At 45.3% G+C, this 57671-nt stretch carries 51 protein-coding genes and 1 pseudogene (2 of these 52 running past the window's edge); 37 read left to right on the forward strand and 15 right to left on the reverse strand.

Annotated elements, in window-relative coordinates:
• The 7 genes from MH144_RS00835 to rbsB form a co-directional block, all read left to right on the forward strand.
• A protein-coding gene (locus MH144_RS00835; RefSeq protein WP_239296522.1) for a serine hydrolase domain-containing protein crosses the window boundary here: on the forward strand, window positions 1-111 show its 3' end. The gene continues 1995 nt to the left of window position 1, outside the view; 111 of the gene's 2106 nt are visible here — the last part of the coding sequence; the start codon falls outside the window, past its left edge; the stop codon is at window positions 109-111.
• Between the two features lie 189 nt (window positions 112-300).
• Window positions 301-1290, forward strand: coding sequence for a LacI family DNA-binding transcriptional regulator (locus MH144_RS00840; protein WP_239296524.1), 990 nt, complete (start codon window positions 301-303; stop codon window positions 1288-1290).
• Window positions 1283-2164 carry a ribokinase gene (gene rbsK / locus MH144_RS00845; protein ID WP_239296536.1) on the forward strand — a complete coding sequence of 294 codons (882 nt, stop codon included), beginning with the start codon at window positions 1283-1285 and terminating at the stop codon, window positions 2162-2164. Before MH144_RS00840 ends, rbsK begins: the two co-directional genes overlap by 8 nt.
• Complete coding sequence (gene rbsD, locus MH144_RS00850) at window positions 2161-2562, forward strand: D-ribose pyranase (RefSeq protein WP_239296545.1); 402 nt, start codon at window positions 2161-2163, stop codon at window positions 2560-2562. The genes rbsK and rbsD overlap by 4 nt, the downstream gene beginning before the upstream one ends.
• A gap of 14 nt (window positions 2563-2576) precedes the next feature.
• On the forward strand, window positions 2577-4058 hold the full coding sequence (locus MH144_RS00855; protein WP_239296547.1) for a sugar ABC transporter ATP-binding protein: 1482 nt from the start codon (window positions 2577-2579) through the stop codon (window positions 4056-4058).
• Window positions 4059-4068: 10 nt separating this feature from the next.
• Window positions 4069-5031 (forward strand): ribose ABC transporter permease RbsC, encoded by a 963-nt coding sequence (gene rbsC / locus MH144_RS00860; RefSeq protein WP_481857330.1) that lies wholly within the window; start codon window positions 4069-4071, stop codon window positions 5029-5031.
• 14 nt (window positions 5032-5045) lie between these two features.
• The gene (rbsB, locus tag MH144_RS00865; RefSeq protein ID WP_239296549.1) at window positions 5046-5978 is read left to right on the forward strand and encodes a ribose ABC transporter substrate-binding protein RbsB; all 933 of its coding nucleotides are present in this window, start codon (window positions 5046-5048) and stop codon (window positions 5976-5978) included.
• A 124-nt stretch (window positions 5979-6102) separates the two neighbouring features.
• On the opposite strand, the gene MH144_RS00870 is transcribed toward rbsB, so the two are convergent.
• Complete coding sequence (locus MH144_RS00870) at window positions 6103-6990, reverse strand: AraC family transcriptional regulator (protein ID WP_239296551.1); 888 nt, start codon at window positions 6988-6990, stop codon at window positions 6103-6105.
• A gap of 230 nt (window positions 6991-7220) precedes the next feature.
• Between MH144_RS00870 and MH144_RS00875 the strand changes: the two genes are divergently transcribed.
• The 5 genes from MH144_RS00875 (at window position 7221) to MH144_RS00895 (ending at window position 12183) form a co-directional block, all read left to right on the forward strand.
• Complete coding sequence (locus MH144_RS00875) at window positions 7221-8918, forward strand: ABC transporter substrate-binding protein (RefSeq protein ID WP_239296553.1); 1698 nt, start codon at window positions 7221-7223, stop codon at window positions 8916-8918.
• Window positions 8919-9113: 195 nt separating this feature from the next.
• Complete coding sequence (locus MH144_RS31050) at window positions 9114-9389, forward strand: hypothetical protein (protein ID WP_239296555.1); 276 nt, start codon at window positions 9114-9116, stop codon at window positions 9387-9389.
• Window positions 9390-9406: 17 nt separating this feature from the next.
• Entirely contained in the window at window positions 9407-9598 is a 192-nt protein-coding gene (locus MH144_RS31055; protein WP_481857306.1) for a DapH/DapD/GlmU-related protein, read from the forward strand.
• A gap of 246 nt (window positions 9599-9844) precedes the next feature.
• Window positions 9845-11149, forward strand: a complete 1305-nt coding sequence (locus tag MH144_RS00890; protein WP_239296567.1) for an NtaA/DmoA family FMN-dependent monooxygenase — start codon at window positions 9845-9847, stop codon at window positions 11147-11149.
• A gap of 89 nt (window positions 11150-11238) precedes the next feature.
• On the forward strand, window positions 11239-12183 hold the full coding sequence (locus MH144_RS00895; RefSeq protein WP_239296578.1) for an ABC transporter substrate-binding protein: 945 nt from the start codon (window positions 11239-11241) through the stop codon (window positions 12181-12183).
• Window positions 12184-12285: 102 nt separating this feature from the next.
• On the opposite strand, the gene MH144_RS00900 is transcribed toward MH144_RS00895, so the two are convergent.
• Window positions 12286-12909 carry a TetR/AcrR family transcriptional regulator gene (locus MH144_RS00900; RefSeq protein WP_239296580.1) on the reverse strand — a complete coding sequence of 208 codons (624 nt, stop codon included), beginning with the start codon at window positions 12907-12909 and terminating at the stop codon, window positions 12286-12288.
• Between the two features lie 176 nt (window positions 12910-13085).
• On the opposite strand from MH144_RS00900, the gene MH144_RS00905 reads away from it, so the two are divergent.
• From MH144_RS00905 to MH144_RS00915, 3 genes are all read left to right on the forward strand, one after another.
• Window positions 13086-13823, forward strand: a complete 738-nt coding sequence (locus MH144_RS00905) for an SDR family NAD(P)-dependent oxidoreductase (protein WP_239296582.1) — start codon at window positions 13086-13088, stop codon at window positions 13821-13823.
• Between the two features lie 119 nt (window positions 13824-13942).
• A complete protein-coding gene (locus MH144_RS00910; RefSeq protein WP_220039431.1) occupies window positions 13943-14071 on the forward strand; it encodes a DUF6254 family protein in 129 nt (42 codons plus the stop codon).
• 327 nt (window positions 14072-14398) lie between these two features.
• Window positions 14399-15034, forward strand: coding sequence for a hypothetical protein (locus MH144_RS00915; RefSeq protein ID WP_239296584.1), 636 nt, complete (start codon window positions 14399-14401; stop codon window positions 15032-15034).
• Window positions 15035-15448: 414 nt separating this feature from the next.
• On the opposite strand, the gene MH144_RS00920 is transcribed toward MH144_RS00915, so the two are convergent.
• Window positions 15449-16333, reverse strand: coding sequence for a DMT family transporter (locus tag MH144_RS00920; RefSeq protein WP_239296586.1), 885 nt, complete (start codon window positions 16331-16333; stop codon window positions 15449-15451).
• A gap of 224 nt (window positions 16334-16557) precedes the next feature.
• On the opposite strand from MH144_RS00920, the gene MH144_RS00925 reads away from it, so the two are divergent.
• From MH144_RS00925 to MH144_RS00955, 7 genes are all read left to right on the forward strand, one after another.
• The gene (locus MH144_RS00925; protein ID WP_239296588.1) at window positions 16558-17523 is read left to right on the forward strand and encodes a LysR family transcriptional regulator; all 966 of its coding nucleotides are present in this window, start codon (window positions 16558-16560) and stop codon (window positions 17521-17523) included.
• A 109-nt stretch (window positions 17524-17632) separates the two neighbouring features.
• A complete protein-coding gene (locus tag MH144_RS00930; RefSeq protein ID WP_239296590.1) occupies window positions 17633-18238 on the forward strand; it encodes a TetR/AcrR family transcriptional regulator in 606 nt (201 codons plus the stop codon).
• Window positions 18239-18512: 274 nt separating this feature from the next.
• On the forward strand, window positions 18513-19280 hold the full coding sequence (locus tag MH144_RS00935) for an ABC transporter ATP-binding protein (protein WP_239296592.1): 768 nt from the start codon (window positions 18513-18515) through the stop codon (window positions 19278-19280).
• Between the two features lie 46 nt (window positions 19281-19326).
• Window positions 19327-20385: an aliphatic sulfonate ABC transporter substrate-binding protein gene (locus tag MH144_RS00940; protein WP_239296603.1), complete on the forward strand. Its 1059-nt coding sequence runs from the start codon at window positions 19327-19329 to the stop codon at window positions 20383-20385.
• A gap of 15 nt (window positions 20386-20400) precedes the next feature.
• Complete coding sequence (locus tag MH144_RS00945) at window positions 20401-21198, forward strand: ABC transporter permease (RefSeq protein ID WP_239296605.1); 798 nt, start codon at window positions 20401-20403, stop codon at window positions 21196-21198.
• A gap of 6 nt (window positions 21199-21204) precedes the next feature.
• Entirely contained in the window at window positions 21205-22038 is an 834-nt protein-coding gene (locus tag MH144_RS00950; RefSeq protein ID WP_239296606.1) for an ABC transporter permease, read from the forward strand.
• 77 nt (window positions 22039-22115) lie between these two features.
• Window positions 22116-23471 (forward strand): LLM class flavin-dependent oxidoreductase, encoded by a 1356-nt coding sequence (locus tag MH144_RS00955; protein WP_239296608.1) that lies wholly within the window; start codon window positions 22116-22118, stop codon window positions 23469-23471.
• A 241-nt stretch (window positions 23472-23712) separates the two neighbouring features.
• Here the strand turns inward: MH144_RS00955 and MH144_RS00960 are convergent, their stop codons facing one another.
• From MH144_RS00960 to MH144_RS00985, 6 genes are all read right to left on the reverse strand, one after another.
• The gene (locus MH144_RS00960; RefSeq protein WP_239296610.1) at window positions 23713-24480 is read right to left on the reverse strand and encodes an ABC transporter permease; all 768 of its coding nucleotides are present in this window, start codon (window positions 24478-24480) and stop codon (window positions 23713-23715) included.
• Window positions 24481-25242 carry an ABC transporter ATP-binding protein gene (locus tag MH144_RS00965; RefSeq protein WP_239296621.1) on the reverse strand — a complete coding sequence of 254 codons (762 nt, stop codon included), beginning with the start codon at window positions 25240-25242 and terminating at the stop codon, window positions 24481-24483. It abuts the gene before it with no gap.
• Between the two features lie 12 nt (window positions 25243-25254).
• Window positions 25255-26118: a pentapeptide repeat-containing protein gene (locus tag MH144_RS00970; protein ID WP_239296623.1), complete on the reverse strand. Its 864-nt coding sequence runs from the start codon at window positions 26116-26118 to the stop codon at window positions 25255-25257.
• A gap of 14 nt (window positions 26119-26132) precedes the next feature.
• Window positions 26133-26462, reverse strand: a complete 330-nt coding sequence (locus MH144_RS00975; protein ID WP_095286527.1) for a PadR family transcriptional regulator — start codon at window positions 26460-26462, stop codon at window positions 26133-26135.
• Between the two features lie 321 nt (window positions 26463-26783).
• On the reverse strand, window positions 26784-28133 hold the full coding sequence (locus tag MH144_RS00980) for a response regulator transcription factor (protein ID WP_239296625.1): 1350 nt from the start codon (window positions 28131-28133) through the stop codon (window positions 26784-26786).
• Window positions 28130-29824 (reverse strand): sensor histidine kinase, encoded by a 1695-nt coding sequence (locus tag MH144_RS00985; RefSeq protein ID WP_239296628.1) that lies wholly within the window; start codon window positions 29822-29824, stop codon window positions 28130-28132. The genes MH144_RS00980 and MH144_RS00985 overlap by 4 nt, the downstream gene beginning before the upstream one ends.
• A 265-nt stretch (window positions 29825-30089) precedes the next feature.
• Here MH144_RS00985 and MH144_RS00990 point away from each other — a divergent pair, with 265 nt between their 5' ends.
• The 5 genes from MH144_RS00990 to MH144_RS01010 all read left to right on the forward strand — a co-directional run bounded on the left by MH144_RS00990 (window position 30090) and on the right by MH144_RS01010 (window position 36464).
• Window positions 30090-31043 (forward strand): ABC transporter permease, encoded by a 954-nt coding sequence (locus MH144_RS00990; RefSeq protein ID WP_343225984.1) that lies wholly within the window; start codon window positions 30090-30092, stop codon window positions 31041-31043.
• A gap of 18 nt (window positions 31044-31061) precedes the next feature.
• Window positions 31062-31931, forward strand: coding sequence for a carbohydrate ABC transporter permease (locus MH144_RS00995; RefSeq protein ID WP_239296630.1), 870 nt, complete (start codon window positions 31062-31064; stop codon window positions 31929-31931).
• 70 nt (window positions 31932-32001) lie between these two features.
• Complete coding sequence (locus MH144_RS01000) at window positions 32002-33687, forward strand: extracellular solute-binding protein (protein ID WP_239296632.1); 1686 nt, start codon at window positions 32002-32004, stop codon at window positions 33685-33687.
• 70 nt (window positions 33688-33757) lie between these two features.
• Window positions 33758-35473, forward strand: a complete 1716-nt coding sequence (locus MH144_RS01005; RefSeq protein ID WP_239296634.1) for a discoidin domain-containing protein — start codon at window positions 33758-33760, stop codon at window positions 35471-35473.
• Between the two features lie 46 nt (window positions 35474-35519).
• Window positions 35520-36464 (forward strand): family 43 glycosylhydrolase, encoded by a 945-nt coding sequence (locus MH144_RS01010; protein ID WP_239296636.1) that lies wholly within the window; start codon window positions 35520-35522, stop codon window positions 36462-36464.
• Window positions 36465-36598: 134 nt separating this feature from the next.
• Here MH144_RS01010 and MH144_RS01015 read toward each other — a convergent pair whose 3' ends face one another.
• Both MH144_RS01015 and MH144_RS01020 read right to left on the reverse strand, forming a co-directional pair.
• Window positions 36599-37126 carry a DinB family protein gene (locus tag MH144_RS01015; protein WP_239296638.1) on the reverse strand — a complete coding sequence of 176 codons (528 nt, stop codon included), beginning with the start codon at window positions 37124-37126 and terminating at the stop codon, window positions 36599-36601.
• A 309-nt stretch (window positions 37127-37435) separates the two neighbouring features.
• Window positions 37436-39010: pseudogene (locus MH144_RS01020) on the reverse strand (glycosyl hydrolase); the annotation flags it as partial.
• 369 nt (window positions 39011-39379) lie between these two features.
• On the opposite strand from MH144_RS01020, the gene MH144_RS01025 reads away from it, so the two are divergent.
• On the forward strand, window positions 39380-39751 hold the full coding sequence (locus MH144_RS01025) for a winged helix-turn-helix transcriptional regulator (RefSeq protein ID WP_127536781.1): 372 nt from the start codon (window positions 39380-39382) through the stop codon (window positions 39749-39751).
• Window positions 39752-39914: 163 nt separating this feature from the next.
• Entirely contained in the window at window positions 39915-40631 is a 717-nt protein-coding gene (locus MH144_RS01030) for a 3-ketoacyl-ACP reductase (protein ID WP_239296640.1), read from the forward strand.
• A 121-nt stretch (window positions 40632-40752) separates the two neighbouring features.
• Here the strand turns inward: MH144_RS01030 and MH144_RS01035 are convergent, their stop codons facing one another.
• The gene (locus tag MH144_RS01035) at window positions 40753-42105 is read right to left on the reverse strand and encodes an MATE family efflux transporter (RefSeq protein ID WP_239296664.1); all 1353 of its coding nucleotides are present in this window, start codon (window positions 42103-42105) and stop codon (window positions 40753-40755) included.
• Between the two features lie 142 nt (window positions 42106-42247).
• On the opposite strand from MH144_RS01035, the gene MH144_RS01040 reads away from it, so the two are divergent.
• Window positions 42248-42928, forward strand: coding sequence for a TetR/AcrR family transcriptional regulator (locus MH144_RS01040; RefSeq protein WP_239296666.1), 681 nt, complete (start codon window positions 42248-42250; stop codon window positions 42926-42928).
• 169 nt (window positions 42929-43097) lie between these two features.
• Here the strand turns inward: MH144_RS01040 and MH144_RS01045 are convergent, their stop codons facing one another.
• Window positions 43098-44750 (reverse strand): rhamnogalacturonan lyase B N-terminal domain-containing protein, encoded by a 1653-nt coding sequence (locus tag MH144_RS01045; RefSeq protein ID WP_239296677.1) that lies wholly within the window; start codon window positions 44748-44750, stop codon window positions 43098-43100.
• A gap of 462 nt (window positions 44751-45212) precedes the next feature.
• Here MH144_RS01045 and MH144_RS01050 point away from each other — a divergent pair, with 462 nt between their 5' ends.
• The 5 genes from MH144_RS01050 to MH144_RS01070 all read left to right on the forward strand — a co-directional run bounded on the left by MH144_RS01050 (window position 45213) and on the right by MH144_RS01070 (window position 52403).
• Entirely contained in the window at window positions 45213-47513 is a 2301-nt protein-coding gene (locus tag MH144_RS01050; protein ID WP_239296679.1) for a helix-turn-helix domain-containing protein, read from the forward strand.
• Window positions 47514-47663: 150 nt separating this feature from the next.
• Window positions 47664-49169 carry an extracellular solute-binding protein gene (locus MH144_RS01055; RefSeq protein ID WP_239296681.1) on the forward strand — a complete coding sequence of 502 codons (1506 nt, stop codon included), beginning with the start codon at window positions 47664-47666 and terminating at the stop codon, window positions 49167-49169.
• Window positions 49170-49202: 33 nt separating this feature from the next.
• Window positions 49203-50132, forward strand: coding sequence for an ABC transporter permease (locus MH144_RS01060; RefSeq protein ID WP_239296683.1), 930 nt, complete (start codon window positions 49203-49205; stop codon window positions 50130-50132).
• Between the two features lie 21 nt (window positions 50133-50153).
• Window positions 50154-51029, forward strand: a complete 876-nt coding sequence (locus tag MH144_RS01065) for a carbohydrate ABC transporter permease (RefSeq protein ID WP_239296685.1) — start codon at window positions 50154-50156, stop codon at window positions 51027-51029.
• Between the two features lie 45 nt (window positions 51030-51074).
• On the forward strand, window positions 51075-52403 hold the full coding sequence (locus MH144_RS01070) for a glycoside hydrolase family 28 protein (protein ID WP_239296687.1): 1329 nt from the start codon (window positions 51075-51077) through the stop codon (window positions 52401-52403).
• An 87-nt stretch (window positions 52404-52490) separates the two neighbouring features.
• On the opposite strand, the gene MH144_RS01075 is transcribed toward MH144_RS01070, so the two are convergent.
• Together MH144_RS01075 and MH144_RS01080 are read right to left on the reverse strand one after the other, a co-directional pair.
• Window positions 52491-53522 carry a glycoside hydrolase family 88/105 protein gene (locus MH144_RS01075; RefSeq protein WP_239296695.1) on the reverse strand — a complete coding sequence of 344 codons (1032 nt, stop codon included), beginning with the start codon at window positions 53520-53522 and terminating at the stop codon, window positions 52491-52493.
• 20 nt (window positions 53523-53542) lie between these two features.
• Window positions 53543-55249 carry a glycoside hydrolase family 2 protein gene (locus tag MH144_RS01080; RefSeq protein ID WP_239296697.1) on the reverse strand — a complete coding sequence of 569 codons (1707 nt, stop codon included), beginning with the start codon at window positions 55247-55249 and terminating at the stop codon, window positions 53543-53545.
• A gap of 161 nt (window positions 55250-55410) precedes the next feature.
• Here MH144_RS01080 and MH144_RS01085 point away from each other — a divergent pair, with 161 nt between their 5' ends.
• Both MH144_RS01085 and MH144_RS01090 read left to right on the forward strand, forming a co-directional pair.
• Window positions 55411-56250 carry a helix-turn-helix transcriptional regulator gene (locus tag MH144_RS01085; RefSeq protein ID WP_239296699.1) on the forward strand — a complete coding sequence of 280 codons (840 nt, stop codon included), beginning with the start codon at window positions 55411-55413 and terminating at the stop codon, window positions 56248-56250.
• Window positions 56251-56410: 160 nt separating this feature from the next.
• Window positions 56411-57671: the 5' portion of a DUF5605 domain-containing protein gene (locus MH144_RS01090; protein ID WP_239296701.1), read on the forward strand. The gene runs 218 nt beyond the window's last position; 1261 of the gene's 1479 nt are visible here — the first part of the coding sequence; the start codon lies at window positions 56411-56413; its stop codon lies beyond the right edge, outside the window.

Below are 57671 nucleotides of genomic sequence, written 5' to 3' on the forward strand. Positions count from 1 at the left end.
ACCGTGGTCAGCGGTCAAAACGAGGTAGTGCTACCTGAGAATGGAGTCATTGTCTTTGCTGGTGATATCGGTTCAGCATTTGAAATTACACTCGCCAAGAACAAGAATTAAACGATGAAAAAAATAAATGAAACGAACAAAAAGCCGCGCTAACCGTGGCTTTTTGGGTTCATTTATTCAATAGCAGCAGAAAACACAGAACAACTTGGATAAATTTCCAGCAAGAAAATGATTGTCAAATAAAAAGATATATGATAATTTAATGTCTGTAACCGGTTACACATAGAGGAGAACAATTTCATGACAACAATTAAAGACGTAGCGAATCTGGCTGGCGTATCAGTAGCCACCGTATCAAGGGTCATCAATGACAGGGGATATGTACATGCGGATACACGCAAGAAAGTAGAAGATGCCGTGAAGGCGCTTAACTTTTCCCCTAACGAAGTAGCTCGCTCATTATATAAACGTAAGTCCAAACTGATTGGTCTGCTGCTGCCGGATATTGCAAACCCTTACTTTCCACAGTTAGCTAGGGGTGTAGAAGATCGAATGCAGGAGCAGGAGTTCAGGCTTATCTTCGGAAATAGTGATGAGGATGAATCGAAGGAGCAGGATTACATCCAGACGTTTATCCAAAATAACGTCGTAGGTGTGATCTCATCCACGAACTATCCTCATTCTCCAATATATGAAAAATTAAAAATACCTGTCGTGTTTCTTGACAGGACTGCACTGGATAGTCATTCTGTCTATGCGGACGGAAGAGAGGGCGGACGACTGGCAGCGAGAGAAATCATCAAGCGCGGTAGTCGCAGGATAACGGTTATGCAGGGTCCTTCACATATCAAGCCTGCACAGGATCGGTTCGAGGGAGCCATAGAAATCATCCGGGATGCCGGATTGGATTATCATGTGATCCAGACGACCTCGTTCTCTTTTAATGAAGCGGGATCATGGGCAGAAGAGCTGTTCAGCAAATATGCTGATACAGATGGAGTTATTGCCAGCAATGACATTGCAGCTATGGCGGTACTGCATGAAGCTTCGCGAATCGGGAGAAAGGTTCCAGACGATGTGCAAGTGATCGGATTTGACGACATTCCGATGAGCAGCCTTTTATCACCTGCATTGTCCACCATTCGCCAGCCTGCATACGAGATGGGAAGGGAAGCGGCGGGATTACTTATCGGGCTTGTGGAACAAGCTCCAATCGAGAACAAAAACATACAGATGCCCGTAAGTTTTATCGAACGAGGCACAACCAGAAAGGTGAATTCAGATGGCTAAAATATGCGTAATCGGAAGCAGTTCCATGGATTTGGTCGTTACTTCATCAAGACGTCCGGGGGCGGGTGAAACCGTCCTTGGAGAAAGTTTCAAAACGGTACCTGGCGGTAAGGGAGCCAATCAGGCCGTTGCCGCAGCAAGACTGGGCGGTGATGTAACAATGATTGGCCGGGTAGGAGACGATGCTTTTGGTCAAGACATTTTGAATAATTTCAAAGCAAATGCTGTAAATACGCAAAATGTGAAACCGGTTACACATTTGGAAAGTGGAACGGCTCATATCATATTGGCAGAAGGTGATAATAGTATCGTAGTCGTCGAGGCGGCAAATCGCGAAGTCACTCCTTCTTATGTAGATCATGCGGGCGAAGTAATTCGCGATGCCGATATCGTACTGATCCAGCAGGAAATTCCGGAAGAAACCGTTGTCCATGTGAGCAGCCTGTGTGCTGAATACGGAACACCTCTGCTGCTTAATCCGGCTCCGGCGAGAAAAGTGCCGCAGGAAGTCATTGACAATGCCGCTTACATCACGCCGAACGAGCATGAAGCCGAAATCCTGTTTCAAGGCATGAGCCCGGCTGAGGCATTGCGCAAATACCCGAACAAACTGTTCATAACGGAAGGCAGCAAGGGAGTTCGTTACTTTGACGGAGCGGAGGAAATCCTCGTGCCAACATATAAGGTAGAGGCAGTGGATACCACTGGTGCAGGGGATACATTCAATGCTGCATTCGCGGTCGCCTTAGCGGAAGGCAAGCCGCTGCAGGAGAGCATACGGTTCGCCAATCGTGCCGCATCGTTGTCCGTGACCAAGTTTGGAGCACAGGGCGGCATGCCGACGAGAGACGAAGTGGAGGGGAGTTTATCATGAAAAGAAACGGCATACTAAATAGTCACATTTCTAAAATACTGACTGATCTGGGTCATACAGACATGATTGCCATTGCGGATGCCGGTCTACCGGTTCCTGAAGGAGTGATTAAGATTGATCTCGCTCTGAAACTTGGAACGCCAAGCTTTCAGGAAGTTGTTGAAGTGATCGCAGACGATATGGTTATTGAGAGAGTGATCGTGGCAGAAGAGATTAAGGAAGGCAATCCGGAAGCTCTACAGTTCGTTACAGAGAAATTTGGCAACCATGCCATTGATGCTTCCATCAACCACGAACAATTCAAAGCATTAACCCGGCAGGTTAAGGCGGTTATTCGCACAGGTGAAGCTACACCCTATGCCAATTGCATTTTACAATCAGGTGTTCATTTCGGTTAAAAGGAGGTTGCATGATGCATATTCAGATGCACAACATTCATAAAGCATTTGGCACCAACCAGGTGTTAAGCGGAGTGGATTTCGAACTGAGGGAAGGTGAGGTTCATGCCCTGATGGGTGAGAACGGAGCCGGAAAATCCACGCTGATGAACATTTTGATCGGACTTCATCCACGTGATCAGGGAACGATCTCCATTGATGATAAGGAAACCTATTTTGGCAGTCCGAAGGAAGCAGAGAAGTTAGGTATCGCATTTATTCATCAGGAGCTGAACGTTTGGCCCGAAATGACAGTGCTTGATAACCTGTTCATCGGTAAGGAGATGACATCTTCCTTAGGATTGCTTAATACGAAACAAATGAAAGCGCTAGCTTCGGAACAATTCGCCAAGCTGTCGGTACAAATCCCGCTCGAACGTCCCGCAGGAGAGTGCTCCGTTGGACAGCAGCAGATGATTGAGATTGCCAAGGCACTGATGACGGATGCGAAGGTCATTATTATGGATGAACCCACTGCAGCGCTGACGGAACGTGAAATTCAGAAGTTGTTTGACGTGATTACTGCACTGAAGAAAAACGGAGTATCCATCGTGTATATATCTCACCGTATGGAGGAGATCTTCACCATCTGCGATCGGATCACGGTAATGCGGGATGGCAGGACGGTAGATACCCAGCCTATTCCGCAGACAAGCTTCGATGAAGTGGTGCGGAAAATGGTTGGACGGGAGTTAACCGAGCGGTATCCGGCCCGGAATCCTTCTTATGGCGAAGTTGTTCTGGAAGTACGGGACGCAAGCATTAAGGGATTATTCCAAAATGTCAGCTTCAACGTAAGAGCAGGTGAGATTGTTGGTTTCTCCGGACTTATGGGATCGGGACGGACAGAGATCATGAGAGCGATCTTTGGTCTGGATACCCTGGACAGTGGAGAAGTCATGATCCGTGCCAAAAAAGCGAACATTCGGAAGCCCTCGGATGCAGTGAGACACGGCATCGGTTTCATAACAGAAGACCGTAAGGATGAAGGGCTCGTATTGGACTTCTCCATTCGAGAAAACATGGCGCTGCCGAATCTGTTCAGCTTCTCCAGTAAAGGGTTCATTTCAGCTTCTAAAGAACAGGATTTCGTCGATACCCTGATCAAGCGTCTGCAGATCAAGACGCAATCTTCGGAGACAGCCGCACGTAACCTATCAGGGGGCAACCAACAGAAGGTTGTTATCGCCAAATGGGTAGGGATCGGACCAAGCGTGCTCATCCTGGATGAACCGACGCGAGGTGTGGATGTCGGAGCGAAGCGTGAAATCTATCAGTTGATGAATGAACTGACAGATCGCGGTGTCGCCATCATTATGGTATCTTCGGAGCTTCCCGAAGTACTTGGTATGAGTGACCGAATTGTGGTTGTGCATGAAGGAAAGATCAGCGGAGAGCTGGCCAAGGAAGAAGCAACGCAGGAAAACATTATGACATTGGCAACAGGGGGACAGTGAAATGACAACAATGCAGAATAACAAAACAACCGGAAGCGGATTCCGCTTATCAAGCGTGACACAAAAATTAGGACCGCTGCTGGGTCTAATCATTCTTATCATTATCGTATCCGTACTGAATCCAAGCTTCTTGGAACCGCTTAATATCTTGAATCTGCTGCGCCAAGTATCGATTAATGCACTGATTGCCTTCGGTATGACCTTTGTCATTCTGACAGGCGGGATCGACTTGTCCGTTGGTTCCATACTGGCTTTGTCCAGCGCATTTGTCGCAAACATGATGTTATCTGGCTTGGATCCGATCTTGTCCATCATCATCGGGGTAGCACTTGGTGGTGTAATGGGTATGGTGAACGGACTCATGATTACCAAGGGTAAAATGGCTCCATTTATTGCAACATTGGCGACAATGACCATATTCCGCGGGCTAACGCTTGTATATACGAATGGTAATCCGATCACAGGACTCGGGGACAGTCTGCTGTTCCAACTGTTTGGCCGCGGCTATCTGCTAGGTATTCCGGTACCTGCCATAACGATGCTGATTACATTCGTGATTCTATGGACGATTCTGCATAAAACGGCTTTTGGCCGCAAAACGTATGCTATTGGTGGTAATGAGAAAGCATCCATCATCTCGGGTATCAAAGTCACACGTGTGAAGATCATGATCTATTCCCTTGCAGGCATGCTCGCAGCTCTGGCAGGTGCAATTCTGACATCACGTTTGAATTCCGCACAGCCAACAGCAGGTACTTCTTATGAGTTGGATGCGATCGCAGCCGTTGTTCTGGGCGGAACAAGCCTGACGGGTGGACGCGGACGGATCGTGGGCACATTAATTGGTGTTCTGATTATCGGCGTGCTGAATAATGGTTTGAACCTACTCGGCGTGAACTCCTTCTATCAAATGGTTGTAAAAGGTGTCGTCATTGCGATTGCTGTCCTGTTGGACCGCAAGAAAACGGCTTAAGGGGAGAAACAATTATGAAAAAATGGACATTAACACTTGTAAGCATGATCATGATCATTGTTCTGGCCGGTTGCTCTCTGGAGCCGCCTGAATGGGCGAAGCCGGACGCTGCCGGAAATAAAGGACAGAAGAAAATCGGTCTCTCGATTTCAACACTGAACAATCCGTTCTTCGTTTCATTGAAAGACGGAGTCGTTGCCGAAGCTCAAAAACAAGGCATTCAGGTTATCGTGGTTGATGCACAAAATGATTCGGCCAAGCAGACCAACGATGTGGATGATCTTATTCAACAGGGAGTTGATGCACTCCTGATTAACCCAGCGGACTCTGCGGCAATCTCTACGGCAGTTCAATCCGCCAACAGCGTAGGCATTCCCGTGATTACACTGGATCGCTCCGCAGACAAAGGTGAGGTAGCCGCTCTGGTAGCATCCGATAATGTCAAAGGCGGACAGATGGCAGCAGAATATTTTGTTGAACAGCTCGGTGAAGGTGCTAAAGTCATTGAACTTGAAGGTGTGCCAGGGGCTTCCGCGACACGTGAGCGGGGTAAAGGGTTCCACGAGGTGGCTGACCAGAAGCTTGACGTGGTTGCCAAACAGTCGGCGGATTTCGACCGCTCCAAAGGTTTGAATGTGATGGAAAACTTGCTGCAGGGAAATCCGGATGTACAGGCTGTATTTGCCCACAACGATGAGATGGCACTTGGTGCGATTGAAGCGATTCAAAGCTCGGGCAAAGACATTCCAGTAATCGGGTTTGACGGCAACGATGATGCAATCAAATCCATTCAGGATGGAAAACTGACAGCAACCGTCGCTCAGCAGCCGATACTGATTGGACAGCTGGCCGTGCAAGCTGCTCTGGATGTCCTGGACGGCAAACAGGTGGAGAAGTCCATCCCGGCAGAATTGAAGCTGGTAACCAAGGAAAATGCAAACAACTAAATGATCTTACATCCCGTCCTGGCCAAATGAGCCAGGGCGGTTTTTTTATTTACTCTTTGAGTTTGGGATGATTGAGCATGAAGATTCAAACTTTCTAAGAAGGGAACTTTAGGCGAAGGTTGCTTTATTCGGAGGTTGACTCGGCCATTACCATTTCCTTTTGTCTGAAAAGTTTCGGAGACAACCCGTACGTTTTGGTAAATAGTCTCGTAAAATAGTTGCTATCATTAAATCCGGACTGGTATGAAACTTGTGTAATAGGCAGATTCGTTAACCTCAAGAGCTGGCACGCACGTTCCATGCGCAAACGTTGAAGATAGGCAATGGGGGACGTTTGATAAAAGGATTTGAAAATTCGATTCAGATGTCGTACGGAAATGTTGGCATATAATGCGATATCCTCCAAAGTGATATGTTGCAAATAATGATCTTCAATATAGGAGACAGCCGCAGCCAGATGCATGACTTGGCCTTCTGTCGTTTTTCCGCTCGATTCATGGTGCCTGGATAAATAGACTACGAGCTCGGTGAATTTGGAGGTCAGTAAAGTTTTGTAACCCGGCCTTTTCCCGTGATATTCGTCGATCATGTTGGCGATAAACTCTTCAATAAATTCCATATCGTTTAACGACAGATACATATGTTTGTTGATTGATTTCTTGTTATGATAAAGCGGTTCCAAAACAAACATCGCATGATAACCTTCAAACGAACGCAAATCGGAACCAAGTTGAATCATCATCTCCGGCTTATACATGATATTACATATCTCAAAGCTACAAGGGTCTTTATAGGCATGCGTGGTTTCCCCGTTAATGACGAACACGTGTCCCTTTTTAATAAAAGAAATTTCATCATTCACGATATGAGTTGCATGGCCATTAAGCACAATGACGAGTTCAGAGAAGTCCGTATGTTTATGAAGGGAAAAGTCTTCTGCATGCTCCCCGTATTGAATGAAAAATGGAAATTCCTCGTCTCTCGTAAACCATCTTAGACGAACGTTCTTCAAGAAATCACCACCACCGAATCGAGATTTGTCTATATCATGCTATATTTCTGACTGAATAATCAAGGTTAGAATGAATGCATACATACTACTATATAGAAAAAAAGGGGAGTGAGGCGAGAGATTAAAGAGATTCAAGTAGTATTGTCGAAAACGCATTCATGAAAGCGATATCAATATAAGGACAGCGATTTGGAAACAAGTTAATCCAGATACAGGGGGTCAAAAAAAAAATGCGCACACTATCCAAAGCAATAGGAACATGCCTTTTAACAGGCACTTTACTGATCTCGGCCGGATGCAGCAGTAACACATCGAACAATTCCAGTTCGGAGGGTGGCGACTCGGATAGCCCGATTACGTTCACTTTTTTCGGGGCAGATGCGAGTCCTAACTGGAACAAGATGCAGGACGCTGTAGGCAAAAAGATTATTGAAGAAACAGGCGTCACCATTGATGCAGAATATGATATATCAAGTGGAGGAGGTAATGACCGAATCTCTCTTATGGCTGCAAGCGGTGATTATCCGGATTTGATCTTTCCAAAAGGAAATTTAACGAGATTGGTAGATGCGGGTGCCATGCTGGACTTGACGGAGCTAATCGAAGAGCATGCGCCAAACCTGAAGAAAATTTATGGGGAGCATTTCAATCGATTGAAATATAGCAATGAAGATCCATCCATTTACTGGATTCCTACCAATGGTGCGATCGACCAGATTAGCTTTGATGCGAATAATGGCGCTGCTATCCAGCATCGTGTGGTCAAAGAGTTGGGATATCCGGAGATCAAAACGCTGGATGATTATGAGAAGGTGCTAAGAGAATATTATGAAAAGCATCCCACAACTGAAGACGGACAGCCAACCATTCCACTGACACTCAGCGCGGACGGATGGCGCCGGATGATCACCGTAACCGATCCGGCGGCCATGGCAACCGGAGGCCCGGGAGACGGGGAGTACTTTATTGATCCTGAAACCTACGTAGCTAAGCTTCATTACAAGCGCCCGGAAGAGAAGGAATATTTCCGTTGGCTGAACAAAATGTTCAATGAGGGACTATTGGACAAAGATAGTTTTGTTCAGAAAGACGATCAGTATAAGTCCAAAATTGCCAGTGGACGAGTGTTGTCTCTGCTTGACCCGAACTGGGGTTACAGTGATGCAGAAAATGCACTCAAAAGTGTGGGGAAAGATGACATGACTTATGGATACTATCCTGTAACGCTTGATGAGACATTCCAGCGCAAAGACTTCCAGAACATTGGTTTTGACGGTTATGGAATTGGCATAACGGTGGACTGCCCAGACCCTGTTCGGGCGATTAAATTTTTGGACTGGATGTCTTCCGAAGAAGGCCAGATTCTTAGAAACTGGGGAGTTGAGGGAGAGCATTATGTCCAAGAAGATGGAGTTCGCACCATACCGGCAGAGATCCAGGAAAAGAAAAACAAAGACAATAATACATTTACCAAGGAGTCCGGTGTGGGTCTGTACTACATTTTCGGAGCTCACTACGGCGATGGAGTGAAGGATTCCACTGGAAATTATTTTACAACCAATTATCCTGAGCAAATTCAGCAAAGTTATTCGGAAGCAGAGAAGGAGGCCCTTGCGGGGTATGGAATCAGCACGTGGAAGGATCTATTCCCTTCGGAAGAAGAGTTTCCGGTCAAAGAATGGGGAGCAGCGTATAACATGCCTATACCTTCGGATCGCGGCGATTACAACGTGATTTCGCAGAAAACACAGGATATCATCCAGAAACGAATCGCCGAAGCGATCACTGCTACGCCGAGTGCGTTTGATAGCATCTATGATGGTATGCTTGCTGAAATTGATCAGGCTGGAGCCGTCGAGATGGAACAGCAATATACGGAGTGGATTAAAGATCGCGTCAGATTGTGGACAGGGAAGGATATTAACTAGCAGCAATTAATTTGCATTCAGTTCTAAGAAGCATGAAACCAAAAAGCCGCCATAAGCGGCTTTTTGGTTTTTTAATTGCAAGGTATTTCCCCGAAGATCACTTCGGACAGGAAAGAGATTCAATGATTGATCTTTTCAGAGTTAACTAAAAGGACTGACATGATTACATTAATCCAACCAAAGCGAGGTTATATCATGGATATGAACGATTTTATTGACTTCTGCAAAACATGGAAACCCATTTCCGGTGAAGATAAAGAATTACATGGGCTATTAGTTCAATGCAGCTACGATGCTCAACAAATCAAGATGGAATTGAACACATCATTTCATAGCAAAGAAGCAATTGTTGAGATCCTCAGCAGACTGACAGGCCAAACAGTCGATTCAACGTTCACCTGTTTCCCGCCGTTCTATCCGGGTTTCGGGCTACCCTCAATCATGGACTGCCGCTGGAAACAAGAAATGTAACGTTCTCGTCTCCGGTTATGCTTGATGATAATGTGTGGATCGGATCGAACGCTACAATCTTGCCAGATGTAACCATTGGAAGCAACGCTGTTGTTGCGGCAGGCGCAGTCGTGACGAAGGACGTCCCTGAAAATGCTGTTGTTGCTGGAGTACCGGCCAAAGTAATTAAACAGAGTCTATTAGGATGCCATAGGATGAGGAGTTCTTAGCATTTTAACTTAGAGAAACCGTTGAACATTTGATCAATGGTTTTTTTGTTTTCTAAAAGAAGCAAACGAGGCAATAGCTTGAATTAGACAATAATGCATATCGAATTAGTAACTTGTGTATTTCTATTTGCTTATTTCCTTGTTACACTTTCTTCTGATAATGAGAATCATTATTAATATGGAGATCTAAACATTTTGTCGGAAGGTCTTTCGAAGAATAAAACAATAGAAGAAAGGTTGATAAGTATGACTTCGAATAAGCAGCTATGTATTGGATTGTCCTTAAATGCGACATGGAACAAGGGTGACGGCTGGCGGCGGCCGGATAGTGGAGTGGAGCAAACAGGATCCATTAACTATTATATTCATTGGGCAAAAATAGCCGAGAACTCCAAGCTCGATTTTCTTTTTAGAGCGGATTATCTCTATATTAGCCCTCAAATGTTAGGCGACTCTTCCAATTTCGGCAGTCCCGATCCTACTTTGTTTTTTGCAGCGATAGCTTGTGAAACCAATCGGATCGGACTGGTTACAACTATTTCTACGACATTTAATCCTCCGTATGTTGTTGCCAGGCAGCTGCAGTCGTTAAACTGGCTAAGCCAAGGACGAGCCGGCTGGAATATTGTTACTTCCATTGAAGGAGCCGATAATTTCAGTGATTCCCCCATGCCATCACCGCAAGAAAGGTATGCAAAGGCGGCCGAGTTCACAGATGTTGTATGTAAGCTGTGGGAGAGCTTTCCGAATCAAGCGATCGTGATAGACCGTCAATCTGGCATGTTTACGGATAAGGCTCAAGTGAACGCCATCCATCATTCAGGTGAATTTTTTAGCGTTAAGGGGCCGCTAACTCTGCCATCACATGAATCGGGAAGGATTCCTTTATTTCAAGCTGGCGCTTCTGATATCGGCCGGAATTTCGCTTCTTCCGTAGCGGATGCCATTTTTGCAGCCATGCCTGATCTTGAGTCAGGGGTAGAATTACGGAATGATCTGAGATCAAGAGCCATGGAACATGGACGTGATCCGGATGCCATTAAGGTTTTGCCGGGGTTATATTTCTTCCTCGCCGATACGCACGAAGAAGCACTGGAATTACATAAAGCTTCTCATTCTCATTTAAGTCTTGAGCGTAGACTTGCCTCACTCCAATCGGTTATGGGATTAGATCTGAATGATCTCCCAATGGATCAACGCGTCACGGCGGGTATGCTTCCCGATGCGAATCAGACCGTACGCAGCCGGACACATGCGGAACTGCTACGCCGGTATATTATCAAATATCAACCTACAGTGCGTGAGATTCTGGACCGTCCCGAGGTTGTCGGATCTGCCCATTGGGTATCTGTGGGGACCGTTGAGACTGTACTGAACGATATAATCGAGCGGTTGGAGGCTGGTGCTATCGATGGATTCATCGCCTTGCCAGGAGGTTCAGAGAGATCGATGGAATTATTTTTTGAGGAGTTGATCCCGGAATTGGTCGACAGAGGCTTATTCCGAAGCGAATATGCGGGAGAAACTTTACGCGACCATTTAGATATCTGATCCATTACCAGAAACGAAGCTGAATTAAATAGCGAAAGCATCAAGAATGCTGCAAAGACAATCTGTTAATAGATAGAGGGGAAGGCATTATGAACAAATTATGGGGAGTATTCTTATCGATATTTATAGTTGCAGCAGTAATCGCTGGATGTTCTGGAACGCCCGCTGAAGATACTTCTGAAGCCAGCAAAAGCAAGGGAAATGGATGGCCAAGAACAATCATGGATGCATCGGACCATGGTGTTGTACTTGAGAAACGACCAGAGCGTATAGCAGTTCTTCATCCATTGTACATGGATTACTTTTTTGCTCTGGATACGCCTCCGGTCGCATCCGTCAACGCAGCGGAAGCGATGGAGGAGTTTGCCACATTACAGCCTTACGCAGGATCTGCAGAAGTGATGGACCTCGGCAGCAGTTCAGCAAACCTGGAAAAGATTATCGAAACGAATCCGGATGTCATTGTCACGTTCAAGGGTTCAGTGGACACGAATTACGATGAATTAAACAAAATTGCGCCAGTGATTTTGATTGACTACACCGATACTTGGGAAAAAACGACCCGACTCTGTGCAACTATCGTTGGCAAAGAGGATTTCGCAGAAGGAATCATTAAGGAAACCCAAGATATGATCGCAGAAACGAAAAATCAACTAAGTGCTCTTCAGGATAAAACATTTGCCTTGCTCCGGGTAGACGGAAAAGCAAATTTTAATGCTCAAGGGTCTAAGAACACGATGTACTATAATGAAACCGCGGGTTTTGGATTGCTGGCTCCAGCAGGATATCCTGAAGAAGGGGAGTCACTTTCTCTGGAAGGACTCTCTGACATGAACCCGGATTATATTATCATTCAGCACAGCATTGATGTCGCAGAGGCTGCAGTCAAGGAGAAGGAATCTTCGAAGGTATGGAACTCACTGGAGGCCGTGAAAAATGATCATGTGGCTATCTTCGATAATTCACTAAATAGCGCAAGTATTCTGGCTGTACGTTTGGCCGCAGCGTATTTTGTAGATTTAGCCAACTCATAAAGATGGATTGAACTGTAGAACATATCGGAGGACATAATGCACTTTCATAGGAAGCCGCTTATAAAGCGGCTCTTCTTGTATGTAGTTTCTAAGGTAAGCTGCTCACTCGGTATCAGGGTCCAGCTTGTTCCCCACATAATGAAATGACTGGATATGTGTTTTGGTAAGTTCAATGACGTTCTTGATAAAATCCTCACGCGATTCACGAAATCCGCTTAATATCCAATTGTTTAATAAGCCGAAGAAACCATAAGCGGTATAGTATTTGAAATATTCCATGTTAACGGGGGAGTTGTTGATCGTTTCGAAAATAAATTGCTCCTCATAGATCTTGAGTATGGTCTGTGGAAAACCGGTATGCAGTCCAGGCAGCGTATCATCGTATTGAATCAGTTCAAAGAAGTCTCGGTTTTCATGAATATAATCCACAATTTGAAAGGAGTCCGAATTCAGTTTGTTCGTGAAGACTTTTTGGCCATGCAAATAGGGTCTGCCTACGGCACCTCTTAATCCTTCAAGCTTTTGACTCAACAATTCTTCGGCGAGAATGAACTTATCCTGATAGTGCAGGTAAAATGTACTGCGATTGTAACCTGCCTGGTCCACGATGTCTTTGACAGACACCGCATGAAACCCTTTTTTCTTGATGCGCTGTATTAGGGCTAATTTGAGGTGTTCCTTGGTGCGATTACGATGTTGAGTTGTCACAATAAATTCATCATTCATTCAAAAAGTCTCCTATTAATATCGACATTGTTCAGAGAAGTGTCTATTGGGTAGACACTTGATCTTATCTTAATGATTGGATTGTTACAATTTTAAGCATACAATTAGTTTTGTAAACATCATATAGCACTATTTATATAGGCGCTATTCAAAATATTATACTGGAGGAATTATTCATGGGCAAACTTCAAGATAAAGTAGCAGTCATCACAGGAGGAGCATCCGGAATCGGCGCAGCGACAGCACGTCTATTCGTTTCCGAGGGAGCTAAAGTGGTCTTGGTCGATCTGAATGAAGAAAAAGGCAAGGCGTTCGAGCAGGAACTGAAAGCGCTTAAAGCTGATGCCCTTTTTGTTAAAGCCAATATCACAAGTGAACAAGAGGTTGCTGAGATCTTCAAACAAACCGTTGAAGTTTTTGGCAAAGTGGACATCGTATTCAATAACGCAGGAATCGGACGTGTGCATCCTTCGCATGAACTGGACTATGCAGAATGGCGTAATACAGTCAACGTAGACCTGGACGGTGTATTTTTGGTTGCGCGTGAATCGATTCGCGAAATGCTCAAAATCGGTGGAGGAACGATCGTTAACACAGCATCCATGTACGGATGGGTTGGTTCACCTGGTTCTGCGGCCTATAATGCAGCCAAAGGCGGCGTCGTGAATTTGACTCGTTCGCTCGCGTTGGAATATGCAGAAAATAACATTCGGGTTAACGCACTATGTCCAGGTTTTATTGATACACCGATTATTCCTGAAGAGAGCAAACAGGCTCTTTCGGCAGCAACTCCGATGAAACGTCTCGGTCAAGCAGAAGAAATGGCTAAAGCCGTTCTGTTCCTAGCGAGCGATGATTCATCCTATATGACAGGAAACAGCCTGATCGTGGATGGCGGATACACTGCTCAGTAAGAGAGGTTTGTATTTGAATAGTCGATGATTCAGATGAAGCGTTGCATGCATGAAAGCAAGTGATAATTCACATCATAGAGAAGTAGTGTCACTCTAATTTCCTGAGGAGGAGATCTTTTATGGCTCGCCAGAAGAAAAGGCAGGAAGCTGCTTGGAAGTCACGAAAGCAAGAACAGCATCCTCATGGTAAAATCAGATCGCTTAAAGAATTATCAAGCGAATATGAAGAGAAGCATACTACGAGTTAAGCGAATGACTGTCGGACAACCTGTCCGGCAGTCATTTTATTAACGTCAAACTGTTAAGGGCTAATTCACATTGCTTGCAATACCGGGCAAGAGTGAGATAAAGAAATACGTTTGAAGTTGAAGTCGCTATGTAGCGGCTTTTTTAATATTAATCCTTAAACTTAAACAGCCAACCTGGGGAGCTTGGAGTAAAAATGTTGAGTGTACGATCAACGTAGCGGGTAATACACATTATTGTATCATTAGGAAGAGTTGGATCGTTTGTTTGTTGAGTAGATCTTCATTCAGATTTAAACTGTCAGGTTACGTTCGAAAGGAGCGATCACATTGAAAACGCGTTATGCCCTGTGGCTTAACATTCCGATGGTTATCCTGGTTCTGATACTTTCTGCTTGTACAGGCGAAGCGGAGCCAACCGCTAATCCGGAGCGTGAAACTCCAGAATCTGAATCGGTTTCACCTCCACCCTCCGAGGTGGAGCCAGCTAATGAAACTACTCGTCCAGAGACAGAGAGTTTTGAGTTGATGACAGCAGATGGAAACCAGTCCATGGAAGCGGTGCTGAAGCAAGGCAACGGATTTTCCTTGTATGTCTTTGAGAAATTTGCCTTCGATGAATCAGCAGGCCGCTTGTCGTTAAGCAGTAATCCTGATTATGTTGTGGACATTGAACCGCTGCCCTCCGATTACGATTTGACTCAGCTTGAAGCTGAAGGCAAAGAGGAACTCAGTGCAGTTGGTGAGGTATCCGATTATAGTGGCGAATTGGTTGAACATCCTCTTGGTTTCGCCGAGCTTTACCTTCAAGCTTCCGGAGAGGAAGGAATAAGCGATTATATGGTATGGAAGTCTGAAGCAGGAGATGCTTTTCTGTTCCGGCTTCATAATCCAAAAGGGGAAGAGGCATCCGATTTCGCTGGACCAGTCCTCGTTTCACTGTCGACCGTGCAAAGCGATACGTAGCCTAGGACTCCTTTAGGTAAAACGATGGTCGTCAGTGCCGTATTCATGACATGTCGAGTTACAGATATCCATCCTATATAAGTCGCTATTATAGCGTCTTTTGTTTTGCTGAATATAGCAGGGGGTTAAGGTGTGAGGACAAGAACACGTACCTAACGGCGTAAGGATGCCATCAGTTTACGAACAAACCATATTATTAATAAAACGATTAGGATGAGAATGATTAATCCTGAGATACCAATACTATTCAATATAAAAACCTCCTAAAATTACCCACTATTGTTAGGGTTCATTATAACACAGGAAAAAGAGAGAGCAATTAATGGAAATTGCATTTATTAATTTATGTACAATAAAAGGTCGTGAAATTAGCCCGATAGGCTGAATCTCAACGACCTTAACATGATCATTAATCTATGAGGTTGAAGCGGTATACGTAGCAATCTTTTTCCGCTGTTCCAGCCATTGGGAGATGAGGATCCCGCCGACTACCAGCAAAGCTCCGAGGTAACCCTGCATGCTCAGTCGTTCTCCGACGAAAACAAAGGCAATCAGAGCAGCGAATATCGGCTCGAGTGCGTACATTAATCCCAATTGAACAGGCGCAATGTACTTCAGGGAAACCGACTGTGCAATAAAACAAAAAGCGCTGCAAACCAGGCTAAGAGCAAGTATGGCCATCCATCCGTTAAAGGTACTAGGGAGGACGGGGGACTCAAAGATAAAAGAGAAGATCATGGCATAGACGGCCGTGAATCCCAATGAAAGAATGCCGACGGTAATAGAGTCGGTTTTTTTCACCGCCGCACCAGAAACCAGAATATATAACGCATTACCAATTCCTCCGGCAATGCATAGAATGTCGCCCGGATGAATTCGCAAATCACTGTTTAAGGTCAATAATCCAATACCGGCTATAGCAAGAAGAGCTCCAATTAAGTGACTAATCTCCAGCTTGTTTCGAAAAAACATGACGCTCAGCAGGGGAACGAAAATAACTGTAAGACCAACGAGGAACCCTGCGTTAGAGGTAGTCGTGGTTTCCAGGCCGTACAGAATAGAGACGCACACCCCAAGCAAAATGGCACCGAGCAGCGCTCCGTACCCGATGGTCGTTCTGTTAATCCGTCGCAGACGCTTGTAAAAAACAAAGCCGGTCACGAGGAAGGCAATTCCGAAACGGAGAGCAAGCAAATTAAATTCTTCCATGGAGCCAAGCCCCATTTTCATAAACAGGTAAGAAAATCCCCAACCCAGGGTAACGAGCAAAACAAGCAAATTGGCTTTCTGTGTATTCAACTTGACACGCATCCTTTAAACAGTGTAGTAGGTTTGGTATTTCAGCGTGTTCAAGAACCATGCCGATTTTCCTTCATCAGTATACTCCGATTTTTGCGGCACGAATATTGAAGGTTTGTTATACTAAGCATGAGAAAAAATCATGGATTATACCCGTCGAATGGGACTCTCGCAGTCTTGGAAATGGATCATAATATATATTAGGATAGTGAAGGTGTGACGAAGTGAGCATACATAAATATGAAGCTTTTATAAAGGTGGTCGAGCAGGGCAGTTTGTCCAAAGCTGCTGATCTGCTGGGAGTTACACAATCAGGAGTCAGCCATGCCATCAGCAGTCTGGAGGCTGAACTCGGTGTGGTGCTGTTTCTCCGCGGGCGTTCCGGCATGAAATTGACTCCGAACGGGGAGAAGCTGCTTAAGCCCATCGTTGAGATTCTGAATTGGAACGGACACTTAAAGCAAGTCGTCGCCTCCATCCATGGGATTGAAACGGGTACCGTTCGCATCGGAACATTCACCAGCGTTTCGGTCCACTGGCTGCCTGGCATCATGAAGGAGTATCAGGCTGAGTATCCACATGTGGAATTTCAGCTGATGGAGGGCAGCTATGAACAGATCGAGAACTGGATTGCCGAAGGCAAGGTGGATTGTGGGTTTATTACCATCCCTTCACGAGAAAACTTTGATGTCATTCCGCTTAGAAAGGAAAAGTTGATGGGCATTGTCCCCCGAATGGCTCCCTTCGACACCTTGTCCTACTTTCCATTCTCTCTGGCGGAGCATCATCCCTTCATCATGCACCAGGGAGGAACGGACTATGATGTGCAGCAAATGATGAGAAAGGCCGGTATTCATCTGAATGTCCGTTTATTCTCCAAGGACGACTATGCCATTATCGCCATGGTCAAGAATGGCCTGGGTGTGAGCATTCTGCCTGAGCTTGTAATGCAGGGATATGAGCAGCAAGTCAGTTATCTGGAACTGGAGGAACCCAGTTATCGTTTTTTGGGTTTGGCTGTCCGTTCCATAAAGGATGCTTCACCAGCGACAAGGCGATTTGTACAACATGTAGAACAGTGGGTAATCAAGAACGTGAGCGTAGGCGAGGAAGACATCGTTTCTAACAATGAGAGTATAGCCGGGAACACAGATGAACTGGAACATGTTCTAAGCCATGCAGACCGCTAATGCAGCGGTTTTTTTTATGGAATAAAGGAATACGTTGATGTGTTTCTGTGCTCATCAAGCCTTCAAGATTGCTATGCTATAATGAATTGCAGAAAGGGGTTGCACGGTAATGTCACCAAGAAACATAGAGAAAGATCTCCAGCAACGGGAAAAAAGAATCAACCACATCCTTGATTCCGCATTGGAGATTATCGCCCTTAAAGAAATCGGTTCAGTAAGCATCAACCACATTGCAGCGGCTTCAGGAATGAGTATTGGCAATATGTATCACTATTTCAAGTCCAAAGATGAGATTATCAGTGAACTTCTGAGAAGAGGCCAGACCAGTTACGGCGAACATGTGTCCCAACTTGCCGAGCAACCAGGCGACGCCCTGAGCAAGCTTTTACTCCTGTCTGAATCATGGCTCGCATTGGAGAACAATTGGGCATATACGATCCTTATCCATACGGCACGTCTTTCGGAAAGTTCCTCCGAAGAGATTCGGCGAGAAGTTACAGAACGATTTACGAATAACCTTGGCCCTGTAGCCAGTATTATGGAGCAGGGACAGCAGGAGGGATTGATTGTGGGTGGTGTTCCCGTGGAGCTTGCCTATTATTTTGTAAGTTTAATTCAAGGGCTGACGCTGCAGAAAATGCCAGGTGCTGAAGTACCAATCCGTGCGCAGGCGCAATCGATTGTCTCATTATTTGCCGCAAGACACGTCGATTAATGGGATTCAATTATCAGGTACACCTGATAAGAAAAACAAGCAAGAAAGATTAAATTTTAAGCAACACCGAAAGAAATGATTGACAAGAGAGTTAGGCCACTGCTACAATTTCCCCAACAAACCGAGTGAACGTTCGGTTTGTGAACGAGAGATCAACTGGACAGCCAGAGATCGTTCAAAGGGTAGAGATTTTAAAAGCAGAAGGCCTTTTTTTATGACTATAAAACCAAGTAAATTGATATGAAAAATTATTTTAAATTGGAGGTAACATGCGATGTTGACTATCGAGCGGTTGAACAAAACGTTCTCTGCTCCTACGGGGCCAATTATGGCACTAAGCAATATACGGTTGCAGGTTGAACGGGGACAATTTATCACTTTTATCGGACCAAGCGGCTGCGGCAAAAGTACATTGCTCAAAATCGTTGCCGGACTTGATACGACATATGAAGGCAAGGTGGAGCTGAACGGGAAGGCAATTACGGGACCAAGTGTTGATAAAGGTTTTATATTTCAGGAGCCACGTTTGTTCCCGTGGATGACGGTTGAAAAGAATATCGCTGCTAACCTTTCGCTGAACAATGCAGAGATTCGCTATCAAGTTCAAGAGCTAATTGAATTGGTTCGTCTACAAGGATTCGAGAAAGCGTACCCGAAGGAACTTTCCGGAGGAATGGCCCAGAGGGTTGCCATTGCTAGAGCACTGCTGCGCAAACCAGAGATTCTGCTGCTCGATGAGCCCTTTGGAGCTCTGGATGCCTTCACACGCACACATATGCAAGAAGCCCTGCTGGATATCTGGCAGAGCAGCCGGACGACCATGTTATTTGTTACACATGACTTAGACGAAGCGGTATTTCTCGGAGAGAAAGTCGTCATCATGAACCCTCGTCCTGGGCATATCCGCAATGTGATGAACGTAGACCTTCCCTATCCGCGTAAGCGTAGTGGTGGTTCCTTTCAGGAGCTTCGTTCCCGGGTTCTATGTGAGTTTGAAAAAGTGGAGCATCCTCCACTTATTGATGAGGGAGCCGGTATTTAATAGAGATGCATTAACGATTATGTGTTTATAAAGGGGATGCGAATAGATGAGTAAAAGATATGGCTTGATTACAGCATTATTAGTCCTGATCCTGATTGTTGCGGGATGCAGCAACGCTAACAACAATGCTGGCAACGGTGAGAAGGATGAGAGCTCTGGACAAACTGCAGGCACCTCGGCGAAAGAAGGCAATTTGGATTCAAAGGCATCCTACGAGGATGTCACGGTGAAAATTGGGGTGCAAGGCAAGGGAGGTTTGTTCGGCAAGGCGCAAGAACAGAAGTGGTTCGAAGAAGCATTTGGAGAAGTGGGAGCAAGAGTGGAGTGGGTGGAGTTTCAGAGCGGTCCTCCAATGGTTGAAGCCATGGCATCCAATCACTTGGACTTTGCTGGCATGGGCAACATGCCGCCCATATCGGCTCAGGCAGCCGGCATTGACTTCAAAATCATCTCACAGCTTCTTGATGGTAAGAACAATGTCGCAATCATTGTGCCGACCGATAGTCCCATTCAAACCATTGCCGATCTAAAGGGCAAGAAGGTCGCTGTTACCAAGGGCAGCAATGCTTACAATTTCCTTTATCAAGTACTCGTGAAGGCTGGCTTGGCAAAATCCGATATTCAAGAAATTCAATTACAACCAGATGAAACGCAGCCTTCATTCGAAAGTGGAAAAGTGGATGCCTGGGCCGTCTGGGATCCCTATATTACCCTGAATACACTTAGCGGCAAAGGGAGGGTACTGGCTGATGGGGAGACCGAGGGTGTACTGTCTCCGTCGTTTCAATTGGTTCGCTCAGATTTTGCAAAAGAGTATCCGGAGCTTGTTACCCTATATTTAAAGACATTTGAGCAGGCTCGCCAGTGGGAAGCAACTAACCAGGAGGAAGCCTTCCAGCGCTATGCCGATGAGCGGAGCATTCCGATTGAGCTGGTGCAAGGCATGCAATCGCGTGCAGCGATGGTTAACATTCCGGTCAGCGACGAAACCATAGCGGGTCAACAGAACACGGCAGATTTCCAATTCGAACTAGGTACCATCCGCAAGCAAATCAACGTGGCTGACGTGTTTGACAACCAGTACATTGAGGAAGCACTTAAATAAAGTAGAGGTGCGGTTATGCAGCATATATCGGGAAACAGGTTTGTACTTCGGGCTATTCATCTCCTGATCGGGATGATGCTCCCGGCGGCAGTATTAATCATATGGCAGATTGCATCCTCTAATGGATGGGTGAATGCGGTGTTAGTCCCGCCTCCCAAGGATATTTTGACTGAATTCGGACGGATGATCTCCTCAGGAGAACTGCTGACGAATTTGCGCATCTCGGCGGGGAGAGCAGCACTTGGATTCTTGATTGGTGGCGGGCTGGGGTTGGCTACCGGATTGTGGGTCGGATTTTCTATAAAGGCTGAACGGTTGCTCGATCCATCGCTTCAGTTACTTCGGACACTGCCTCACTTGGCTGTTGCTCCATTGTTTATTCTGTGGTTTGGCTTTGGCGAAACATCGAAGATTTTGCTGATCGCTAAGGGGGCTTTTTTTCCTCTATACGTTAATGCCTTTTTGGGTGTTCGTTCAGTAGATCGCCATTTGTTTGAAGTAGCACGCGTATTGGAATTCACTAGACTTCAGACCATTACTAAACTGATTATTCCTGCCTCTCTTCCTTCATTATTCCTCGGTGTTCGACTGTCCATTGCCGTAAGCTGGCTCGGCCTCGTTGTCGCGGAGATGATGGGTTCAAGCTCTGGAATCGGCTACATTATTAACGACGCACGATCCTTCTCACTAACGTCGGTCATTTTCGTTGGCATCATCGTCTTTGCGATTGTCGGCAAGGTAACGGATTCACTGGTAAAGCTGGCGGAGAAGAAATTACTGCGCTGGCAGGATTCCTTAGAGGGAGGGGGATAAACGATAATGCGTACGAATGATGTGTCATTAAACGCTAAGACAAACGAGAAGCAAACAGCGTTTGGAAGAAGGCCCCAGTGGAGATTGCCGAGCTGGTTGCACGGCTGGATGCTGCCTGTCATTGTAATTGTGTTATGGGAATCAGCATCTGCTCTTGAGCTGTTATCCGACTCGGTATTGCCAGCTCCGTCCCGAATTGCTCTAACCTTCTGGCATTTGTGCACAAATGGAGATATGACGGAACATCTGGCTGCCAGCATTATTCGTGCGGGAGGAGGATTTCTACTTGGAGCGGCAATGGGATTGCTGCTAGGGATATTCACGGGCTTGGGCAAGTGGGCTGAACAAACGCTTGATCCAACTATCCAAATGCTGCGGACGGTTCCGTTGCTAGCGGTTATTCCGCTGTTCATTCTGTGGTTCGGAGTCGGGGAAATATCCAAAATACTGCTGATCGCACTCGGATCGTTTTTCCCGCTCTATTTCCATACGCATCTAGGTGTACGTAGTGCTGACCGTAAGCTTTATGAGGTTACCCGTATTTTGCAATACTCCAAGTTCATGCTGTTAACGAAGCTGATTATCCCTTCGGCGTTGCCGAACATCCTGCTTGGCATCCGGTTATCCGTTGGGGCTTCATGGCTGCTGCTTGCTGTCGCAGAGATGATGGGTGCAAATGCAGGGGTGGGTTATATGATTCAAGATGCACGCGTTTACGCACAGACGGATATCGTTTTTGTTGGAATTATTCTGTTTGCGTTGATTGGTAAACTGTCGGATTCAGTCGTTAGACTGGCTGAAAAAAGATTCCTGCGATGGAGTAACACTTACAAAGGTTGATTATAGAAAATCAGGTAAATGGACAGATTTCAAAATAATTAGAGATCTTCGAAGTATGGAAGAGGGGGACGGATATGATGAATAAACGACAGGGTCAGCTTCATCTTGGTGCGTTCATATATTTCACCGGACATCATCACGCGGGATGGCGTCATCCGGAATCGGGTGTAGAGAAGATGTTCGATATTGAATGGTATAAACGAATTGCTCAGACCGCAGAGCGGGGGAAGTTCGATATGATTTTTTTTGCGGACTTATTGCATTTAATATACCCTGGCCGGGCTGCTGCAGGCATGTTGGACCCAGTTTCGCTACTCTCGGCGCTGTCCACGGTGACTGAGAAAATTGGGTTAACAGCAACGCTGTCGACAACCTATAACGAACCGTTTAATGCGGCCCGCCGTCTGGCCACGCTTGATCACATCAGCGGAGGCCGGACAGGGTGGAATATCGTGACGTCTCAAGTCGACACGGAAGCCCGGAACTTTGGTAGAGACAAGCATCCTGAGCATGCAACGCGTTATGAGATGGCGCAGGAATTTGTTGATGTTGTTACGGCATTATGGGACAGCTGGCCCCAAGATTCATTCGTGATGGATCGGGAATCGGGTACGTTTGTCGATGAATCCAAGCTGCGCATAGCTGAATATCAAGGTCAATGGTATTCCACGCATGGTCTTTTGAACGTGCCACGTCCACCACAAGGATATCCGGTCCTTATTCAGGCAGGTTCATCGGATCCGGGACAGGATTTCGCTGCAAAAGTCGGCGAGGTCATCTTCACGGCTCAGGCGTCTCTCGTAGCTGCGCAGGATTTTTATCGGAAGGTGAATGAAAAACTTCTGGCCGTGGGCCGTGAGCGTGGCAGCTTGCTCATCATGCCTGGCCTATCGCCAATTCTTGGTTCAACTGTGGAGGAAGCCCGGCGTAAGGAACGACAGCTGCTTGACCTCATTGACCCGCAGGAGGCTGTGATGATGGTATCCGGTATGCTTCAGACAGACCTCAGCGGATACCCTGCCGATGGCCCGTTACCTGACATCCCCGATCCGGTGGAAGCAAGTAATGGAATGAAAAGCCGTGTCCAGCTCATTATGGACCTGGCACGCAAAGAACGGTTGTCCATTACCGAGCTTGGGAGAAGGCTTCTCGGTGCTCGTGGTCATATGCAATTTGTGGGAACCCCAGAGCAGCTTACCAACCTAATGGAAGAGTGGTTTCATGGATATGGGTGCGATGGTTTCAATATCATGCCACCCGTTCTGCCGGGGGATCTCGAGGACTTTGTCCAGCATGTCATTCCTGAGCTTCAGCAGCGAGGCCTATTCCGTGAAGAGTACGAAGGGACAACGTTACGAGAGCATCTTGGACTTACAGAGCCATCCGTTATAGTTCGCCATAAACAGCAAGATGCCGTTAAACCATCACGTTGATGCGTTCTCAGTATGCTTGAAAACTAAAATATATGGAAGTGCCTTCTGATTATCTGACAGAAGCCTCAGAACCTCAATTGGCGAGCTAATTCACACTAAAACCAAAGCCCAAGTGCTGCTTAATAAGCAGCATACTTGGGCCTTCTTGTTTTATTGCTGCACAATGCGTTGGTGAATACATAGTAATTAAATGTGGAATTAGAGTTTAAACAGGGAGGAGGAATAGACAGAGAACAGATGATTACACCCGCTTGTTATACACTCTCATTGCAATAATATATGCCACCAGCAGGACCCCGACACACCATGCCAAAGCGACCCAAATCTCATTGCCTACCGGTTGATCTAAGAGCAGCGCACGGATTGCTTCTACGATGGAGGTTACTGGTTGGTTTTCGGCAAAGACGCGAACGACTGAAGGCATGGATTCGGTTGGTACAAATGCAGAGCTGATAAAAGGAAGGAATATAATGGGGTAGGAGAACGCACTTGCGCCATCCACAGATTTTGCGGACAGTCCGGCAATCGCTGCGACCCAGGTTAATGCCAGTGTAAACAGAACGAGTATGCCCGCAACGCCAAGCCATGAGAGAATTCCGGCTGGTGAGCGAAAGCCCATTACAAGTGCTACTAATATGATGACGACAACGGAAATAGCGTTGGAAACCAGTGAGGTCAGTACATGTCCCCACAATAAGGTGGAGCGTGAAATCGGCATGGAGTGAAACCGCTCAAATATGCCCCGCTGTACATCGATAAATAGACGGTACGCCGTGTAGGAAATTCCGCTGGCAATCGCAATGAGTAGTATACCGGGCAATAGATAGTTGACGTAGTTATCCGTCCCCGTTTGAATCGCACCGCCAAACACATAGACGAACAGCAGCATGAAAGCAATCGGCATGATCGTTACCGTAATGATGGTGTCCATACTGCGTAGAATATGGCGCAAGGAACGTCCCAGCATCACGCTCATATCACTGAAAAAGTGTTTTTTTACCGTTTCCATTCAATTGGCCTCCTTTTTGCCGATGACTGCGAGGAATATATCCTCAAGTGTAGGTTGCTTTTCGACATACTCCACTTTTGCGGACGGAATCAATTTCTTCAGATCGGAAAGTGTGCCGCTGGCGATAATTCTGCCCTCATGGAGAATGGCGATTCGATCAGCAAGCTGCTCAGCTTCCTCCAGATACTGTGTGGTCAGAAATACTGTCGTCCCGCCATCCGACAGCTCTTTAACAATCTTCCATACCTCAATGCGTGCTTCGGGATCCAGCCCGGTCGTTGGCTCGTCGAGAAAAATGATCTGTGGTTTTCCCACAAGGCTTAGAGCAATGTCGAGTCTGCGACGCATCCCGCCCGAATACGTCGATACCCTGCGGTCCGCAGCATCCGTCAGACCAAAGCGTTGAAGCAATTCTTCTGCAATCTGACGCGGATTTTTAAGATATCGAAGTTTGGCAATCATGATCAGATTTTCCCGTCCGGTTAAAATTTCATCCACGGCGGCAAATTGTCCAGTCAGACTGATCGCCTGCCGCACATGGTCAGGGTGTGTTGCAACATCGAATCCGTTCACGGTGGCGGTTCCACTGTCTTTTCTAAGCAGCGTGGTGAGAATTTTGACAACGGTTGTTTTGCCGGCACCATTGGAGCCGAGAAGGGCGAAGATACTGCCTTTTTCCACTTCGAAATCTACGCCTTTTAGGACGTGCAGCTGTTTGTAGGATTTTTGCAGGCCAATAACTTGAATGGACTTGTTTTGCATAAGATCCCCTCCTTAGATAACGGTAACTTTGGATACATTGGCTTCCATGCCTTTGAGGGCAGCATAAGTGAGTTTATCCATCATCGCACCGTCAAAGCAGACGGTTTTGATCACACGGTAATATTTTCTTGACCAGGAAGACATTGGAAAGGATACGTTTTTGAGTGTAGCGTTCTGAAATGAAACTTCGTTCAGTGCCACTTTGTCAAACTTGACCCCGATAAAGGTTTGCCCATCAAAACGCTGACCGCTCAGGTCGGAAGACTTGAATTCCACACCGTCGAAGATACAGTTATCGAAAAGGGCTTTTCTAAGATCAGTCAAGGAGAACGTAACGTCAGTCAGTCTAACCTCTGTGAATCTGGCTCCGTCCATACCCGACTTGCTGAAGTTCGTGCGTACAAGAAGAGATTGATTAAAGCTCGCATTTGCAAGATCCAGTGTAGACAGGGTGCAGTCTGTCAGATTGGCACGATCAAAATTGGCATCCCGGACATCGCTGCTAGAAAAAGAACTGCCGGTCAAATCTGCATCCCTGAAATCGGAGCCTCGCAGCGCGCTGGATTTGAATTGTCCTTTATGCGCGGTAACACCAGCAAAATCGCTCGTTGACAGGTTACTTGCGTTAAAGTTTGTCACTACCTGCCGTTCCAGTGAACGGGAGAGGTTGGCAACCTCCTGTACAGTCTCTTCAATGTCGCCGATGCTTTCAATGGTCATCTCAAAAGCAGTTTCATCATCTTTGCCCTCAGCCTTGAGGTCACGGAACCTTTCTTGCAAATCGGAGTGCAGGTCTGCTTTTAATTCGGTGACACTTTTTACCCCATCGTACGGTGCAAAAACTCCGTTTAAATAGTGAGTGAGCTTTTCATTCATAACCTCAACACTCCTTATAATAAGTTTTCAAGCACGCGCTTCGCGTACTCCCAGTTTTCTTTGTTGCTGGCATGAGTTGCTTTGCCTTTTTCGGTAATTCTAAAATATTTGCGGCGTCCGCCTTGAGATTCATCGCCCCAATACCACTCAATATCACCCTCCGCTTCAAGTCGCCGAACGCTGGAGTACATGGTGGCTTCTTTTAATTCGTACTCACCGCCTGAGCGCTCAGCAATCATTTTGACAATTTCGTACCCATATCTGTCAGCTTCGGATAAGAGCCGTAAAATCATCGTATCGGTATGGCCGCGTAGTAGGTCGGATGTAATTTTGTTTTGGCTCATGTAATCACCTCGCAATTGTATAATACGTCATACTACTGTGACTGTCAAGGTAGTATTATAATCAAATTACCTTGATTGAGAATTTTGCGTGTTTGTTATATCGTTTGTTATATCACATCATGTTATCTACATCGTTCCTTCTCTTTATGGCAAGTAATAAGCAACAAAAAATGAGCTGTATCTTAGAGCTGGGAGTCAGCTTTAAGGTACAGCTCATCGTTGGGCATATCGAGTTAAACAGGGGATGGTTATCATACCCAGGCATAAGTGGGTGAAGAGGGGTTAGGCTCTTCCAAGCAGTCTAGCCACTTGTTGTTATGCTTATTGATGGATCATATTTCTACGGTATTGATAAGGGGTAACCCCGAACTCTTCCTTGAACAATTGGATAAAATACTGATTTTTCTTGTAGCCAACCATTTGAGAGATATCGGCTATGCGGAGTTCTGAATCCAGCAGGAGGTGGGAGGCTCTCTCCAGTCGTTTCTTGGCAATGTAGCTGGACACATTTTCTCCAGTCTCCTGTTTAAAAAGTTTGGAAAGGTAGACAGGGTGAAGGTGTGCCACTTTTCCCAATTCATCGAGGCTGAGACCATGTGAAAGATGATCTTCGATATATTTTTGCACTTTACCCACGATCGTTTGAATGGACATTTGCTTGTTGTTCCTGATCTGGCTAACTGTATCCATGAGTGTCGACCATAGTTCGTCCGGATCCCTAAGCCGATTGAATATCCAATCCGCAGTCTCCGAAGGATTCCGTTCTTTATCCACCATATATACATAAAGGATGGTTTCCATCAGGAAGAGGATTTTTTCCTTTCGCGGATGGATTCGATCATAGCTTTTCATAATGTTACCCGCCGACTCCCAATCCCCACATGATGGAGAAACGTTCAATATCCCGCTAAAGTCACCAGACTGCACGTACTCACCCAGGAAGAATTCGTAAAACAGCTGACGGAATTCGTTCCGGTCGGTTATTGAAAATGGTGGGGATAAGAACAAGCAGCCCGGTTTGATGATCAGCATCTCGGCAACTTCTTCGGGAACTAAACCGACCAGCTGCGTTCCGGAAGACCAGACGAGACAGGTCCATTGATCTCCAAGTTTATACTGCAAATCTTCTGTATCAGCTTGTGTGCAATTGTCCATTTTCAAGCAGCGAAAAAGGCGACTTCCTAATAAGTCGGTAAAAGCCTGAAATTCCTTTCTTAACGTCGCATTTTCTCCAAGAAGTGATAGCAGCCAGCCCAGACCATCGAAGTTTTCCCACTGGACGGCCGGACGTGGCGTTGTGTTCTTTATATTTTTGATGGCTTTAGCCATGGCTTTCTCCACATCATCCTTGTCTACAGGTTTGAGCAAATAATCGAGTGCACCTAGACGAATTCCTTGCTGCGCATATTCAAACTGGGAGTAGCCCGAAAGGATAATGACTTTGGTAAGCAAGTTATGTTGATGGATGTGTTGGAGCAGGTCAATTCCCGAAACCTCGGGCATTCGGATATCGGTGATTAGAATATCTACATGACGTTGATTCAACCATTCTCTGGCTTCAATCGAATTGGTTGTTGTTTCGATCTGGTTGATCCCAAGAGACTTCCAATCAAGCAAGTGTTTCATATATTCCACAACGTAGTGTCCGTCATCCACGATCAATAGTCTCATACATTTTCTCCTTTCTCTGCAGAAATATCGATCAGCATCAGAACCGACAAGCCGCCCCAATCATTGGTGGAAAATTGAAGTCCGCTCAGCTCGCCGTACGTATTTCTCAGACGCCGGTTTACATTCCAGAGCCCGACGCCTCTTATTCCTTCAGGGGGTGTGTCGCTCTCCATCTGAGTTTCGAGCCTGTGGATATCCTCCAGTGAGAGCCCTTTTCCGTCATCCGAGATCCTGATCGTGATGGCAGTTTGCGTGCGTTTGACATCGATCGTGACCTGATGGGCTCCCTGTCGTCCTTCAATTCCATGTTGAATGGCGTTCTCAACAACAGGCTGAATGATCAGCGGCGTCAGAGGAAGGGAGGCAAGTTCAGCTGGCAGGTCAATCTTGTACTCAATCTTTTTGCTGAGTGTCATGATGACAAGAAAATGTTCCGCAAACTGAAGCTCGCTCTCCAGTGTTACCTCGTGCCGGTCCAATTTGGTTAAATAGCGGTAATATTCCGCCAGGTGCTTGCTCATTCGCATGACGGCATCCGGCGAAAACTGGGCAACCGACATGATATAAAACAAACTGTTGTATAAAAAATGCGGATTAATCTGGGCTTGCAGCTGTTTTAATTCGGCACTTCTTCTCAGATCCGTTTCGGTCTTCAAGGATACGAACAGCTCCTGAATCTCTGCAACCATATGGTTAAAACTGCGGAATAGGCTGTAGAATTCCTTATCGGTGTTCTCGGTAATTCGTGTGTTGTGATTGCCTTGTTCAACCTGTGAGAACTTCTTCTCCAACAGACGAATGTTTCGGTAATAATTCCGGTAAAACGTGAAGATAACAAACAAACCGAGCGTCAAAACGGCTAAAATGCTCACAAGGAAAACTTTGCGATTGCGATCCAGCGGCTGCAGAAAATCATTCGTACGTGTGTATGTAATCAGGTAGGCGTCAATCGGTTCAATGTATCTTGAGAGAACATAGTAATCATCCGATTTGGTATGATAATCATATTTTACAGTTGACTCCGGTTGGGGCGTGAGCATGCTGGTAACCGCTTTCAACAAATCGTTATCAACTTCTTTTTCACTCCACAATTGCTGTTGGTTAAACAGGAAAAAAGCATTCGAGCTGTCATTGTTGACCGCCTTCTTGAGCAGGCTCTTCAAATAATCGGTTTTCAGTTTTACGCCAACGACATATTGGGCAGGTTCAACCTGTCCATTTTTTTGGATATAAGGGTAGACGGCAAAGTAATACAGGCTGCCTTCGACAATTCGCCATCCCCGTTCTTGAACTTCCTTGAACGGAAGTCTTGCCTCCAGCGTATTGTTGGTGGACAGGAACGATTCTTCAGACTTCCAGTAGATGCCGATGGACTCAATCGAACGACTGGAAAGCAAAATTTGACGTAAGCGATCAACGATTTCATTTTTCTTCATTTGGGAATCGTAGTTACTCAGCTCAATCACTTGGCTCTGATAAAACCGGACGTCACTGTCGGCTGCAAACTGGACCCCGTACATGTTAGCCTCATACATAATTCCGTCCAATATGCCTTTCACATAATCAAGCTGGTTCTTGGAAGCTCCAATCAGATTGTCCTCCAGTGTTTTGGAACTCAAACTGTTCATCACGAAAAATAAACTTAACGTCAGCAGCAGAAAAAAAACAAAGAAATAGATAAATCGCTTCATGTACATTTTTCTTAGCATCGTGTTTCCCTTTCCTGACCGTAAGCTTGGGAGTAATAAGGCCCCTACCAATTTAACTTTAATATAAGCCAAACGACCGAAAAGAGGAAGGGCGGCACAACGCTAAAATGAAAGCGGTTTAAAGTGGTTCAGGCTGGGGTGATGATCTTGAAATATTGGCATTTTGGAATGAAAGCGCTTTTGTTAAGCTTGATTGGAGGATTTATTTCCAGGACTTTTCATAAAGGAGGTATGCAACATTAATGAGATGGGCACCGTTACATCCGCAGAAAAAGTAAAAACCAGGATTAAAAGGCGTAGTCCATGGAAAACCGAAATCAGGAAAAGCTGGCCGTTGTATGTGCTGTGTCTTCCCGCTTTCGTATTTGTCTGTATCTTCTCGTATGGACCCATGGTTGGTTTGCTCATGGCGTTCCAGGACTACAAACCATGGCTCGGGATCGGAGGTTCCCGGTGGATCGGGTTAGCGAATTTTGAGAGGATCTTCCAGTATGATGAAGCGACTCAAGCCATCGTTAATACGCTGATTATTGCCGTTTCCAAAATTATCGTAGGTATTATCGTTCCGATCATCATGGCTATTTTGTTGAGCGAGATACGAAATATCGGGATCAAGAAAAGTGTACAGACACTGGTGTATCTGCCACATTTTTTGTCCTGGGTCACTGTCGCGGGGCTGATGATTGACATTCTGGGATTAGACGGAGGCGTCAATCAAATATTGACCTGGATGTTCGGAAACGATCCGATCTACTTTTTGGGTGATCCCGATCTCTTTCGTTACACGGTCGTTGTGAGTGACGTGTGGAAGAGCTTCGGCTTCGGCATGATTGTCTATTTGGCTACCATAGCGGGAATCAATCCTTCCTTTTATGAAGCGGCCGAGATTGATGGGGCCACGCGCCGGCAGCAAATTCGATACGTCACCTTGCCCAGCATGCTGCCGATGATTATCGTCATATCTACACTCAGTCTGGGCAATATTCTGGACGCCGGATTTGATCAGGTTTTCAATCTGTACAATCCGCTTGTCTACAGCACGGGAGATATCATCGACACCTATGTCTATCGTTCTTCTTTGTTAAACGGGCAATATGGATTCGGGACCGCTGTTGGTCTGTTCAAATCAGGGATCAGCCTGATCCTGATCGTTGTATCCTACAGGCTGGCCTACAAGTACGCCAATTATAAAATATTCTAACAAGGAGGGAGCGGGATAATGTACCATAAGACGACAGGTTATCGAGTATTCTCGATTTTTAATTATGCGTTCATGATCCTGGCGGGACTGGCGTGTTTTCTCCCACTGCTTCATTTATTGGCGCAATCGCTTAGCAGCAAAGCAGCCATTAGCGGTAATCTGGTGTCATTCTGGCCAGTCGGGTTCAATGTGGATGCCTATGTAAAAACGTTCAACAATTCCAATTTCATCGGTTCCATGCTGACATCTATCACCCGAACCGTATTGGGAACGTCCATCAGCATGTCTATCCTGATCTGTGCAGGCTATGCGCTGTCCAAGGAATTTCGGGGCCGCAACGCACTCATGTGGTTTTTTATCTTCACCATGCTTTTCTCCGGGGGACTGATACCGTCTTACATATTGATAACTAGCCTTGGGCTGAAGGATACGATCTGGGCGCTTGTGCTGCCAGGGGCTTTTGGAGCCTATAATCTCATCCTTCTCGTCAATTTCTTCAAGACCATTCCGAAAGCCCTGGAAGAAGCAGCATTTATTGACGGTGCATCCTTCTTCGTGATTCTGAGCAAAATCTATCTGCCGTTATCTCTGCCAGGAATAGCTACCGTATCTTTATTCATCATGGTCGGACATTGGAATTCCTGGTTTGACGGGATTTTATACATGTCGGATGCGAGCAGGTATCCGCTGGCTTCCTTCCTGCAGACGGTTGTGGTGCAGAGCAACATGCAGAACATGGCGATGAGCCAGTCTGAAGTCGCAGCCATGTCGGAGCAGAGCATCAAGGCAGCCCAAATTTTTGTCAGTACGCTGCCTATTATTTTGGTCTATCCTTTTTTGCAGCGTTACTTCGTGAAGGGCATTGTGTTAGGTGCTGTGAAAGAGTAGTTTTTATCATGATCAGGAGCAGTAGAATGATTAGCAAGCAGTACGATATGGACGAAGGGGGCATGTTTCAATGAAGGAAAGAATAAGGATTCGGAAAATGGTTAGCTTGTTAATCCTGTCCGCTATGCTTGTGGCTGGATGCAGCCAAGGAGAAAGCAGTACTGAATCTGCACCGACATCGGTGCTTAAGGACGGAAAATACGATCCTCCATTCAAGATTACGATTGCGAAACAACAGGATGAAAATGCCGGTAAATATATCAATGGTGAAAGTTTGAATGACAATGTATTGACCCGTTGGGGAGAAGAAAATTTGGGCATCAAGATCGAAACCACACTGCTGGGTGGCGATGCTTCCCAATATAATACCAAGCTTCGGCTGGCGTTAACCGGTTCCGAAAAGCTGCCTGATGTCCTGCCGGTGTATGACACCATGCTGGTCAATGATTTGATCGAATCGGGCCGGGTCAAAGAGATAACGGAAGATATTGAAGCTTATATGCCAGAGCGGATGAGAGAGATTTACAAACAATATCCAACGACGTTCAATCCGGTGGTCAGGGACGGGAAGGTTTACGGAATGGCGATCGCACCGAATCTGACGGAGGGCGAAGTCATGCTGATCCGTCAGGACTGGTTGGATAAGTTGAAATTGAAAGCGCCAACAACCATAGAAGAATTTGAGAACGTCATTGCGGCATTTACCACAGAGGACCCGGATGGTAACGGCAAGCAAGACACATACGGGTTTACATTCTCGGGCAAGGATTCCTACAACACGGGCTGGGTCAGTGATCCCGTCATGATCTTCAGCGCATATACAGGGAAACACCTTCCGCGGCAATGGGTGAACGACAATGGCAAATTAACCTATGGATCAGTGGCTGAAGGCAACAGGGAGGCACTCGCCAAGCTGCGGGATTGGTATGCCAAAGGGTATTTGAACAAAGAACTGGCCACTCAGGGCGCATGGGACGCATTGTCTGATTTTACTGAAGGCAAGGCAGGCATCATCATTGGACGTCCGTGGCTCTATGACAGTGTGAAGGATGTGGAGAAAAATATCGAGGGCGCCAAAATCCAAGCTTACCCGACCATTCAAGGTGTGAATGGTGATAAGACATATCAGACTGCTCAGCAAAACGATGGCGTATTCATGTTCAATAACGAATTCCAAAACATGGAGGCATTCTTCCTGTACTACGATAAAATGTACGATGCGGCCTTCAGTACGGGGGATTTCAAATATGGCTACGCTCAGGGTTACGATTACGATATCGTCAATGAAGAGGTGACATTCGATCCGAAAAAATTCAACACACCTCTTGAAGCGATACAAAGTGTTGGGAAAATGGGGTTCACCAAAAATACGCCGAGTGTAGATGGTCCCGGAAAATCATATTTTGATCTGGCGAACGGTGTCAAAGCCGATACCGGTGTGCTCATCCAAAGTGATTTTAAGGATCAAACAACCAAAGATGGATATCGCATTTCCTATGAAAACCGGGATGTTCTGCTTCCAAACGAGTTTAACGGTCCACCTACGCCAACGATGCAAAATGTGTGGGAGCAGCTGACTACCATGGAGCAAGAAACCTTCACCAAAATCATATACGGTAATGAGCCAATTGAAGCATTTGATACTTTTGTGAAGCAGTGGCACGAAAAAGGCGGAGACCAAGTCATCGAAGAAGTAAACGATTGGTACAGCCAGGCCAGCGAGACGGATGTCATGGCACTCATGAAGTTGAAATAAAGTCACACTCTACCAAAATCAGCCTTCCGGCATAAGGAAGGTTGGTCTACTAAAAAGGAGATGATGAGACATGGTTATAGAAAAACGAGGGATGGCTATTGTCATTGCTTTGATAGTGTTAACTTGCCATCTATTATTCTCTGCTCAAACCGTTCACGCTGAAGATAGTGAGGGGACCCAGATTGCAGCAAGACTGTTTGTGCTTAAGAACGCATCCGAAGTGTCCAATGCCAAAATACACTGGGCACCTGTTAACGGAGCAAACGGATATGAATTATATCGATCCGAGAACAATGAGCCCTTCATTTTATTGCAAACCTTGACCGGAACAACGATGGATGATTATGACCTTACCGTAGGCAGCACATACAGATATCAAGTGAAAGCATATGGCGGAACCTCCTTGTTAACCTCTGCTGTCTCGCCGGAATATGTACCCTACACCCTTCCGGATAACCTCACAACTTTTGATAATACGAGCCAATCTACTTTAAACCTCCCGAATGAACTTAAAGTAGGGGATACCTACTACAGATTTAATTTTGTTCAAAAGTCCTCAGGCGGCTTTGGCCAGATGATACAACAGACGTCAACTGACGATATCACTTATGGGAATGACAAGGTGGTACTGTCCTACACGGATCATCCGGACTTGGCGAATTCCAAATTCGAAGGAATTAATATCTTATACCATGCTCCCACGAACAAATTCGTATTTTGGGCCCATTATGAGAACAGCACAGATTACACACTTGCCAGGGTGTCAGTAGCTTCTGCCACGCCTGGAGAGAACTTCACCTTTCATAAAAGCTTTCGGCCGGAAGGAAATGAGTCTCGGGATATCTCCATTTTCAAAGATGACGACGATTCAGCTTATTTGATCTCAACAGCGAATAATAATTCAGATACGATTTTGTATAAATTGACCTCTGATTGGCTGGATGTGGAAAACCAGGTTTCCGTAATCTATCAGAATCAACATCGGGAACTGCCCAAAGTGATCAAAAAGGATGGCGTTTATTATTTGTTCTCGTCCCAAGCTGCGGGTTGGTACCCGAGTATACCTATGTATTCCTCCGCTTCAAGCATCGATGGAGAGTGGTCTGAGTTACGAACGATAGGCAACACGTCAACCTTCTCGGCACAATCGGGTTCTGTCATGCGGGTAAAACCAAACACGGGTAACCATGTGGTTATGGTTGCTTATCGATGGATGTTCGGCTGGGCTGGCACGGAAAACGGAACAACAGAAGAGCGGCTTCTTCCCGTTTCCTTCTCCAATGGTTACGCATTCTATGACTATTTTGATCAAGTCCTCTACAGTGCGAACGATGATGTCGTAGTCCCTGTCCAGAACGGAAAGCTGTTGTCCCAAGGCAAACCAGCAACAGCGCAAACGGCTACCGGGACGAACCCGGCAAATTATGCGAACGATGGTAACTATCAAACGGAATGGATCGGTACAGGTAGTTCCTGGCCACATTGGTGGAAGGTAGACCTCGGGTCGGTTCAAGAGATTCATAATGTACAAATTTCCTGGTGGATGCAAAAAGGCTCTGAAGGGTTTTACAAATATAAAATTGAGACAAGTACAGACAATGTGAATTGGACTGAAGCATTGGATCGTACCAATAACACCTCTTACGGTTTCACCTCGGATACGTTATCAAGTCCGGCGAGATATGTAAGAATCCATATGCAGAATGCTAAGCTCCATAACAACCCGAACAACTGGTATACACCAAGGCTGTGGGAAGTGAAGGTATTTGGAGCAGATGAAGAATAGCAAATACTCCAACCTGAAAAACAAATAAGAAGAGAGGGATAACGGTTTGAATAATCAACAATTAACCAATGGGACCATCTGGCATGATATAAGTGGTCAGCCGATCCACGCCCATGGTGGACATATGTTGTTCCATGACCATTATTATTACTGGTATGGGGAAGACCGCAGAGATGATATTTATGTCAGCTGTTACCGTTCCAGAGATCTGTTCAATTGGGAGTTTCGTAATCATATCCTTACCACCTCCACTCCGGTTGCCCCCATCAGGGTACGAACCAACATGAAATTAATGAATGATAGCGGTGGAAAAGTGAACCTCGAACGACCCAAAGTGCTATTTAATCAGGAAACTAAAAAGTTTGTTCTTTGGGTCCACTATGAGAACGGAACGAATTATAATGATGCAGCATGTGCCATTGCCACATCCGATTATCCCGATAGCCATTTCATCTATCATGGCAGCTTCAATCCATATGGTTATATGTCGCGTGACTGCACGCTCTTTCAGGATGATGACGGGACTGCCTACTTTATATCAGCTGCCAGAGATAATGCGGATCTTCATATCTATCGTCTGCAGCAGGATTACCTGAATGTCGACAGTCTGATCGGAAAATTGTGGCAGGGGGAGTATCGGGAGGCGCCGGCGGTCTTCAAGCGGGATGGGAAATACTACATGTTAACCTCTTTTTGTACGGGTTGGGATCCGAATCAAGGGAAGGTAGCGATGGCGGAGACTATGGATGGACCGTGGGGGATGCTCAGGAATTTCGGAGACGAAACGACATATCACACGCAGCCTTCTTTTGTACTGAAGCGATCCGAACAGGAATATTTGTACTTTGCGGACCGCTGGAATGGAGCAGATTATTTTCAATCCAGCTATGTGGTACTGCCGATTGAATGGGAAAACGCTATGCCTATACTGAATAATTACACTGCATTAACTTTTGAAAAGGATAAAAATTCAATCTCTTTTGAAAAATAAGTAATAGGGAATCAACGTAAGCGTAGATGGACGGATTAAAGGATGACGGACAGATGTTGATATCTTCAGGGAACGAAGGTTCAACGTCTGTCCAATAACCATAATGGGGATGTCACTTCCAAAAGTTGAGTTAATTATAATGGCACATCTACAGCATAACGATCGCGAAGAATCGACAGATGGTGCAGTTCATGTCCAACCAAAACATACGCAATAGATCGAGCCGAAGCTGGGTTATCACTAACAATTCCTTTACGCAGCCAAGCTTCGGGCGTGATGTGACGGAGCATAAGAAGGGTCGAGCGACGTGCGACCGTATATTCCTCGTTCAGATCGGCTACGGTGTACGCATCAAAGGGATGACTTTGCATAAGGACATCCTGATCGTAACCGGGATGATTTGCTTGGTCGCCTCTGGCGATGCGAAGCAGTCTGCTGCTCATGATACGTTCGTTATCCGTCAGGTGGCCAATGACCTCTTTTACACTCCACTTGCCTTCAGCATAACGGTAATTGGCTTGCTCCTCAGTCAATGAGGACAGAAGGGTATGTACGATATTGGATTGTTGTTCCAACCGTTCGATGATATTCCCTTCGGGAACAAGTTTTATGTACCCTTCATAATAAGCTGCATACTCCTCTGTCGTTGGTCTTTCAAGCATGTTAGCGCCTCCTTTGGATTCCTAGCTCTGGATTTAATTGTAGTATATGCCTGGACATATTCTCAACCTTTCAATGCCAGGAATCTGCTACTTTATGTTGTTAATATTTAATAGGGTAAATTATTCTAGTGCAGAGTCTGGACGAATTGAACCTTGCCTTCAGCACGAAACAGGCCCTTCACTTAATGTTGAAGGGCCTGTTTGTGTGTTATGACATCTCTTTTACAACACTTGAATAAATTGATTTGATGGAATCTCTTCCATAAATCCGTATTTTTATTTCTTCATCGTTCAGTTCGTTTATTTATCGTTTGCGGTTGTTATAGAAGAAATCTGGGCTCCAGTATGCAGCTTCAAATTCGGCAATTCATCAAGCGTAATGACATAATCACTTTGATAGAGCGTTTTGAGCGTGTTCGGATGGTTAAAGGCAGAACTCATAAGATGCTCGCCGTACCAAGGGCAGAAGTAGAGCCATCCCGATTTTTCTTCCGTCAAATTTTGTACACTTGGTACTGTATCATTCTCCGTCATGGCCACCATCTTTTGGCCGCCTGTCAAATCAACAAGCTGATAGAAAATCGACGTAATTGCATCTTCATTGGGAACACCGGATAATCCATCATATCGATTGTAGATCGTATTGTATTTGTCATAACCGACCAGATCCACCTGGTCGTCACCAGGATACCATGCAGGAGAAGTGCTGTACACGTAGCTGTTATAGGTCCAGATCAGGTTGTGCAGATCATAGGTTTCTGTTAGCTCGGTATATAGAAGATCCCATAGCTGCGTATACACATCTGCTCCAGCCGAAGCCCACCAGAACCACGCACCTTCGCCATTCAATCCGCCATTACCCTCAGCCTCATGATAGGGCCGGAATATAACAGGCACATCGTTATCCTGTAAAATCTTCAACTGCTCCGCCAAATCCTCAATGGTTAGCATCACGTATTCATATTCTTTCGTTCCAGGAACGACTGCGTTCGCCGTATTAAAATTGGTCTCGTTTGGCTTATAGGTTGCTTCTTTCCAATCAACGAATTCTCCGAGTTGATAGGTGTCGAATTGGCGAGGAACATTGATATGCCATGCAGCTGTAGCAATCCCGCCTCGGTTATTAACCCAATCGATCATGCGATCGGTTGTGCCGTCCTCCCAACCATACAAAGGATTATAGTTCATGAAATCAAAACCACGAATGGCCGGATATTTACCGGAAAGGTCATGGATCCATTCAAACTCCAATTCGGTATCTCCATTATTACCGCCTCCGTAAATCTCTTGCTGTCCGGAAATAATGTGGTTGCCGTAAACCTCTGTCAAATAGTTCATTAAAAGCTGGGTTTCGGGTGTAGCCTCAGGATCGGTGAGTACAGGCTGTACATCCAGAGGATCGAGATCGGCATGATCCACAGTGAAGGTGTCAAAATAAGCAAAGCCCCAGCCTGCTTTAACTTGGATGGTGTTGGTCCCTTGATTCAGCTTGTGAAAACCGAAGTCGTAATTCGACCATGTTGTCGAATAGGGCAGCATGTACGATCCTTTAGTCACGTCGTTAACGGTTAAATATTGAAGTCTTCCGTCAGGGCTCAACTCTTGCATGTACTGAGTGGAGATAGCGTACATACCGGTTTCCGGAACAATAACGGTGAATGTGATCGTGCCGGAATTTTGCATCCATACAAATCCGCTTCCGGAGAAGCCCGGTTTGGGTTGCCCGTAAATTTCAGTAACGACTTGCAGATCGGACGTCAGCTGAGCATTTTCGCTTTCAATTGTGAATAGAGGAGGATCTGCATGCACAGGCATGTTCATCCATCCAAACAATAAGGTAAGTACCAACAACATTGCGCCTGCCTTGGTGAGCTGATTTTTCATTCTCATCTCCCTTTTCATGTGAAATAAGATCAGGAATTCTGTATAAAACCAGTCATGGATGCGCTTTCGAAGAAAACATAACATACACATCAAACTTTGTAAATATATGTAATAAAATTTAGAGATTAGCTCGTTTGTAGGATTATCTTATTTGTTCATAGCAGGGTTGGAAAACAAATACATTACACCCTAAACCAAGATCAGTCTTTTCTCGTGGTAGCTTCTTGTTCAGATCAGTTTCACGTTATCTTCTTCCATTCAAACATATGATGGTATAATAGAAAGGTCGCTTAATTACGTTGTCGTGTTGATCTACGAAGGTAGGGAGATTGGCATCAGAAGTTTAATTCAATAAAGGAATGATATGACATGACAGATTCGCTGAGACAAGATATTCGAGATAGATTAGCCCAGAAGGATTACCATTGTGAGAAAGAGTATACGTTATCGATCCTTAGCGGCAAATGGAAAGTGGTTATTTTATGGCATCTGGGAGTCGAAGGACCTCATCGGTTTAGCGATTTACAAAAGCTCTTTCCTAAAATTTCACATAAAATGTTGACAAGCCAGCTGCGTGAGCTGATTGAGGATGGCATTGTTCATAGAGAAGTTTATCCGGATGTCCCTCCCAAGGTTGAATATTCGATGACAGAAGTAGGAATGAGCATACTGCCCATCGTGGAAATGATGTATACTTGGGGCCTGAATCGGTTAAGTCAGCTTAAGGAAGAAATCAAGTAAATGGTTGTGGTAGTTACCGTTTGGTAACCACCGCACCAAAAAGTGCATTCTTTTCATTCCAAGCAAGGGCAGTTAGAATGGAATAGAAGTTGAGAACGATGTTTTTCTGGCTAGGTTTGGATTCAATTTAACTTAACTAACATTCAAAGGAGCGAACAATAATATGCAGTCCATTGCAGGGAAAGTAGCATTAATTACAGGAGCGGGGCGAGGGATTGGTCGCGCGATTGCCATTGCATTTGCACAAGAGGGCATCCACGTAGGTCTTGTAGGCCGTACGCTTGAGAATTTGCAACAAGTCAAGGAAGAACTTAAATCATACAATGTGAATGTAGCGATTGCTGCAGCTGACGTGTCCAATCTGGATTCCATTACAGCGGCGGTAGAGTCTGTGCGAGGAGAGCTCGGAGCGATCGATATTCTGATCAACAATGCGGGTATCGGCAAATTCGGCGGATTCATGGAGTTAACACCGGAAGAATGGACCAATATTATTGATGTCAACGTCAAAGGGGTATATTACACGACCCGTGCAGTATTGCCAGAGATGATGGAGCGCAATGCAGGCGATATCATTAACATTTCTTCTACGGCAGGACAAAAAGGTGCGCCGCTTACGAGCGCGTATACTGCATCCAAAGCAGCTGTGAATGGACTCACCGAGTCCTTGATGCTCGAAGTACGCAAGAAAAACATCCGGGTTACGGCTCTGACTCCAAGTACCGTTGCTACAGATATGGCAGTCGAGCTCAAGCTGACGGACGGCAATCCGGACAAGGTGATGCAGCCTGAAGATCTGGCAGACCTGATTGTAGCACAACTGAAGCTGCACCCACGCGTACTCTTGAAGCATGCTGGTCTATGGTCAACGAATCCGTAAATGGATAGAAGCCAAGGTGCATTGTAAAAATGTACACTAGTAATATACAAAAATAAGTCGCTATTTAAGCGGCTTATTTTTGTTTTGTAGAATTCTGACCTTGCTTCACTAATAATGAATACTACTGTACAAGGTGTTCCAACTCATGCTCCAGTTTATTCCGCAGAATAAACACCATGGCAGCGCCAACTAGGAAAGCAACAGCATCCGCAATAACGAGCGACCAGACCACGCCGTGAAAACCGTTCAGGTGGTTGGCAATAAAGAGCACTGGAATTAAAGTAATGCCTTGAATAATGGACATAATAAATGCGGCGGTTCCTTGGGCAGTTGCCTGGAAAATGCCTGTGAACAGCGTCGTCATTCCTGAGATGAACAGGGACAGAAATGTCACATGCAGAATATAGCTTCCCATTTCAATGAGCTGCGGATCACTTGTGAATAGTCCGATTAAATGATCCGAGATCAGATAAACGATGATGCCGAACCCGGCGGCTAGAACGATAATACTTTTAATCGTAAATCCAATGGTTTGTTTCATACGCAGCCTGTTCGCCGTAAACGTGAAAGCAATCAACGGCACAACCCCTTCACATAACCCCATCAGAATAAATTCAGGAAACTGCAGCAAACGTGATGCTATCCCGTATCCCGCTACAGCCTGATCCCCATAGTCTGCAAGAAAATGGTTCAAGAAGAGCGACATGGCCCCCAGGAAGATACTCATGATAAAGACAGGAACACCAATTTTGAATACATTGCTCAGGATGTCTTTGCTTGCCTTAAACCATCTGGCAGAAATGGTGAGTATATGGCTTTTATTCCCCATATGAAAGGCGTAGAATGCACTCGCAGCCAGGTTGGAGATCACGGTAGCAGATGCTACACCAATAACGCCCCAGTGAAAAACGTAGATGACTACAACATCAAGTATGACGTTTACGGCGACACTTAGGATCATGCCGACCATGGACGTGATGGCCGCTCCTTCGGAACGTACGATATTTTCCAGTGTGAAAAACAGGATCACAAATGGCGAGCCAATCAGCATAACGGTGACATACTCTTTTGTAAATCCAAATGATTCCGGCGTTGCCCCAAGGCCATGAACGATAGGGTCAATCAATGGAAGACCGATGGCCATGACGAGCAAACCGAGAACTATACTGCTGTAGAACGCAAAGGAAGACACATGTTTTACATCATCATATTTCTGCTCGCCCAGCAAACGAGAAATAAAGGTACCACTGCCTATGCCAATCAAGTTTCCTAACGCCATAATGGCGGCAAACAAAGGCAAGGTTAGCGCAAGAGCGGTTAACATCGCTGTATTGCCCAGCGTACCGAGAAAATAGGCGTTCAAGATGGAGTAGATGACGTTCATTGACGTGCCAAGCATCATGGGGATGGCAAAGTGAGCTACGGCTTTGGTAATTGGTGCCTTTTCGAAATAATGGAGGTTTTCTGCATCCATGGGGGTCACTACCTTCTTCATGTAATTTAGTATTGCTGACAATCTAACAGTGTTAGTTTGTGCCTTACAGTGTAAGATGATATCATGAGCGTATGAACCTGTAAAGAAAAACTTACACTGTTAGATAAAAGGGCGGATACAAATGAAAAAACAACAGCCACAAATCTCGGAAGATAAAATATTGGAAGCCTCGTGGGGGCTTCTGGGCGAAGAGGGCATCGAGAAATTCAGCATGAGACGACTAGCCGATCGTTTAGGGATTCAGGCGCCTTCGATTTACTGGTATTTCAAGAGCAAGCAGAATCTCTACCAACGTCTGGCTAACCAGATATCGAAAATCATTCTGGAGGAATTCAATTCTGAGGGGAATTGGAAAGAGCAGTTGGAGGAGTTAGCCATAACCATTCGGAGTGTGCTCAGTCGTTATCCCTGCTCCACGCAGCTCATGATGATGACGCTGCCCCATGAACCTGACATGATCCGATTCACCAACCGGATGTTACTTTGCGTAGAATCGACCCCACTTGAGCAAGAGCAGAAATTGCAAGCTGTTATAACGCTCACAAACTATGTGTTCTATTTTGTACTGGATGATTATCAGCATCAGCGCAATATTGCCGTGATGCAGGAGGACGAGGGAGAAATTCCAGACGGGCAGATGAACGTTCTGCTGGACTCCATGACCGAGGCGGAAGCGGGACTATTCCGAGGAATGTACAAAAGCGGGCTTTTTGAGGTGATGGGGACCGATCAAGCTTTTGAATTTGGTTTGAAGCTGATTCTGATGGGGATTGAGCAAGTCATTAAAGAGCATGAAAATTAGAATGCAAATCACTGTCCCAGGCAGGAGAAATCAGCATGATGTAAATGGAACCACCAAAAGAGGGCATAACCAAATGTTATACCCTCTTTGCTTTTTGATTCTGTTTTCTCATCTTAACTATTATATAAATTAGGTTTGTTTAACGAACTTTTCGAACTCCATTCGCCGTTTATTCATTTAAGAGCTCTACAACATCATATGCCCATCCTGCACTCAGCCATGGACCAGAGTCGGTGTTACCGCTGATGGGTTTAATTGAAATGGTATTGGTCCCTTCTACAAAGTAGGAGGCAGGGATTGTCCAATTAAACGTAGCGTTATTCCCTCTGTACGTACCGATCGTGAAACTTCGTGACTTGGGCTGGGAAGAATTTGGTGGATTCTTTAACTCATGTCCGTTGATTGTAACGCTTGGCCGTCCGCCATTGGAAGCTGCAGTAATCCCGATATTGAATTCGTGAGGGAACGAAGACTGCGTAGCGTCCATATCAAACGTGATGGTTGTTAGAGAGTTTTGACCACGAAACTGAATTGCCGGGAATTCGTTAGCGGCGTTGTCAATTTCAAAATGGACAGGTTCCCAGCTTTGGTTTCGGATATCCGAAGGGTGGAATTTGGAAATGTTCTGCCCATTTAAGAACTCCAGCGGTGTTCCGTCCCAATCTCCGATACGCCAAAGGGCACTCGTACTGCTCGGATCATTTTTAATCGTAATGGTATTCAGGGCTGTCGTGCTGCCTGCCAGAACATTGACGTTTTGCTCGTGCACGGCCAATTCACCTTTATAAACAGTCATGGTGTAAGTCCCTGGAATCATGTTGCTTTTCGCTGCTGAACCTTTTGCGCTGGTTGTCATCCAATATTGGGCGTTGCTGTTCGAAAAACCAACAGTGTAGGAATAGCTAGAGTTCATGCCCGCGAGGCCATTAAGTACTACTTTCCCGCGTTCCGCTTCCCAACCAAGTAAATTTAATTCAGACATCCAGCTAAAGTCAGGTGTGCTCGGTGTTTCTCCGGTCGTGAATATGTATGCATATGGACCATGCAAGCCTTTTCGCAAGCTTTCCGTTTGATTGTGGCCTGAGAACATGTAATTGTAAATCTCCGTATCTCCTCCGCTTTGGAATTGAATATCCCGGAAGAAGGGACCACCTGAACTTTTTTCCCGGTTGCCGTATGCCATAAATACGCCAACACCATCTCCCGTAACTCCACGAATCCCCAAATCCATAGCTTGATCATTGTCATAATACTTGGAAGTAGTGTATCCGTTCGCGTGGCCTTTTACGTCTTGGCTCTCAACGTTCCCGGTAGACCCTCCATTGTTGGAATTCGGAGATGTATTGGTTAGTACGGCTCCGTTACCTCTGAAAATGTACCGCATCTCCCCGAACGAAGCTCCGTCGCCCAGATATGTGGCCATATAGATGATGTTCTCTCCGCTGCGAGAAATATAATAATGAGTCAAATCATCCTCTGCTTCAGTCGTTGTGATGATCACAGACGATCCATCAGAGGACATTGCCCAACTGACATCTGCAGACGATCCAAGTCCGGATTTGATGTGAGATCCTTTTCCGCTGCTAGTGGTTAGTTTAATGCCGTTTAGTTTGGCGGATGTCAAATCTCCATTGTCTGCATTAATGGCATACTCCAGTCCTGCCCCCGTATTAACAACAATAGATTTCCCATTATCGTTTACCTGAAGTGCCCCAGCTGCACTGACATCTGCAGGATAAAAACCATAGACCGTTACAATAAGCAGGATTGCAGATAATACAAACTTGGACTTAATAAATGCCGTTTTGAGATGAATAATCAATTTGTTGATTCTCCTTTTACGTAAAACGATTCTAGTGAAAATAACTTAACAATATCTTGACAAAGGAAATAAAAACCTCCTTATTTTAGTGTATTTTAGTTTGTTGTCTAGTTCCTTTTAATATATCGGCGCAATTATTATATTTTGTAGAAACTTGCTTAAAGTCCGCGATTTTCAGGAAATTATGACTAGGTTCGTTGAATATTTAAATAAAATTAGGTAGTCAAGAAGAACCTGATCGTGTTCGATGTATGTTTATTCATGAAAACGAAGTAGTAAAATCTAACTGCACTTTTATACAAGTACATTGAATGTGCTTATCCTTTTTTGATTAAGAACAGATATTTTGCAGAAAAAATGAAGAGCGAAATATACATGGATTTTTCTTATTTTTCCATTTGGCGTTCGAACGTCGGATGATAAAATGACTGCAACAAATTTGTGCAGAGGAGATCATCCATTTTGAGAAAAAAAAGTTTGCTGATTAAATTGTTTGTTTTCGGAAGTTTGGTCAGCATTCTTCCTGTTGTGCTCGTTGGCGCTTTTTCCACCTTCAAATCTTCCAAAGAGATTCAAAACCAGAACAATCTTGCCCAAATGCAATTGATTCAACAGGTGAAATCCAACATTGAACAGGTCGTTTTCGTTGCCGATCACACCTTTACGAATCTGCTGGAATCGACAGTCATGGAAGATGCCTTAAATAGCGGCCTTCAGGCTAACCATTTTCAACTCTACAATCGCCTACGAAGAGAAATTATCAATTTACAGTCATTCGATACAAAAGTGGGGGAGGTCATTATCCTCAATAAACGGCAAAATTGGATCATCCTAAATCAGGGGATTCGGCGACTGGAAGCTCACCCAAGTGCTGAAAAACTCATGGGATTTTTCACACTCGAAGATGTTTCTTCTTGGCACTTGCTTAAGAACAGTGACTATAAGGATCTCCCTCAAAATGCAAGCTGTCCTTATACGATTAGCGAGATTCGCAAACTGCCTCATTATCGAAAAGATCATTCTGCTTTGAGCTTCCTGAACATCCCTGCTTGCAGCATTGCTGACATGATTTCGTCGGGCGAAGGGTCCAATGAAACGATGATTATCGATGAACAACATAACATCATTGCCCATCGCAATCATGAACTCATCGGCACAAATCTGTTGGATCACCCTAATTTTGATTCAAAAGTAAATTTCTCCGAAGCTTCCGGACAATTTTCACTAACCCAATCCGGGGAGCCATACACCGTGACATATAACAAATCATCGTTGAATAACTGGACCTATTTATCCATCGTGTCCGTTGATCAGTTGACGCTGGAATCCAGACAAATCCGCTGGTTTACACTAATCATCAGCCTAGTTACCATCGCCATATCGATGATATTCGTATACTTCATCTCCAAACATATTTATTTTCCAGTCAACCGATTGATCCAACGCATTCATCAAAACAAAAGCGACTCCAATGACAAAATAAGCAATGAACTTCAAGTTATTGAACACTATATGAACGACCTGTACTCGTCGAAATCGGATCTTGAGACCGTGATGCACGCGTACCACCAACAAGTTCAAACGTTATTTTTAAGCCGTTTATATGGTGGTTCACTCCGAATCGAGGAGATTCATGGCAAATTGCTTCAATTCGATTGGTTGGATCGGATGAATCGTTGGGGCAGTATGACGGTGTTGACGCTTCAATTGGATACGCTCGATGACACCCATTATGATATGAAGGATCTTGATCTGCTGCTGTTTGCGGTCTCGAATATCGTGGATGAAATGGTGGACAGCAAAGAACGATTCCCCAGTGTATGGTTCGATCAGACGTTAGTTATTCTCAAAGGACATCCGCACAGCGAAGTCGACAAGTTGAGGGAGACAGATTACAAGTTAACCGAGTCGGTGAAAAATGCAATTCAGCAATATCTCCATCTGTCCGTGAGCATTGGGATCAGCTCTTCTTTTCACCATATCAGCTATGCAGCCAGGGCATATGAGGAAGGAATGGAAGCACTCAAAAACAGGGTTCTTCTTGGGAAAAGCGTTATTGTCCCATATTTCAGCACTCAGTCCAACCTTGCGACTGTTATCCATGACTATCCCGTTCAGATTGAAACGGAAATCATCGAAGCGATCAAGATTGCAGATGAAAAAGCAGCCAGGGATTCGATTGCAGAGTGGATGAGCTTGGTTTGCAATGATACGCTACCCTTACACGAGTGCCAAGGATTTATGATGAGGCTTTTAACTCGCTTCCTCATGTTGAAGCAAGAGATGGGGATCAGTTACGAGCAATTGGGTTTCCGAAAGAGTTCCAGGTATATGGAACTTTTTTCGTTGCATATGAGCGAAGAGATTGAAGCGTGGTTCACCGTGAAGATGATCATCCCCATAATCCACGTTTTAGATGAACGCAGGGAGTTCCAATTCCAAAATTTATCGGAACAAATGATCGATTATATCCATCAGCATGTGGAAGAGGATGTGACCTTGGAACGTTGCGCAGCAAGCATGAACTATAATGCCAGCTATTTGAGCAGTGTTTTTAAAATGGAAACAGGACAATTGTTCAGCGTATATCTCGCAGATTATAGACAACAGCTCGCAAAGACATGGCTGAAGAATACCGAGATGACCATCAAGGAGATTGCAGAGCGGCTCAGATACAGCAACTCCCAGAATTTTATCCGCTCCTTTCGCAAAATCGAAGGTATAACTCCGGGGCAATATCGTTCTCAGCATCATAATCAGTGATGTCTAATTTACAAATTATGTGTAACACCAATAATCATGTTTTTGGATATGTCCTCAATGGAGCGTTACAAAAGACATGATTATATGCGTTATTCCTGTCTGCCTTTATCATCAAAATGAACCGCAACCTACCGAAGGGGAGATGACAAGATGGCAAGGCATAAAATGATGTTTGTCGTAACCGTGGTGATCATGCTCATTTTAGTAACCGCTTGCAACGGAGGAGAGGGGGCTTCTTCCGGCAACGGCAATTCCAAAAAGGAAGAGCGGCCAACGATCTCTTTCATGTCCATCCTGCAGACGGCAGAGACACCTGATCCAAAACTTGAAAAGGCTTTGGAAGAGAAATTGAACGTGAACTTGGAGATTCAGTGGATTCCCGCAGCAACTTACGTAGATCGGTTAAACTCAGCATTTGCGACAGGCAACTTAACCGATGTCTCCAGCATCTCCTTGGATGGACCTATTAAAGAAGCCGTTCGTGACGATCAATTTTGGGAAATTGGACCTTACTTGGACCGGTTCGAAAATCTGAGCAAGCTGAAACCGGAGATCATGAACAATGTAAAAGTGGACGGCAAAATATACGCCTTATATCAAGGCCGACCGCTTTCGCGCCAAGGCATCGTATATCGTAAAGATTGGGCCGATCATTTGGGATTGGCAGCCCCTACGAATACGGATGAGTTATTAAACATGTTAAAACAATTTACGGAGAATGATCCAGACGGTAATGGCGTTAACGATACGATTGGCCTTGCCGACCGTGATGATCTGACTTTTGGTGCGTTTAAAACGGTTGCTTCCTGGTTCGGCGCACCGAATGAGTGGGGGTTCCAAAACGACAAACTGGCTCCTGCATTTATGTTACCGGAGTATAAACAGGCTATGAATTATATGAAGGAGTTACGGGATAAAGGGTACATGAACAAGGATTTCCCTGTCACAAGCAAGGTAGATCAACAGAACATGGTGGCAAACGGGACGGCTGGCGTGTATATCGGCTGCATGTGTAACGTTCAACAGCTGCATACCGACGCAGTACAACTCAATCCGAAAGCTGAGTTTGACGTGTTTAACCAAATCAAGGGACCAAATGGTGAATATACCGTTTGGGCTATCAATGGATACAATTACTCCTATTTGTTTCCGAAATCCGCCATTGAGTCCGAAGAGGAGCTTCTGCAGGTTCTAACATTTATGGACCAACTGATGTCCGAAGAGATCTCCAATCTGCTGATTTGGGGGATTGAAGGTGAACATTACAACGTTGTCGATGGAGCTGCCATACCGATTGAGGATCAATCCAAGATCGACCGGGAAGTGTATCCTTACATGTTTTTCGAGATTGGCGAGCCTGAAACGAATGGACGATTGCTCGGAAACTCATCGTACGAGCCAGCGAACAAGGCTGCGGAATTATTTGAGGACAATGACAAGTATGTAGTGTCAGATCCAACGATTACGCTGGATTCCGATACGCTGTCCTTAAACAAGGACCGATTGAAGCAAATCATGAATGACGCTACTTTTAACTATATCCTTGGTGAACTCGATGAAGCGGGGTTCCAGGCAGAGATTAACCGGTGGAGAAGTGAAGGCGGAGATCAAGTGATCGAAGAACTTAACGCTTCCTATGAGCAGAATGCCAATTAAACGTTTATTCAAAATGAAAAGGAAGATGTCAGGATGAATGGAAACGGACTTTTGAGAAGGCATCCGGTTATAAGCAATCTGGTTCGCAACAAATGGATTTATTTAATGCTGTTTCCGGGTGTTCTCTACATTTTGATCTATAAATACATTCCGATGTATGGACTTATCATTTCCTTTCAAAACTATAAACCCTATAAAGGGATCAGTGGAAGTGAATGGGTAGGACTGGCACACTTCGAGCGGCTGTTTACTTCACCCGATTTTGGAATGATTTTTTCGAACACGCTGATTTTGTTCGCGCTGCAGCTCATCTTTTATTTTCCGATTCCGATTATATTAGCGTTGATGCTTAATGAGGTTCGAGTGAAGTGGTATCAGAGAACGATCCAATCTCTTGTTTATTTGCCGCATTTCATGTCTTGGGTCGTTGTCGTATCGATCAGTTATGTATTGCTTACCCTTGATGGAGGTCTGATTAATGGTATTTTGGCTAGTATGGGACTGGACAAAATCAACTTTTTGTTAAGTGAACACTGGTTGCGGCCCATGTATATTATCCAGGTCATTTGGCGCGAAGCGGGCTGGGGAACGATCATTTTCCTAGCGGCTATCGCAGCGGTTGACCCACAATTATATGAAGCAGCCAAAATGGATGGTGCCAATCGTTTTCGCCAAATGTGGCATGTTACATTACCAGCAATCCGAAATGTCATTATTACCCTGCTCATTTTGAAGATTGGAGACACCTTGGAACTGGGCTTCGAGCATATATATCTGCTCCTGAATTCAACCAATCGGCAAGTGGCGGAAATATTTGATACGTATGTATATGTCTCGGGTATTCTGCAAGGGCAGTATAGTTACGCGACGGCTGTTGGTTTCTTTAAAGGATTCGTCGGACTTGTGCTTGTCGTGTTGGCCAACTGGCTGGCCAAGCGGTATGGCGAAGATGGAATATATTAGAGAGTAAGGGGCGCTAGTACAATGATTCTGGAGAAGTCTCTAGGCAGTCGTATGTTCAACTGGATTAACGGCATTTTGTTAGCGATCGTTGCCATGTTATGCGTGTTTCCGTTTTTGCATGTGGTAGGCAGTTCTTTTGCGACCAATGCTGAGATCGCTTCCAAAAAGTTTCTATTGTTTCCCACGGATTTCACATTCGATGCATATAAATATATCTTTTCTACGGACACGATTATACGTGCACTGGTCATCTCCATTCTGATTACGGTTGGTGGCACCCTATGGAGCATGTTGTTTTCGGTGATGACAGGCTACGGTTTGTCGAGAAGAGATATCTATGGCAGAAGAGTGATCATGTTCCTGTTTGTTTTCACCATGTTATTTAACGGCGGGATGATTCCAACATTTATTATTGTGCAAGAGACAGGGTTAATCGATTCGTTGTGGGCACTCATCATCCCGAGTTCTATCAGTGTGTTCAACATGATTATATTACGTACTTTTTTTCAAAATCTGCCTGCTGGTTTAGAGGAATCAGCCAAAATTGATGGTTGTAACGATGTAGGGATCTTGTTTCGCATCGTAATTCCATGTTCGATGCCTGTGATCGCAACCATCTCGTTATTTTATGCAGTAACTTACTGGAACACATATATGAGCGCGATCTTGTATATCAATGACTCGACAAAATGGCCCATGCAGGTATGGCTGCGGCAAATTGTGGTCTTGGCGAGTGGATTAAACTATGATGCCTCCATATATTCGGATACGCCGCCACCTGCGCAATCGGTCAAAATGGCAACGATCGTGGTCACGTCCTTGCCCATTATCGTGGTCTATCCCTTCTTGCAAAAGTATTTCTCTAAAGGGGCTTTGCTAGGGTCGATTAAGGCATAGCCATACGTACATCAATTATATAAAGAAAGGCTGGTACACCCTCAAATGAATACGAATTATTATCATACTCCTTTTGAAATGGAAGAGATTTTGCCCCCAACGTTCCCAGATAAGGTCTTCCATGTAGCCCATTTCACAACAGACGATGAGCATACAGATCTTGGCGTTATTCAAAGAACGATCGAAGCTTGTTCCAGAGAAGGAGGTGGAACCGTCATCATTTCAGCGGGAGAATGGGCATCGGGACCGCTGCATCTTCAAAGTCACATTCAGCTGTGCTTTGAAAAAGGTTCCATCGTTAGATTCAGCAATCGTTTCTCGGATTATTTACCGGTTGTATTCACGCGCTGGGAAGGAATGGAATGCTATAACTATTCTCCGCTCATCTATGCCAAAGATTGCGAGAACATCGCCATAGTGGGAGAAGGCACGCTGATCGGGAACGGTGAAGCATGGTGGCATTGGAAACAGCTGCAACAGGAGGCGGCGAATCAGTTGTGTTATGCAGAAAGCGATGGCATTCCTGTGGAAGAGCGGATCTATGGCACGGAAGAGGACGCATTGAGGCCATCATTTATCCAGCCAATTAACTGTAAGGGCGTTTTGATTGAAGGCCTCACCATCCAGAATGGCCCACAATGGACGATTCATCCGGTATACTGTGAAAATGTGTTGATCCGCAAGGTCCATGTAGTTAGTGTCGGACCCAATACGGATGGTCTCAATCCAGACTCATGCCGAAACGTACTCGTTGAAGACAGTTACTTCGAAACCGGCGATGACTGCATTGCCATTAATTCAGGCATGAACGAGGACGGATGGAGAGTCGGAAAGCCCTGTGAAAATATCGTCATTCGAAATTGCACGATGAAAGAGGGACACGGTGGTCTTGTAATCGGCAGCGGCATGTCTGGAGGCGTCCGTAATGTTTACGCACATCATTGTTATATTGGCGGCGGTGATCGGGGAATCCGGCTTAAATCCATGCGCGGCCGAGGTGGAACCGTTGAGAATATCTGTTTCGAAGAGATTGAGATCAACGATGTTCGGGAAGAAGCCATCCAGATCAATATGTATTACGGGTACAGTACGGTCGTACCGAGAACAACGAAGCCATCCATATTTAATAAGATCGCAGTACGGAATATTACAGGTAAAAATGCTAAGATTGCCATAGAACTCAAAGGGCTGCCTGAACAACGATTAAAAGAAATTCGACTTGAGAATATCGAACTTTCCAGCGAGGTGGGATTAATCTGCGAGGATATTGAAGATTTGAAGGTTACGGATGTTAACCTTATTGTATCTAAGCCGGATAAAGGTAGCTTGAAAAATGTGTTTGAATTGAGCTTGAAAAATTTTAAAGAAAACTAAGTGTACAGCCACTTTTGAAAAGCGAAGAAGCAAGCAACCGTCCTGTTCCGATCCGAAGCGGGCGGATTGCTTGCTTTTTTTATTACATCAGTATTTATTGTTTTTGGACTGAAGCAGTTGAGCGAAGAAAGCAAGTGCAAGCCCTTGCCCCCAGCCTTGAATTCGTTTATCGGGTACTTGCATATATCCATGCGCATCATCCATTACTGCAGTTCCCGCCGAAACATGGGTGACAGATCCATTGGCTGTAATATTAGCGGAAAGGGCGTCCAGTGTTTTCTGCGAAAACTTATTGTATAGGGTGCCGCGGCTTAGAAGTGCGACGCCGATTCCTGCCGAACCGGAAGTTTCTAATGGAGAATCTGATCGGTCAAGCACAGTGTGCCAAAATCCGGACGAATCTTGTAAACGTACAAGTGCACTTAGCTGGTCTCGTAGTGATCCAGCAATAATCATGTAGGAAGGATGGGTGACCGGAATGAGTTTGAGCGCTTTGGACATGGTTAACGCAGCCCAAGCATTCCCTCGTGCCCAAAAGACGGATGACATGTGATTCTGTGCAATATTGTCCCAGCCGTGGTAGTAGAGATGGGTCTCTGCATCCTGCAGAAGGTTCTCATGTCCGTGATATTGACGCAGCCCTTCATTGAAATAATCCGTTTTTCCTAACAGATCACCGATCCGCAGCAAATAGAAACCTGCCATGAACATCGTATCCACCCAGGCCTGCTCCGGAAAAATGTCTTTATCGGAGTTGACAGTATGTTGAAGAACACCATCTCCGAATTTAGCTGCATCATGTAACAGATAATCAGCCATTTGTGTGGCTATCTCAATATACTTTTCCTCTTGTGTGGAGGTATATAAGGTTAATAGAACATGGCCGACCGAAACGGCATTAACCGTCCATCTCGGAAGGCCTTCATCCATATATTCATCGACCCAGGTTTTTACCTTTTCAAGATAGGCAGGGTTGCCTGTAACCTCATAGGCTTCACACACGCCGTAAAATGCAACGCCGCCAGGCCAATCCCAGCTAAAATCCATGTGAAATGTCCGTTCGACGACTCGGTCCATCATGTCTGTGATTTGCTGTTCATCGAATTGAAGATGTGGCACAATCGTCATCCCCTAACTTGTTATTCATTCCATGATTTATAGATCTGGCTAACCTCACGATAGGACTGTTTGGGCTTTCGATACTCATTGACCAGTCCTTTATTGTTGAAGCTGCGCGCCCGATCCCGAAAATATGGGCTATCGCTGCTCAGTGCTCCTCTGACATCGGCGAATTGCCATATATATGTGCCCCCGATCTTCGGATCGTCTCTGAAGATGGCCAGCGCTTCGGTTACGATTTTGGCTTGGTAGTCTTCACTAAACAATCGGGGCTCCCAGCCTACATCACCGTATATGCCTGCTCCGCCAAATTCCGTCATGAGTACCGGACGGTCACCTGCTCCCAAGGCTGCGGCCCTTTCATGAAATTGATGCAGCATGTCCCGAAAGTTGTTGGTATCCCCTTCGTACCATCCATAGTATTTGTTGATTCCGATCACGTCGAACAAAGGCAGCAGAACATCTTCCAACGGATGCATGGTGGCAAAGGTAACAAGGCGGGAGGAATCAAGTCGTTTGACCAACGAAACGAGTTGTTCTGACATGTTATAGGCATCTTGCGTGCGGGAATCAATCTCATTGTGAACAGACCAAAAGATGACGGATGGATGATGGTAATGCAGGTGAATCATTTCCTCGATCATGGTCATTGCTCGTTTCTGGAATAGGGATTCTTTCACCGTGCCGTTTGGCATAAATGCTCCCCACATGGGAATTTCACTCCAAAATACAAAACCATGTTCATCCAACAAGTCGAGCCAATATGGGCTTTGTGGGTAATGAGAGCCTCGGACGGTATTGCATCCCAACTCCCGAATGATGTCCAAATCCTTGCTCATCAACTTGGGCGGAAAAGCAAAGCCCCATTCGGGGTGTTCTTCGTGGCGGTTTACGCCCTTCAAATACACGGGAGAACCGTTTATCCAAACTCTGTGGTCTTTCGTTTCAATGGTACGGAAGCCGATTCGTTCCACCTTGTCATCATCATAAGTTTGAGCATGGATGGAATATAGTTGGGACTCGCCAACGTTCCATAATCGAACGTTTGACCAGTTTGCATGAAATTGATAGTCAATAGACTCGCCGGGATCTACGGAGATACGGGTAGAATGAAATTCATTACTGCCTTCAAACAATGTTAGCGAGGTAGTTGCATGGGTCGATGACAGTGACTTTATTTTCAAGGATATCTGTACATCTGCATCCGTACCAATCAAGTCATAATCGATCTTCAGATCCTGAATGTATAGATCAGGGAGACGTTGAAGCTCGACGGAGCGTATAATGCCCCCGTAATGAAACCAGTCCACATGCTCTGTGGGTATCGTTAAACGGTCCAGTGTACTGTCTGTGCGAATAATGATCTCATGCTCTCCTGCGGCCAAAGACGGAATCACGAAATCAAAAGGGGTGTAACCGCCATAGTGATATCCCAAATGATTGCCGTCGAGATATACATCGGAATGACCAAGCACGGCGTGAAAGATCAATCGGATATGTTGAGTCTCATGAACATGAATCTTTTTCCGGTACCAACCGACGCCTTCGTAATCAAATAGAGAGATCTCGTTGTTCCAACAGGCCGGAACATACATGGGTGTATATTCATGTGGAAAACGATCAAACCATTTTTGTTGTATCCCTTTATTTTCGGTATCTTTGATAAAGTCCCAAGGACCATCAAGCCATTCAGTATGACGAATATGATGCTCACGAAACGTTCTCAAGACGGCGTTCCTCCTAACATGACTTTTTCTGGGTAGATTTGTAATCATTGTGGTGCTAGTATGGATCATAACATGAGGTTCTTTGCTCAGGAATGGAAGAAACCTTGATAGGCATGTCAATATCGATCCTGATGTAGTGTCATGTTGGAGGAGGAAGAGTCATGAAAGAAGAGCCTTATCGAATTAACAATCTTGCCCTTCATATTCGATTTATTTTAGATAAAGAGACGTATCCAGGTTGGGAGGATATACGTAATCTGGTGAATGTACATAGCTTGTATTGGATACATGAAGGAGAGGGAACGTTCCTAACGAATACGGAACATGAAGTTCGAGCGGGCATGCTAACTTATTTGAAACCAGGACTGAAGCTATCGATGCGTTCGAAACCACATTCCCCCCTCCGAATGACCATGGTTCTTTTTGATTGTGCAGAATTTGTATACGAAGCGGGTGTATGGCAGCAGATTTCTCCCATTGAGAAGCTGAGGTTGCCCTTTTTGAGTCAATACCGAAGAGCGCAGGCTGAGGAGATCGGCTCGATGTTCCATGATATACATAACGAGTGGGTGGCCGGGATTGCCGTTGGTGAAACCGTTGCTCATCCCAAAATGCAAATGTTGCTGCATAAGCTGCATCAGAATGAAGAAATGGATTGGAATGTGGCAGACTCGGGAGCTTTTGCTGCCTACGAACAAGTAAAATGTCATATAGAGAATCGTTACAAAGACAATTTGCGCATAGAAGTTTTGGCCGAAGAATATTCCATATCGGCGTCCTATTTACGGAAAATATTTGTCAAACAGATCGGTATGGGTCCCAAAGTATATTTAAATCATTTGCGCAATCAACAGGCATGCCGCTATTTAGAGTTTACGGATTATCCGATCAAGGAGATTGCGAAACTATGTGGTTATATAGAAGAGTTTCATTTTAGTAAGATGTTCAAACAACTAAATGGGACTTCGCCTAGTAACTATCGCGCAAGACACAGACAGTAGAGTATCTCCATATGTACATTGGTTCCCTGTAATCTAAATTAGGTTTTAAAGAAGTGTTGCTGATCATAAAATGAAATAATGCTAAAATATGGTTAGTGAACACAAACAATCGAATACGCTTACAATTCAGGAGAGATACGATGGGAAAGGTGGAGGATTCATGGAAAACGCGATGCTTAACGAAACCGTTGCTGAGTGGTCACGGTTCGAACTTCGGTTGCCAGGCCCTACCGAAGGTAATCCCTTTGTGGATACAGAATGGACGATCGTTTTTCGTCTGGGTGACCAGGAATACAAGGTGTCCGGCTTCTATGCGGGAAGTGGCGAGTACGTCGCCAGATTCATGCCACCCGAAACCGGAAAGTGGACTTACGAGACGTTCAGTCACCGTCCCGAGTTGAACCAGGTACAAGGAAGCTTTACTTGCGTTTCTGCAGCATACGAGGTTCACGGCCCGGTAAGGATACGGAACGAGGATCGTTTCGCTTATGCAGATGGTACACCGTACTATCCATTTGGAACGACAGCTTATGCTTGGATTTATCAGACAGAGACATTGCGATCGGCAACACTGCAGACTCTTGCTGGAGGCCCCTTTAATAAAATTCGCATGTGTTTGTTTCCCAAAAACTACTCTTTCAATGCCCAGGAGCCAGAATTATTCCCTTTCCTAGGTTCTCCTGAGAAGGGATTTGACAAAACTCGTTTTAATCCGGCCTTTTGGGAACATGCCGAGCGCTGCATCGAATCACTGCTTGAGCTGCAGGTCGAAGCGGATCTCATCTTGTTTCATCCTTATGATAAAGGGCGATGGGGCTTCGACCGCATGTCTTCCGAGGAAGATGAACGTTATCTTCGATATGCGATTGCCCGATTAGGCGCTTACCGGAACGTATGGTGGTCCTTGGCGAATGAATATGATTTCATGAAGGAAAAAACAATGCAGGATTGGGACAGGCTGGTTAGCCTGGCTGCGACAGAAGATCCCTATCATCATTTGTTATCCATTCATAATGGAACGGCCATGTACGTTCCTGAAAGCATAGTGATGTATGATCATACCCGGCCTGAAATTACCCATTGTAGCATTCAGCATTGGGACGTCACGTTGGTCTCCTTATGGAGGACCCAATACGGGAAACCAGTGATCGTCGATGAATGTGGTTATGAAGGGAATCTGCAGCAGCGATGGGGTAATCTGAGTGCGGAAGAAATGACACATCGCATATGGGAAAGTTTTGCACGGGGCGGATACGCCAGTCATGGTGAGACATATCTCCATCCTGAAGATGACATTTGGTGGGCCAAAGGGGGGACTTTATACGGACGAAGCCATGAACACATCCGCTTTCTTCGCAGCATTGCAGAGCAAATGCCGTCTGGCACGCGTACGATCCCAATCCGTGATGTGCCAGTGATGG

Origin of the sequence: Paenibacillus sp. ACRRY (genome assembly GCF_022346995.1) — a bacterium.
Classification (GTDB): Bacteria; Bacillota; Bacilli; order Paenibacillales; family Paenibacillaceae; genus Paenibacillus.

Coding starts and splice junctions, on each gene's coding strand:
- MH144_RS00840 (WP_239296524.1), top strand. CDS start 301: ATGACAACAATTAAAGACGTAGCGAATCTGGCTGGCGTATCAGTAGCC.
- rbsD (WP_239296545.1), top strand. CDS start 2,161: ATGAAAAGAAACGGCATACTAAATAGTCACATTTCTAAAATACTGACT.
- MH144_RS01030 (WP_239296640.1), top strand. CDS start 39,915: ATGCAGTCCATTGCAGGGAAAGTAGCATTAATTACAGGAGCGGGGCGA.
- MH144_RS00890 (WP_239296567.1), top strand. CDS start 9,845: ATGACTTCGAATAAGCAGCTATGTATTGGATTGTCCTTAAATGCGACA.
- MH144_RS00895 (WP_239296578.1), top strand. CDS start 11,239: ATGAACAAATTATGGGGAGTATTCTTATCGATATTTATAGTTGCAGCA.
- MH144_RS00990 (WP_343225984.1), top strand. CDS start 30,090: ATGGGCACCGTTACATCCGCAGAAAAAGTAAAAACCAGGATTAAAAGG.
- MH144_RS00980 (WP_239296625.1), bottom strand. CDS start 28,133: ATGAGACTATTGATCGTGGATGACGGACACTACGTTGTGGAATATATG.
- MH144_RS00975 (WP_095286527.1), bottom strand. CDS start 26,462: ATGAGCCAAAACAAAATTACATCCGACCTACTACGCGGCCATACCGAT.
- MH144_RS01040 (WP_239296666.1), top strand. CDS start 42,248: ATGAAAAAACAACAGCCACAAATCTCGGAAGATAAAATATTGGAAGCC.
- MH144_RS00955 (WP_239296608.1), top strand. CDS start 22,116: ATGAATAAACGACAGGGTCAGCTTCATCTTGGTGCGTTCATATATTTC.
- MH144_RS00985 (WP_239296628.1), bottom strand. CDS start 29,824: ATGAAGCGATTTATCTATTTCTTTGTTTTTTTTCTGCTGCTGACGTTA.
- MH144_RS00910 (WP_220039431.1), top strand. CDS start 13,943: ATGGCTCGCCAGAAGAAAAGGCAGGAAGCTGCTTGGAAGTCACGAAAG.
- MH144_RS00945 (WP_239296605.1), top strand. CDS start 20,401: ATGCAGCATATATCGGGAAACAGGTTTGTACTTCGGGCTATTCATCTC.
- MH144_RS00875 (WP_239296553.1), top strand. CDS start 7,221: ATGCGCACACTATCCAAAGCAATAGGAACATGCCTTTTAACAGGCACT.
- MH144_RS00855 (WP_239296547.1), top strand. CDS start 2,577: ATGCATATTCAGATGCACAACATTCATAAAGCATTTGGCACCAACCAG.
- MH144_RS31055 (WP_481857306.1), top strand. CDS start 9,407: ATGCTTGATGATAATGTGTGGATCGGATCGAACGCTACAATCTTGCCA.
- MH144_RS01065 (WP_239296685.1), top strand. CDS start 50,154: ATGATTCTGGAGAAGTCTCTAGGCAGTCGTATGTTCAACTGGATTAAC.
- MH144_RS01000 (WP_239296632.1), top strand. CDS start 32,002: ATGAAGGAAAGAATAAGGATTCGGAAAATGGTTAGCTTGTTAATCCTG.
- MH144_RS01005 (WP_239296634.1), top strand. CDS start 33,758: ATGGTTATAGAAAAACGAGGGATGGCTATTGTCATTGCTTTGATAGTG.
- MH144_RS01085 (WP_239296699.1), top strand. CDS start 55,411: ATGAAAGAAGAGCCTTATCGAATTAACAATCTTGCCCTTCATATTCGA.
- MH144_RS00995 (WP_239296630.1), top strand. CDS start 31,062: ATGTACCATAAGACGACAGGTTATCGAGTATTCTCGATTTTTAATTAT.
- MH144_RS00930 (WP_239296590.1), top strand. CDS start 17,633: ATGTCACCAAGAAACATAGAGAAAGATCTCCAGCAACGGGAAAAAAGA.
- rbsB (WP_239296549.1), top strand. CDS start 5,046: ATGAAAAAATGGACATTAACACTTGTAAGCATGATCATGATCATTGTT.
- MH144_RS01035 (WP_239296664.1), bottom strand. CDS start 42,105: ATGGATGCAGAAAACCTCCATTATTTCGAAAAGGCACCAATTACCAAA.
- rbsK (WP_239296536.1), top strand. CDS start 1,283: ATGGCTAAAATATGCGTAATCGGAAGCAGTTCCATGGATTTGGTCGTT.
- MH144_RS01015 (WP_239296638.1), bottom strand. CDS start 37,126: ATGCTTGAAAGACCAACGACAGAGGAGTATGCAGCTTATTATGAAGGG.
- MH144_RS00900 (WP_239296580.1), bottom strand. CDS start 12,909: ATGAATGATGAATTTATTGTGACAACTCAACATCGTAATCGCACCAAG.
- MH144_RS31050 (WP_239296555.1), top strand. CDS start 9,114: ATGGATATGAACGATTTTATTGACTTCTGCAAAACATGGAAACCCATT.
- MH144_RS01070 (WP_239296687.1), top strand. CDS start 51,075: ATGAATACGAATTATTATCATACTCCTTTTGAAATGGAAGAGATTTTG.
- MH144_RS00950 (WP_239296606.1), top strand. CDS start 21,205: ATGCGTACGAATGATGTGTCATTAAACGCTAAGACAAACGAGAAGCAA.
- MH144_RS00935 (WP_239296592.1), top strand. CDS start 18,513: ATGTTGACTATCGAGCGGTTGAACAAAACGTTCTCTGCTCCTACGGGG.
- MH144_RS00905 (WP_239296582.1), top strand. CDS start 13,086: ATGGGCAAACTTCAAGATAAAGTAGCAGTCATCACAGGAGGAGCATCC.
- MH144_RS00965 (WP_239296621.1), bottom strand. CDS start 25,242: ATGCAAAACAAGTCCATTCAAGTTATTGGCCTGCAAAAATCCTACAAA.
- MH144_RS00960 (WP_239296610.1), bottom strand. CDS start 24,480: ATGGAAACGGTAAAAAAACACTTTTTCAGTGATATGAGCGTGATGCTG.
- MH144_RS00970 (WP_239296623.1), bottom strand. CDS start 26,118: ATGAATGAAAAGCTCACTCACTATTTAAACGGAGTTTTTGCACCGTAC.
- rbsC (WP_481857330.1), top strand. CDS start 4,069: ATGCAGAATAACAAAACAACCGGAAGCGGATTCCGCTTATCAAGCGTG.
- MH144_RS01025 (WP_127536781.1), top strand. CDS start 39,380: ATGACAGATTCGCTGAGACAAGATATTCGAGATAGATTAGCCCAGAAG.
- MH144_RS00940 (WP_239296603.1), top strand. CDS start 19,327: ATGAGTAAAAGATATGGCTTGATTACAGCATTATTAGTCCTGATCCTG.
- MH144_RS01055 (WP_239296681.1), top strand. CDS start 47,664: ATGGCAAGGCATAAAATGATGTTTGTCGTAACCGTGGTGATCATGCTC.
- MH144_RS01060 (WP_239296683.1), top strand. CDS start 49,203: ATGAATGGAAACGGACTTTTGAGAAGGCATCCGGTTATAAGCAATCTG.